This window comes from uncultured Halovibrio sp. (genome assembly GCF_913056445.1).
GTDB lineage: Bacteria > Pseudomonadota > Gammaproteobacteria > Pseudomonadales > Oleiphilaceae > Halospina > Halospina utahensis_B.
Map to the genome: position 1 here is coordinate 1 of NZ_CAJXMA010000010.1, position 54,266 is coordinate 54,266.

At 61.1% G+C, this 54,266-nt stretch carries 51 protein-coding genes; 22 read left to right on the plus strand and 29 right to left on the minus strand.

The window, feature by feature from the left end:
- The 11 genes from QZ501_RS03780 to rpsB all read right to left on the minus strand — a co-directional run.
- Nucleotides 1-551, minus strand: a 551-nt coding sequence (locus QZ501_RS03780; RefSeq protein WP_295717285.1) for an LpxD N-terminal domain-containing protein, incomplete at its 3' end; no start/stop codon positions are given.
- Between the two features lie 37 nt (nucleotides 552-588).
- The gene (locus QZ501_RS03785; protein WP_160897965.1) at nucleotides 589-1,119 is read right to left on the minus strand and encodes an OmpH family outer membrane protein; all 531 of its coding nucleotides are present in this window, start codon (nucleotides 1,117-1,119) and stop codon (nucleotides 589-591) included.
- Nucleotides 1,120-1,205: 86 nt separating this feature from the next.
- Complete coding sequence (gene bamA / locus QZ501_RS03790; protein ID WP_160897964.1) at nucleotides 1,206-3,527, minus strand: outer membrane protein assembly factor BamA; 2,322 nt, start codon at nucleotides 3,525-3,527, stop codon at nucleotides 1,206-1,208.
- A gap of 137 nt (nucleotides 3,528-3,664) precedes the next feature.
- Nucleotides 3,665-5,014 (minus strand): RIP metalloprotease RseP, encoded by a 1,350-nt coding sequence (gene rseP / locus QZ501_RS03795; RefSeq protein ID WP_295717291.1) that lies wholly within the window; start codon nucleotides 5,012-5,014, stop codon nucleotides 3,665-3,667.
- Nucleotides 5,011-6,204, minus strand: coding sequence for a 1-deoxy-D-xylulose-5-phosphate reductoisomerase (gene ispC, locus QZ501_RS03800; protein ID WP_295717293.1), 1,194 nt, complete (start codon nucleotides 6,202-6,204; stop codon nucleotides 5,011-5,013). The genes rseP and ispC overlap by 4 nt, the downstream gene beginning before the upstream one ends.
- Before the next feature lie 25 nt (nucleotides 6,205-6,229).
- Nucleotides 6,230-7,066, minus strand: coding sequence for a phosphatidate cytidylyltransferase (locus tag QZ501_RS03805; RefSeq protein ID WP_295717295.1), 837 nt, complete (start codon nucleotides 7,064-7,066; stop codon nucleotides 6,230-6,232).
- Between the two features lie 9 nt (nucleotides 7,067-7,075).
- Nucleotides 7,076-7,858: a polyprenyl diphosphate synthase gene (uppS, locus tag QZ501_RS03810; protein ID WP_295717296.1), complete on the minus strand. Its 783-nt coding sequence runs from the start codon at nucleotides 7,856-7,858 to the stop codon at nucleotides 7,076-7,078.
- 22 nt (nucleotides 7,859-7,880) lie between these two features.
- Nucleotides 7,881-8,438 (minus strand): ribosome recycling factor, encoded by a 558-nt coding sequence (gene frr / locus QZ501_RS03815; protein WP_151438865.1) that lies wholly within the window; start codon nucleotides 8,436-8,438, stop codon nucleotides 7,881-7,883.
- Nucleotides 8,439-8,455: 17 nt separating this feature from the next.
- Nucleotides 8,456-9,190, minus strand: coding sequence for a UMP kinase (gene pyrH, locus QZ501_RS03820; RefSeq protein ID WP_095618244.1), 735 nt, complete (start codon nucleotides 9,188-9,190; stop codon nucleotides 8,456-8,458).
- 120 nt (nucleotides 9,191-9,310) lie between these two features.
- Entirely contained in the window at nucleotides 9,311-10,171 is an 861-nt protein-coding gene (gene tsf, locus QZ501_RS03825; protein WP_151438864.1) for a translation elongation factor Ts, read from the minus strand.
- Nucleotides 10,172-10,225: 54 nt separating this feature from the next.
- Nucleotides 10,226-10,975 carry a 30S ribosomal protein S2 gene (rpsB, locus tag QZ501_RS03830; protein ID WP_077530678.1) on the minus strand — a complete coding sequence of 250 codons (750 nt, stop codon included), beginning with the start codon at nucleotides 10,973-10,975 and terminating at the stop codon, nucleotides 10,226-10,228.
- A 395-nt stretch (nucleotides 10,976-11,370) separates the two neighbouring features.
- On the opposite strand from rpsB, the gene map reads away from it, so the two are divergent.
- The 5 genes from map (at nucleotide 11,371) to dapE (ending at nucleotide 18,389) form a co-directional block, all read left to right on the plus strand.
- Nucleotides 11,371-12,141: a type I methionyl aminopeptidase gene (gene map, locus QZ501_RS03835; RefSeq protein WP_151438863.1), complete on the plus strand. Its 771-nt coding sequence runs from the start codon at nucleotides 11,371-11,373 to the stop codon at nucleotides 12,139-12,141.
- Nucleotides 12,142-12,250: 109 nt separating this feature from the next.
- The gene (locus QZ501_RS03840; RefSeq protein ID WP_295717304.1) at nucleotides 12,251-14,971 is read left to right on the plus strand and encodes a [protein-PII] uridylyltransferase; all 2,721 of its coding nucleotides are present in this window, start codon (nucleotides 12,251-12,253) and stop codon (nucleotides 14,969-14,971) included.
- Complete coding sequence (dapC, locus tag QZ501_RS03845; RefSeq protein ID WP_295717306.1) at nucleotides 14,968-16,179, plus strand: succinyldiaminopimelate transaminase; 1,212 nt, start codon at nucleotides 14,968-14,970, stop codon at nucleotides 16,177-16,179. Before QZ501_RS03840 ends, dapC begins: the two co-directional genes overlap by 4 nt.
- 18 nt (nucleotides 16,180-16,197) lie before the next feature.
- Nucleotides 16,198-17,229 carry a 2,3,4,5-tetrahydropyridine-2,6-dicarboxylate N-succinyltransferase gene (gene dapD, locus QZ501_RS03850; protein ID WP_151438860.1) on the plus strand — a complete coding sequence of 344 codons (1,032 nt, stop codon included), beginning with the start codon at nucleotides 16,198-16,200 and terminating at the stop codon, nucleotides 17,227-17,229.
- Between the two features lie 8 nt (nucleotides 17,230-17,237).
- Nucleotides 17,238-18,389: a succinyl-diaminopimelate desuccinylase gene (gene dapE, locus QZ501_RS03855; RefSeq protein ID WP_295717308.1), complete on the plus strand. Its 1,152-nt coding sequence runs from the start codon at nucleotides 17,238-17,240 to the stop codon at nucleotides 18,387-18,389.
- 18 nt (nucleotides 18,390-18,407) lie between these two features.
- Here dapE and QZ501_RS03860 read toward each other — a convergent pair whose 3' ends face one another.
- From QZ501_RS03860 to QZ501_RS03890, 7 genes are all read right to left on the minus strand, one after another.
- Nucleotides 18,408-18,878 carry a cold shock domain-containing protein gene (locus tag QZ501_RS03860; RefSeq protein ID WP_151438858.1) on the minus strand — a complete coding sequence of 157 codons (471 nt, stop codon included), beginning with the start codon at nucleotides 18,876-18,878 and terminating at the stop codon, nucleotides 18,408-18,410.
- A gap of 8 nt (nucleotides 18,879-18,886) precedes the next feature.
- A complete protein-coding gene (locus QZ501_RS03865) occupies nucleotides 18,887-19,927 on the minus strand; it encodes a hypothetical protein (RefSeq protein WP_295717310.1) in 1,041 nt (346 codons plus the stop codon).
- 55 nt (nucleotides 19,928-19,982) lie between these two features.
- Nucleotides 19,983-21,398, minus strand: a complete 1,416-nt coding sequence (locus QZ501_RS03870) for a mannose-1-phosphate guanylyltransferase/mannose-6-phosphate isomerase (protein ID WP_160897954.1) — start codon at nucleotides 21,396-21,398, stop codon at nucleotides 19,983-19,985.
- Nucleotides 21,399-21,556: 158 nt separating this feature from the next.
- On the minus strand, nucleotides 21,557-21,940 hold the full coding sequence (locus tag QZ501_RS03875; RefSeq protein ID WP_095618254.1) for a histone-like nucleoid-structuring protein, MvaT/MvaU family: 384 nt from the start codon (nucleotides 21,938-21,940) through the stop codon (nucleotides 21,557-21,559).
- A 166-nt stretch (nucleotides 21,941-22,106) separates the two neighbouring features.
- The gene (locus tag QZ501_RS03880; protein WP_295717313.1) at nucleotides 22,107-23,621 is read right to left on the minus strand and encodes an O-antigen ligase family protein; all 1,515 of its coding nucleotides are present in this window, start codon (nucleotides 23,619-23,621) and stop codon (nucleotides 22,107-22,109) included.
- Nucleotides 23,622-23,657: 36 nt separating this feature from the next.
- Nucleotides 23,658-25,472, minus strand: coding sequence for a Wzy polymerase domain-containing protein (locus QZ501_RS03885; protein ID WP_295717315.1), 1,815 nt, complete (start codon nucleotides 25,470-25,472; stop codon nucleotides 23,658-23,660).
- A gap of 131 nt (nucleotides 25,473-25,603) precedes the next feature.
- Nucleotides 25,604-26,065 carry a pilin gene (locus tag QZ501_RS03890; protein WP_295717373.1) on the minus strand — a complete coding sequence of 154 codons (462 nt, stop codon included), beginning with the start codon at nucleotides 26,063-26,065 and terminating at the stop codon, nucleotides 25,604-25,606.
- Between the two features lie 319 nt (nucleotides 26,066-26,384).
- On the opposite strand from QZ501_RS03890, the gene pilB reads away from it, so the two are divergent.
- From pilB to QZ501_RS03950, 12 genes are all read left to right on the plus strand, one after another.
- The gene (pilB, locus tag QZ501_RS03895) at nucleotides 26,385-28,112 is read left to right on the plus strand and encodes a type IV-A pilus assembly ATPase PilB (RefSeq protein ID WP_295717317.1); all 1,728 of its coding nucleotides are present in this window, start codon (nucleotides 26,385-26,387) and stop codon (nucleotides 28,110-28,112) included.
- A 4-nt stretch (nucleotides 28,113-28,116) separates the two neighbouring features.
- Nucleotides 28,117-29,334, plus strand: coding sequence for a type II secretion system F family protein (locus QZ501_RS03900; RefSeq protein WP_295717319.1), 1,218 nt, complete (start codon nucleotides 28,117-28,119; stop codon nucleotides 29,332-29,334).
- 23 nt (nucleotides 29,335-29,357) lie between these two features.
- On the plus strand, nucleotides 29,358-30,290 hold the full coding sequence (locus QZ501_RS03905; protein WP_295717322.1) for an A24 family peptidase: 933 nt from the start codon (nucleotides 29,358-29,360) through the stop codon (nucleotides 30,288-30,290).
- A 1-nt stretch (nucleotide 30,291) separates the two neighbouring features.
- On the plus strand, nucleotides 30,292-30,909 hold the full coding sequence (gene coaE / locus QZ501_RS03910; protein ID WP_295717325.1) for a dephospho-CoA kinase: 618 nt from the start codon (nucleotides 30,292-30,294) through the stop codon (nucleotides 30,907-30,909).
- A complete protein-coding gene (locus tag QZ501_RS03915) occupies nucleotides 30,906-31,250 on the plus strand; it encodes a CidA/LrgA family protein (RefSeq protein ID WP_295717327.1) in 345 nt (114 codons plus the stop codon). Before coaE ends, QZ501_RS03915 begins: the two co-directional genes overlap by 4 nt.
- Complete coding sequence (locus QZ501_RS03920) at nucleotides 31,247-31,933, plus strand: LrgB family protein (RefSeq protein WP_295717329.1); 687 nt, start codon at nucleotides 31,247-31,249, stop codon at nucleotides 31,931-31,933. Before QZ501_RS03915 ends, QZ501_RS03920 begins: the two co-directional genes overlap by 4 nt.
- On the plus strand, nucleotides 31,930-33,000 hold the full coding sequence (locus tag QZ501_RS03925) for a hypothetical protein (RefSeq protein WP_295717331.1): 1,071 nt from the start codon (nucleotides 31,930-31,932) through the stop codon (nucleotides 32,998-33,000). The genes QZ501_RS03920 and QZ501_RS03925 overlap by 4 nt, the downstream gene beginning before the upstream one ends.
- Nucleotides 32,997-33,707 (plus strand): tRNA (N6-threonylcarbamoyladenosine(37)-N6)-methyltransferase TrmO, encoded by a 711-nt coding sequence (gene tsaA / locus QZ501_RS03930; protein ID WP_295717333.1) that lies wholly within the window; start codon nucleotides 32,997-32,999, stop codon nucleotides 33,705-33,707. Before QZ501_RS03925 ends, tsaA begins: the two co-directional genes overlap by 4 nt.
- 73 nt (nucleotides 33,708-33,780) lie before the next feature.
- Nucleotides 33,781-34,365 (plus strand): YfaZ family outer membrane protein, encoded by a 585-nt coding sequence (locus tag QZ501_RS03935; protein ID WP_151441149.1) that lies wholly within the window; start codon nucleotides 33,781-33,783, stop codon nucleotides 34,363-34,365.
- A gap of 89 nt (nucleotides 34,366-34,454) precedes the next feature.
- Nucleotides 34,455-36,533, plus strand: a complete 2,079-nt coding sequence (locus tag QZ501_RS03940) for a hypothetical protein (RefSeq protein ID WP_295717335.1) — start codon at nucleotides 34,455-34,457, stop codon at nucleotides 36,531-36,533.
- A 48-nt stretch (nucleotides 36,534-36,581) separates the two neighbouring features.
- Complete coding sequence (locus QZ501_RS03945) at nucleotides 36,582-37,475, plus strand: glucosaminidase domain-containing protein (RefSeq protein WP_295717337.1); 894 nt, start codon at nucleotides 36,582-36,584, stop codon at nucleotides 37,473-37,475.
- A gap of 97 nt (nucleotides 37,476-37,572) precedes the next feature.
- Nucleotides 37,573-38,484 carry an acyltransferase gene (locus QZ501_RS03950; protein ID WP_295717338.1) on the plus strand — a complete coding sequence of 304 codons (912 nt, stop codon included), beginning with the start codon at nucleotides 37,573-37,575 and terminating at the stop codon, nucleotides 38,482-38,484.
- A gap of 90 nt (nucleotides 38,485-38,574) precedes the next feature.
- Here the strand turns inward: QZ501_RS03950 and QZ501_RS03955 are convergent, their stop codons facing one another.
- Entirely contained in the window at nucleotides 38,575-39,933 is a 1,359-nt protein-coding gene (locus QZ501_RS03955; RefSeq protein ID WP_160897935.1) for a DUF1329 domain-containing protein, read from the minus strand.
- 61 nt (nucleotides 39,934-39,994) lie between these two features.
- Nucleotides 39,995-41,935, minus strand: a complete 1,941-nt coding sequence (locus QZ501_RS03960) for a DUF1302 domain-containing protein (protein WP_295717341.1) — start codon at nucleotides 41,933-41,935, stop codon at nucleotides 39,995-39,997.
- Between the two features lie 182 nt (nucleotides 41,936-42,117).
- Between QZ501_RS03960 and QZ501_RS03965 the strand changes: the two genes are divergently transcribed.
- Entirely contained in the window at nucleotides 42,118-43,308 is a 1,191-nt protein-coding gene (locus tag QZ501_RS03965) for a thiolase family protein (protein WP_295717344.1), read from the plus strand.
- A gap of 5 nt (nucleotides 43,309-43,313) precedes the next feature.
- Here QZ501_RS03965 and zapE read toward each other — a convergent pair whose 3' ends face one another.
- Nucleotides 43,314-44,438, minus strand: coding sequence for a cell division protein ZapE (gene zapE / locus QZ501_RS03970; protein ID WP_095618271.1), 1,125 nt, complete (start codon nucleotides 44,436-44,438; stop codon nucleotides 43,314-43,316).
- 165 nt (nucleotides 44,439-44,603) lie between these two features.
- Here zapE and QZ501_RS03975 point away from each other — a divergent pair, with 165 nt between their 5' ends.
- The gene (locus QZ501_RS03975) at nucleotides 44,604-45,071 is read left to right on the plus strand and encodes a DUF1043 family protein (protein ID WP_160897932.1); all 468 of its coding nucleotides are present in this window, start codon (nucleotides 44,604-44,606) and stop codon (nucleotides 45,069-45,071) included.
- Between the two features lie 21 nt (nucleotides 45,072-45,092).
- Here the strand turns inward: QZ501_RS03975 and QZ501_RS03980 are convergent, their stop codons facing one another.
- The 8 genes from QZ501_RS03980 to QZ501_RS04015 all read right to left on the minus strand — a co-directional run bounded on the left by QZ501_RS03980 (nucleotide 45,093) and on the right by QZ501_RS04015 (nucleotide 51,749).
- Nucleotides 45,093-45,854 carry a Nif3-like dinuclear metal center hexameric protein gene (locus QZ501_RS03980; protein WP_295717348.1) on the minus strand — a complete coding sequence of 254 codons (762 nt, stop codon included), beginning with the start codon at nucleotides 45,852-45,854 and terminating at the stop codon, nucleotides 45,093-45,095.
- The gene (gene hisC / locus QZ501_RS03985) at nucleotides 45,851-46,927 is read right to left on the minus strand and encodes a histidinol-phosphate transaminase (RefSeq protein WP_295717351.1); all 1,077 of its coding nucleotides are present in this window, start codon (nucleotides 46,925-46,927) and stop codon (nucleotides 45,851-45,853) included. Before hisC ends, QZ501_RS03980 begins: the two co-directional genes overlap by 4 nt.
- Nucleotides 46,928-46,936: 9 nt before the next feature.
- Nucleotides 46,937-48,244 (minus strand): histidinol dehydrogenase, encoded by a 1,308-nt coding sequence (gene hisD / locus QZ501_RS03990; RefSeq protein WP_295717354.1) that lies wholly within the window; start codon nucleotides 48,242-48,244, stop codon nucleotides 46,937-46,939.
- A gap of 10 nt (nucleotides 48,245-48,254) precedes the next feature.
- Complete coding sequence (hisG, locus tag QZ501_RS03995; protein WP_095618276.1) at nucleotides 48,255-48,899, minus strand: ATP phosphoribosyltransferase; 645 nt, start codon at nucleotides 48,897-48,899, stop codon at nucleotides 48,255-48,257.
- Between the two features lie 23 nt (nucleotides 48,900-48,922).
- On the minus strand, nucleotides 48,923-50,185 hold the full coding sequence (murA, locus tag QZ501_RS04000; protein ID WP_295717358.1) for a UDP-N-acetylglucosamine 1-carboxyvinyltransferase: 1,263 nt from the start codon (nucleotides 50,183-50,185) through the stop codon (nucleotides 48,923-48,925).
- Between the two features lie 28 nt (nucleotides 50,186-50,213).
- A complete protein-coding gene (locus QZ501_RS04005; RefSeq protein WP_077530645.1) occupies nucleotides 50,214-50,459 on the minus strand; it encodes a BolA/IbaG family iron-sulfur metabolism protein in 246 nt (81 codons plus the stop codon).
- A gap of 114 nt (nucleotides 50,460-50,573) precedes the next feature.
- Nucleotides 50,574-51,263 carry an ABC transporter substrate-binding protein gene (locus tag QZ501_RS04010; protein ID WP_295717361.1) on the minus strand — a complete coding sequence of 230 codons (690 nt, stop codon included), beginning with the start codon at nucleotides 51,261-51,263 and terminating at the stop codon, nucleotides 50,574-50,576.
- Nucleotides 51,264-51,299: 36 nt separating this feature from the next.
- Nucleotides 51,300-51,749, minus strand: a complete 450-nt coding sequence (locus QZ501_RS04015; RefSeq protein WP_237416469.1) for an outer membrane lipid asymmetry maintenance protein MlaD — start codon at nucleotides 51,747-51,749, stop codon at nucleotides 51,300-51,302.
- Between the two features lie 129 nt (nucleotides 51,750-51,878).
- Here QZ501_RS04015 and QZ501_RS04020 point away from each other — a divergent pair, with 129 nt between their 5' ends.
- From QZ501_RS04020 to QZ501_RS04030, 3 genes are all read left to right on the plus strand, one after another.
- Nucleotides 51,879-52,862: a calcium/sodium antiporter gene (locus QZ501_RS04020; protein WP_295717365.1), complete on the plus strand. Its 984-nt coding sequence runs from the start codon at nucleotides 51,879-51,881 to the stop codon at nucleotides 52,860-52,862.
- 8 nt (nucleotides 52,863-52,870) lie between these two features.
- Entirely contained in the window at nucleotides 52,871-53,845 is a 975-nt protein-coding gene (locus QZ501_RS04025; RefSeq protein ID WP_160897926.1) for a KpsF/GutQ family sugar-phosphate isomerase, read from the plus strand.
- A 9-nt stretch (nucleotides 53,846-53,854) separates the two neighbouring features.
- Nucleotides 53,855-54,266, plus strand: a 412-nt coding sequence (locus tag QZ501_RS04030; protein WP_295717372.1) for an HAD hydrolase family protein, incomplete at its 3' end; no start/stop codon positions are given.

The window sequence follows — 54,266 nt, forward strand, 5'->3', positions numbered from 1 at the left end:
TACCCGAAGCCATCACTGCCAATCACGGCACCACTGCTGATGCGGCAGCGCTCACCCATGGTGACACCGTGGTAGAGCGTTACGTTGGCTGCCAGCACGGTATCCGCACCCACGCGTGACCCCGCACCCACAACACTGTTCGGCCCTACCCGCACCCGTTCACCGATCTCCGTTTCCTGGTCGATCACCGCGCCCGGTCCGATCCAGGCGGTCTCGGCAACAGAGGCGCTTTCGGCCAAGAACGCGGAGGGATGGATACCCGCCTCGCGTACCGGCTCCGGATTGAAAAGGTGGCTCAAACGGGCAAACGCCCGATAGGGGTCGTCCGTCACCAGCGCACTGCACGGACACTGGTCGGCCTCCCCCGGCCGAACGAGAACCGCGCCAGCCCGGGTTGTACCAAGCTGGCGCGCGTACTTTTCATTGGCCAGAAAGGTTATGTCATCCTCACCGGCACTGGCCAGAGTAGCCAGGCCGGTGATCCGTTTACTGCCATCGCCCCGGAGCTCCGCGCCCAGCAGGTCAGCCAGTTCGGAAAGGGTTCGTTCCACGCTGTGCATCCACACTCCCGCCGCGGATCAGCGCCGCTCAATTGTTGTTTGTGTCACCGTCACCGGCCTGCTCATTGAGCAGCTCAATCATCTTGTCGGTCAGGTCCATATCCGGCTTGGCGTAGATGACCGCCTCGGCCGGAATGACGATGTCCAGATCATGCTCTTCCAGCAGCGTTTCCATGGCCGCGTCCACCGCTGGCCGGGACTGCTGGAGAAACTGCTGCTGGCGCTGGTTCACGGCCTGCTGGAAGCGGGCACGCCGCTGCTGATACTCCTGGACCTTCTTCTCAAACCGGGATTGCAGATCTTCACGCTCGGACTCGTTCATCATGGCGCCATCACTTTCAAGGCGCTCCTGCATCTCCATGGCTTCCGACTCGAGCTGGCTGATGGCCTGCTGTTCCTCTTTCAGCTGGCCCTGAATCACGTCACCGAATTCGGCGCCCGCATTCGAGGAGAATACCGCCTCACGCAGGTTGACCACGCCAATGCGTTCCTGTGCCAGTACCGGCACCGATGCTGCCAGCATCAGCAGAGCCGCAGCGACTGTCAGCGTCCGTTTCATGGATCGCCTCCCCGTGTTGATGTTTGTCATGCTGAATGAATGCCGCCCATTGTGCCCGCCTGGGCGGGATTCTTCCAGAGGCCCACTCAGAATTGCTGACCGAGTGAGAACTGGAAGCGGCGCGTGTCGTCTTCCGCTTCGTTGTTAAGTGGCTCCGCGAAACTGAAGCCCAGCGGACCGATGGCGGTGATCCATTCAAAACCGATGCCCACGGAATAGCGGATCTCATCAGCCGCCGGGTCAAAACCACGCGCGGTATCAAAGACGTTACCGCCGTCCAGGAACACCGAGGAGCGCATGCTGCGGCTGTCCGCCGCGAACGGCACCGGGAAGATCAGCTGGGCGCTGGCTTCCGCGATGATATTGCCGCCGAAGGGCCGGTCATCATTCGGGAAGGGATCATCCTCAGCAGGAGTCGCCCGATTGCCCAGACTGTTGGCCTCGAAGCCGCGCACCGAGTGGTACCCCCCCGCGTAGTAATGCTCGTAGAAGGGCAGCGAACCGGTATCAGAGAAACCATCGCCATAGCCGAACTTGGTACGCAGCCGCGCCACCCAGCGCTGGTTACTGGTCAGCGGGTAGTAGGCGTCGGTTCTCTGGGTGATCTTGTAGTAGGTCTGGTCACTGCCGGGCACTGCGGTCTCCACGGTCAGGCTGTTGCGCGAGCCTGCCGTTGGCATGCGCCCCCGGTTGTGGGTATTGCGTACAATGGAACCCCGCAGCAGGAAGGCGCTCTGGGAGTTGCCCTCTTCATCAATGAACCCGGTGACCTCCTGGGCCGGGAAACGCCCGGGTTCAATCCGGTTGTATTCATACCCGGGCCCGAAGTTCAGGCGCGTGTACTGGCTGATCGGATAACCGAAGTTCATGCGCGCGCTGATGGTGTCCAGCACGAAGGAGGACACCTCCTCCTCCTCATAGTCGGTTTCCCGCGCCTGAAGACTGAAGCCACGGCTGACCCCGTCAACGGTGTAGAAGGGATTCGTGTAGGAGATGTTGGCGCTGGTGACCGAGTCACTCTTGTTCAGGCCCAGCGAGGCACGCCGGCCGCTGCCCAGAAAGTTCTTCTCCGAGACACTGGCGCCAAAGATCAGCCCCGAGGTCTGGGAGAAGCCGATGTTGGCGGAGAGACTGCCGGTGGGCTGCTCCTCCACCGAGTAGGTGACATCCACCTGGTCGTCCGTACCGGGCACTGGTGACGTATCGGCACTGACCTGCCCGAAGTAACCGGTACGTTCAAGCTCATTGCGTGAAGTCTCGATCCGGCTCGAGGAGGCCACACCCGCTTCCATCTGCGTCATTTCCTGACGCAGAACCTCATCGTGGGTGGCCGTATTGCCCTCGAAGCGGATGCGGCGCACGTAGGTGCGCTTGCCGGGCTGAACATCCACGGCGACCGTCACGGTGCCGTCATCATGGGTGCGGGGCGTGGCCTCCACATTCGCGAAGCTGTAGCCCTCGCGCCCCAGCCGCCGTGTGATCAGATCGGTGGTCATGGTCATGCGTTCCTGGGAGAAGAGCTCACCCTCCTCAAGCACCACCAGCTTGCGCAGCTCCTCCTCGTCCACAATCAGGTTGCCGTTGAGCGTGACCTCACGGACCTTGAACTGCTCACCCTCATCCACCGCGAGGGTTACGAATACCTGCTTCTTGTCCTGGGCCAGTGAGATATTGGTGGACTCCACACTGAACTCGACATAGCCGCGGTTCAGGTAATGGGAGCGCAGACTCTCAAGGTCGCCGGAGAGCTTCTCGCGCGCGTACTTGTCCGCGTTGGTGATCGAGTTCCACCAGCCAGTCTCACGCAGCTCCATCAGGCTGATCAGTTCTTCCTCGGTGAACGCTTCGTTACCGATGATGTTGATGTGCTGGATGGCGGCGACTTCGCCTTCATTGATGTTGAAGTTGATGGCGACGCGGTTGCGCGCGAGCTCCTCAACTTCGGCATTCACATCGGCGTTATAGCGGCCCTGAGCGACATAGGAACGCAGGATCTCGAGCTCAAGGCGCTCCAGAGTGGCACGCTGGAAGATCTGGCCTTCCTCCACCCCGGCCTGACGCATGCCCTCCAGGAGCTGTTCTGTCTTGATGTTCTGGTTACCCTCAACCTCAATCCGGGCAATGGAGGGGCGTTCCTCGACGGAGACAATGAGCACACTGTCTTCACGGGCGAGGCGGATATTGGCGAAGAGGCCAGTCTGGAAGAGATTGCGGATGGCGTCGGCGACCGTAGCGTCGTTGATCCGGTCACCAACCTCAATCGGCAGAGCGCTGAAGACGTTGCCCGCCGAGACCCTCTGAAGACCTTCCACCTGAATGTCCGAAACCTCGAAGGTCTCGGCTGGAGCCGACAGGCTGGCCAGTGCCAGTACTACCGCCGGCAGCAACGTCCGTAAAAGGCCTTTCATGGATTCGCTAAACGCCTTCTGATCTCGTGACTTGGAAAACAGGGCTGACAGCCTAACGGATACCATCAGTTCGGCGAACACGCCGCCCCATTACGAAAATGTCATGGCGACCGGGCGCCGACAGAGCCGGGCAATTCTCACAATCGGAGCACGTCATTGTAAAGCGCAAGGACTGTCAGCATCGCGATCAGCAGAAGGCCCAGCCGCAGCCATAGCCCCTGGACCGCCTCTGAAACCGGGCGTCCGCGCCCCCATTCCCACGCATAGAACAGGATGTGACCGCCATCGAGGATGGGAATGGGCAGCAGATTGATGATCCCCAGACTGATACTCAGATACGCCAGGAACCGCACGAACGACTCGAAACCCGTGGTAACCGTGGTCTCAGCCACACGTGCGATGGTGATGGGACCGCTTATATTGCGCACGGAAAGCAGCCCGCTGGCCATCTTGCCCACAGCCACCAGAGTGGTGCGGGTGTCATTCCAGAACTGGTTAAACGCCTCCGGCACCGCCCGGACCGGCCCCAGCTGGGTCTGACGCCGCATGTCCTCAGGCCAGGATACCGACTGCACACCGGCCCCGATACGGCCGATGCGCTCACCTTCCCCATCCGTCCGGGCGGCCGGCGTCACGGTGATGGTGCGCTCGCTGCCATCGCGCTCAATGCGCATGGAAAGCGCCTCGCCAGGCGCCGCCTGGATGCGATCCACCAGCGCCAACCAGTCCGCAACCGCCTCGCCCTCCACAGCCAGAATGCGATCGCCGGGCTGAAGACCGGCCTCCTCTGCAGGAGATCCGGGCCGGATCTCGCCCAGAACAGGAGGAATGTCAGGCCGCCACGGCTCGATACCGAATTCCCTGACCGGGTCCGGGTCCCGGGCGCCACCCAGCCAACCGTCCAGAGCCGTACTGCGCTCAAGACGGCGGCCCTCCTGTTGCAGGGTAAGGCTCACCTCACCCTGCTCACCGGCACGCTGCAGCAGCGCCATGCCCACATGGCGCCAGGAAGGGGTCTGGCGCCCGTCGACCTCCAGCACCTCCATGCCGGACTCAAGCGCCATCCGCTCCGCAGGGGTGCCAGGCTCCACATCGCCCACCACAGGCGCAATCGTTGTGAACCCGATCACGGCCAGAAGCCAGTAGGCGAAAACCGCAAAGATGAAGTTCGCGATGGGACCGGCGGCCGCCACGGCGATACGGCGCGCAGGCGTCTGGCGGTTGAAGGCCAGATGTTTCTCCTCTTCCGGCACCTCGCCTTCGCGCTCATCCAGCATTTTCACATACCCGCCAAGCGGGATCGCAGCCACAGCGTACTCGGTGCCATGGCGATCGCGGCGCATGAAAAGTGGCTTGCCGAAGCCGACCGAAAAACGCAGCACCCGGATACCCAGGCGGCGTGCCACCCAGAAGTGGCCGAACTCATGCACGGTCACCAGGATGCCCAGGGTGACGATCAGCGCCAGAATGGTCTGGATCACACTCATGAGGCGTTCTCCGCGACGTTGAGTCGGTTCATGGCCCATTCACGGGCGCGCCCATCACAGGCCATGACCGCCTCAATGGAGTCGGCCGGGCGCGGCGCCAGCTCCGCCAGAGCCTCGTCCACGAGACCGGCGATGCGGGTAAAGCCGATGCGCCCACCAAGGAAGGCATCCACTGCCACTTCGTTGACCGCGTTCAGGATGGCGGGCGCCGTGCCTCCGGCCCGGAAAGCCTCAGCAGCCAGGCGCAGGGCTGGGAATCGCTCCAGGTCCGGCCGCTCAAAATGAAAGGATGCCAGCTCGAAAAGATCCAGCGGTGCCACCCCTGCTTCAATACGTTCCGGCCAGGCCAGAGCGTTGGCAATGGGGGTACGCATATCCGGACTGCCCAGCTGCGCCAGCACGGAGCCATCCCGGTATTCGACCATGGAGTGGATGATGCTCTCAGGGTGCACATGGACCTGCACATGTTCCGGCGTGGTACCGAACAGCCAGCAGGCCTCGATCAGCTCCAGCCCCTTGTTCATCAGGGTGGCCGAGTCCACCGAGATCTTGCGCCCCATGGCCCAGTTGGGATGGGCGCATGCCTGATCCGGCCCCACGTGCTCGAGTTCGCTGGCCGGTGTGGTCCGGAAGGGGCCACCGGAGGCGGTCAGGAGAATACGCGTGACGCCCGATTCCCCAACGCCGGCGCCGGCCCGGGGCAGGCACTGGAAGATGGCATTGTGCTCGGAGTCTATGGGCAGCAGCGTGGCACCATGGCGCTCAACAGCCTCCATGAAGAGCCCTCCGGACATCACCAGGGCCTCCTTGTTGGCCAGAAGCACCCGTTTACCCTGCTCAATGGCCGCCATCGTCGGAGCGAGGCCGGCAGCGCCCACAATGGCCGCCATCACCGTATCCACATCGGCATCCGAAGCGGCCTCGCACAGCCCCGCCTCGCCACTGAGAACCGTAATGTCCAAGTCCCCGAGCACCTCCCGGAGCTCGGTCTCGCGAGCAGCATCACTAATGACCGCAATCCGGGGTCGGAACTGTCGGCAGAGCCGTGCCAGCTCCTCCACGTTGGCGTGGGCACTCAGGGCGTGCACGCGGAAGCGCTCAGGATGACGCGCAACCACGTCCAGCGTGCTGGTGCCGATGGAGCCGGTAGCTCCAAGGATTGTAAGGGTCTGTGGTGAGATTTCACCCATCCGGGTTCCAGTCCGTATCGAAGCGTTACTGAACCGGCGTCAGCCAGCCCAGGAGGGTAAAACAGGATGCCAGCACCGGGATCGCAACCACCAGGCTGTCGATGCGATCCAGGATACCACCGTGCCCGGGCAGCAGCTGACTGCTGTCCTTGATGCCGCGATGGCGCTTGAGCATGCTCTCAAACAGATCCCCCAGCACCGACGCGAGCGCGGTCAGCACCGAGGCAAGGACGAACTGAATCACCGCGATGCTGGCGAGGTCAAGCCACCGGGCCACGGCCAGTGCCAGTGCCGCCACCACTGCCAGGCCACCCCAGACGCCCGCCCATGTCTTACCGGGGCTGACGGCCGGCGCCAGCTTGCGGCGCCCGAAGGCACGGCCGGCGAAATAGGCGCCGATATCCGCGCCCCAGACCACAAGAAAGGTGTACAGGATCAGCAGCAGGTTGTTGCCGGTATGCCCCAGCGACAGGTCGCCAGCACGCAGGTGGTTGAGCGCCAGCCACGCCCCGACGAGCGCCAGAATGCCCAGGACCAGCCGTACCGGCCGCGGATGCCAGAGCCCTGTACCTGCTGGATAGGCGGCAACCATGGCTGCCACCAGCAGCCAGAACATCGCCAGCACCCCGAGAAGGGGCACGACCGGCAACGCCTGGAAGACGGCCATAAGAACAACCAGCACCAGCGCGAAAGCCCACCGCTGCAGCCCTCCCTCAAATCCAGAGAGGTTGGCCCATTCCCAGCCGGCAATGGCCAGAAGAGCGCCGGTAAATACAGCAAACCCCATCGGAGGCAGCAGAAAAAGACCACCCACAACAATGGGCGCCAGAATGACAGCCGTGATCACCCGCTGCTTCAGCACTGCGCCTCCTTATCCATACTGCCTCTGGGGCATGGCGGGCTCGGCAACCTGTTCACCAGTACGCCCAAAACGGCGCTGACGGCCCGCGAAGTCCGCCAGCGCCTCACGCATGGCAGTATGCTGGAAGTCAGGCCAGTACAAGGGAGAGAAATAGAATTCGGTATAAGCGAACTGCCACAGCAGGAAATTGCTGATGCGCTGCTCCCCACCGGTACGGATCAGCAGATCCGGCATGGGCCGGTCGCCCAGGCTGATGTAGCGCTGGAGCAGGTTTTCATCCACCTCGTCCGGGCTAAGACGCCCCGCCGCCACCTCCTGCGCAATGCGACGGCTGGCCTGGGCCACATCCCAGTGCCCGCCGTAGTCCGCCGCAATCACCAGCTCCATGCTGCCACAGTGCGCGGTTTCCTGTTCCGCCCGGGCCATATGCTCCTGGAGCGTATGGCTGAACCGCTCGCGGCTGCCGATGAAGGACAGACGGATATCGTTATCCCGGAGCCGCCTTACCTCCTTGCGCAGCGAGCGCAGAAACAGCGTCATCAGGGCACTGACTTCCTCGTCAGGACGGCGCCAGTTCTCACTGCTGAAGGCGAACAGGGTAAGAACCTCAACACCGGACTTGCCGCAGGTCTCGATCGCCGCGCGCACGGATTTCACACCCGCACGGTGACCACTGATACCACGCTGGCCCCTGGCCCGGGCCCAGCGGTTGTTGCCATCCATGATCACCGCCACGTGGCGCGGGCAGCCCGCCAGTGGCGGCATGTCCGTTTCCTGATCCGTCTCGCTCATGCTTGCCCCTGGACCCCGGGCCTCAGATGGCCATCAGGTCGTTTTCCTTGTTCTTGAGGAGCTCGTCGATCTTGGCGACGTACTTGTCCGTAAGCTTCTGGATATCACCCTCAGCCTTTTTCTCTTCGTCCTCGGTGATTTCCTTTTCCTTGAGCAGATCCTTGATGTCGCTGTTCACATCCCGGCGTACGCCGCGCACCGCGACCCGACCCTGCTCAGCCTCGTTGCGCGCATGGCGAACGTACTCCTTACGGCTGTCCTCGGTCAGGGTGGGCATGGGGACACGCACAACCTCGCCCGTGGTCGCCGGATTGAGACCCAGATCGGCTTTCATGATGCCTTTCTCAATCTTGGGCGCCAGGTTCTTCTCATAGGGCGATACAGCCAGTGTACGCCCGTCCTCCACGGAGACATTGGCGACCTGTTTGAGCGGTGTCTCCATGCCGTAATAATCCACCGTCACCTCATCCAGAATGCTGGGATGCGCCCGCCCTGTCCGGATACGTGCAAAGGCCTTGTTGACGGAATCCACCGCCTTCTGCATGCGTTCTTCAGCGTCTTGCTTGAGCTCGTCTAACACGGTTTCCGCCCTCTTGTTCAGGCTTCCTCAATGAGTGTTCCTTCGTTGCCGCCCAGTGCGATGTCACGCAGAGCACCGGGTTTGCCCATGTTAAACACACGGACCGGCATGTTGTGATCCCGGCACAGGCAGATGGCGGTGAGGTCCATCACACCCAGACGGCTTTCCAGCACCTGATCGTAAGTGAGCCGATCGTACTTGAAGGCTTCCGGGTTGGAGACCGGATCGTCGTTGTAGACGCCGTCCACCTTGGTCGCCTTCAGCACCACGTCGGCGTCAATCTCAATGGCCCGCAGGCACGCCGCCGAATCGGTCGTGAAAAAGGGATTGCCGGTACCCGCGGTGAAGACCACCACATCGCCCCCCTTGAGGTCACGCATGGCCTCACGGCGGTCGTAGTGCTCCACGATGCCACTCATGGGAATGGCCGACATGACCCGGCTCTGGATATTGGAGCGCTCGAGTGCATCGCGCATGGCCAGCCCATTCATCATGGTGGCCAGCATGCCCATGTGATCACCGGTCACCCGGTCCATGCCGGCCTCGTTCAGAACGGCTCCCCGGAAGAGATTGCCGCCACCGATGACGATGGCCACCTGCACGCCGATGCTTACAAGCGAATCGATCTCGACCGCCATGCGGTCAAGAACCTTGGGATCGATCCCGAATTCGTGATCACCGATCAGGGCCTCGCCACTGAGTTTGAGCAGAACGCGTTTGTATCGGGTCTGTGTCGTACTCTGGGTGGGCATGGCCTGTGACCTCCTGACCGGTGTTCTGGATACAAACCGGCCGCAGTCTCCCCAACGCGCCATGCGCCGGGAGATGCGGCCCGAGTTATTGGCGGGTCATGCCCGCCGGCTGCGTAGGGATCAGCCCTTGAGCTGCGCCGCAACCTCGGAGGCGAAGTCCGTTTCTTCCTTCTGGATGCCTTCGCCCACCTCGTAGCGTACAAAGCTCACGAGCTCGGCGCCATGCTCCTTGAGAAGATCCTTGACGGCCTGATCCGGATTCTTGACGAAGCCCTGCTCCACCAGGCTGTTCTCCTTCAGGAACTTCTGGATCCGACCGGTCATCATCTTCTCGACGATTTCCGGCTTCTTGCCTTCCATGTCGGGCTGGGAGCGAATGACCTCGCGCTCCTTCTCGACTTCCTCTTCCGGCATGTCGTCCGGCGTACCAACCCGCGGGTTCACGGCCGTGACGTGCATTGCCAGATCGCGGGCCAGCTCACCGGAGCCGCCCTTGAGCGCCACCAGCGCGCCCATGCCGTTGGTGGAGTGAACATAGCCACCCACAACGTCGCCCTCAAGGCGAACAGCACGGCGTGCCGTAATGTTTTCGCCGATCTTCTGGACGAGCTCTTCGCGCTCTTTCTCCAGGTCATCAACGACCAGCTTCTCGATGTCGGTTTCGCCGTTCTGGAACGCGGCGTCCAGCACCCGATCCGCAAACGCAAGGAAACCCTCATCACGGGCGACAAAGTCGGTCTCGGAGTTGACCTCGACCATCATGCCAACGCTGGCGTCATCGGTCACCTTCAGGCGTACAACGCCTTCAGCGGCGGTACGACCCGCTTTCTTGGCAGCCTTGAGGCCGGAGTTCTTGCGCAGGTTGCTGATGGCGGTTTCAACGTCACCTTCCGCTTCCACCAGCGCTTTCTTGCACTCCATCATGCCCAGGCCGGTGCGCTCACGCAGCTCCTTGACCTGTGCGGCAGAGATTGCAGCCATTATCTGTTCCCCACTTGAATCAATTCGGTTGTTGCCGTTCGCGCGGGCCGGGGCTTATTCAGCCGCCGGCGCCTGCGGTTCGTCTTCGCTGACTTCAACAAACTCATCAGCGGCACCACCACCTGCCTGGGTGCCTTCAATCACGGCGTCAGCCACGGCACGGACGTAGATCTGGACCGCACGGATGGCGTCATCGTTACCCGGGATGACCACGTCAACGCCCTTGGGATCGCTGTTGGTATCCACCACACCAATCACCGGAATACCCAGTTTGTTGGCTTCCTTGATGGCGATGTCTTCGTGGTCCACGTCAATGACAAAGAGCGCGTCCGGAAGACCGCCCATGTCCTTGATACCGCCGATGTGGCGCTCAAGCTTTTCCATCTCGCGCCGGTGGTCCAGCGCCTCTTTCTTGGTCAGCTTGTCGAGCGTGCCATCCTGATCCTGCTGCTCCAGATCGCGGTAGCGGCGGATGGACTGGCGGATGGTCTTGTAGTTGGTGAGCATGCCACCAAGCCAGCGGTGGTTAACGAACGGCATACCGCAGCGTTCCGCTTCTTCCTTCACGATCTTGCTGGCGGAGCGCTTGGTGCCCACGAACAGGATCTGGTTCTTGTTCTCGGCCATCTTCTGAACCTGATCAAGCGCCTGGTTCAGTGCCGGAACGGTATGTTCGAGGTTGATGATGTGGATCTTGTTGCGCGCGCCGAAGATGTACTTGCCCATCTTCGGGTTCCAGTAGCGCGTCTGGTGTCCGAAGTGTGCGCCCGCCTTGAGCAGGTCGCGCATGCTCACCTGTGCCATTGCTATCACCTTTGTCTGGTTGGGTTACGCCTCCACGCATCCCATTATCCGACTCTGGGGCCACCTGGCCACCGGAGCACCCGGGACAATGTGCCGATACGTGTGTGTATTTGGTTTTTACCGCTTCCGGTGGATCCGCCTGGAACTCCCCGGAACGGCGCGCGAATTTTTACCATAAAACGCGCCAGAAAGGAAGTTACACCACCGAATGAATTGCCTGCGCGACCGGTCTGAGGCCATACCTGCAGGAGCGAGTCCTGCTCGCGATTCCCTCAACCCTATCGCTTGCAGGGCAAGCTCCTACAGAAGCTAAGCTGCGGCATTGAGCAGGTTCAATCTCCGGGCCTGAGCCGGTAGAATAGGGTGCCTTTGAATCAACAGACTGCGGGAGCGGCATGAGCGTTCAGATCAAAACCGCCGAGGAAATCGAGAAGATGCGGGTGGCGTGCCGACTGGCCGCCAGTGTTCTGGAGATGATCGGCGAGCATGTGAAGCCGGGCGTCACCACCGAGGAACTCGACCGGATCTGCCATGAGTACATCGTTGAGCATGGGGCGACCCCGGCACCGCTGAACTACAAGGGGTTCCCCAAGTCCGTGTGCATCTCCGTCAATCAGGTGATCTGTCACGGCATTCCCAATGAGAAGAAGGCCCTGAAGAACGGCGACATCCTCAACATCGACGTCACCGTCATCAAGGACGGCTATCACGGCGATACCAGCATGATGTTCGTCGCCGGCAAGGCCAACCCCGCGGCCGAAAGGCTCAACCGGGTCACCCGGGAATGCCTGTTCCGCGGCATCGAGATGGTGCGCCCGGGCGCGAAGCTCGGCGACATCGGCGCCGCCATCCAGAAGCACGCCGAGGCCAACCACTACAGCATCGTCCGCGAGTACTGCGGTCACGGCATCGGCCAGGGCTTCCACGAGGAGCCCCAGGTGATGCACTTCGGCAAGCCGGGCACCGGCCTGGAACTGCAGGAGGGCATGACCTTCACCATTGAGCCCATGGTCAATCAGGGTAAACGCCACAGCAAGGTACTGCCGGATGGCTGGACAGTGGTTACCCGGGATCGCAAACTGTCCGCACAGTGGGAGCACACGGTCCTGGTCACCGCCGAGGGGTATGAGATCCTTACCCTGCGCAACGGTGAGGAGCCCGCATAATCCCGTAGGAGCGCGCTCGCGCGAACCGCGCCTGAACCGCGATCAGAGCACCGTGAAAGGACCATCGCGGCCATGGCCGCTCCTACCCTGACCCATGAGGCAGTCACCGATGGATCACTCGGCGCCCGTTTTCGATCCGGACCAGCACCTGGATGCCACCGCGCTGGCGGACGAAATCCAGAATGCGGCCTCCCCCGGTGTGCCGGTACGCCGCCATCTTGAGCGCCTTCAGAAGGTCATGGCGGATGCTTTCCGTGCCGGTACCGATGTGCGCTCACTGGTGCACGGTCGTGCCCGCATCATGGATACCGTGCTGGCACTGCTCTGGGAGCACTCGCCCCTGGGGCAGGCACAGGATCTTTCCCTGGTGGCCGTGGGCGGTTATGGCCGTGGCGAACTGCACCCCTGGTCGGATATCGACCTTCTGATCCTGACCGGGGAAGCCGGCGCCCAGGCGCACGAAGAAGCCCTCTCCGACTTCCTGACCCTGCTCTGGGATCTGGGCCTGGACATCGGCCACAGTGTGCGCAGCATTGAGGAGTGCGTATCCACCGCGCGCGAGGACGCCACCATCCTCACCAATATGCTTGAAACCCGGCTGATCGCCGGCAACACCGAGCTCCCCAGGCAGCTCCGCAAGCGTGTGTACTCGAGCGACACCCTCTCCGACCGTGCGTATTTCGCCGCCAAGCGCCGCGAGCAGCAGCAGCGCCACGGCAAGTACGGGGCCACCGAATACAATCTGGAGCCCAACCTCAAGGCCTCACCCGGCGCGCTGCGCGACATCCAGACCATCATCTGGGTGGCCCGCCGCCACTTCGGGCTGGATGACCCATCCGACCTGATGCACTTCGCCATCCTCTCGGACGAGGAATTCGAGATCCTGCGCGAGGGTGAGACGTTCCTGTGGCAGCTGCGCTTCGGTCTGCAGATCCTCGCCGGACGCAACGAGAACCGGCTGCTGTTTGACTATCAGCCGGATCTCGCCCGCATGCTCGGCTTCGAGGAACACCATGGACGCCTGGGCGTGGAACTGATGATGCAGGCCTACTACCGCAGGGTGCTGGCACTGGCGGAGCTCACGGATGTGATCCTGCAGCATCTGGATGAAGAGATCCTGCGTGCGGACGAACCGGAGCAGATCCAGCCGGTCAACCGCCGCTTCCAGATCCGTAATGGCTATCTTGAGGCCACCAACACCCAGGTCTTCGCCTATGCGCCCTACGCGCTGCTGGAGATCTTCGTGGTTCTGGCCCAGCACCCGGAAGTGAAAGGCATCCGGGCCCCGACCATCCGGGCCATCCGGGCCCACCGGCACCTGATTGACGATGCCTTCCGCCAGAACCTGGCCTGCACCACGCTGTTCATGGAACTGCTGCGCACGCCTCACGAACTGGACACCACCCTGTCCTACATGAAGCGTTACAACGTCCTCGGGCGCTACCTCCCGGAGTTCGGCAACATCATCGGGCAGATGCAGTACGACCTGTTCCACGTCTACACGGTGGACGCCCATACCCTGCGGGTAATCGGCAACATGGTGCACATGCAGACCACCGAGGGCCGTGAGCAGTTCCCGCTGGCCTCACGGCTGAGCCACCAACTGCCCAAGCCGGAACTGCTGTACGTGGCCGGCCTGTTCCACGATGTCGCCAAGGGCCGTGGCGGCGACCATTCGGAGCTCGGCGCCATCGACGCCGCCCGCTTCTGCGAACAGCACCACCTGAGCGACCGGGACACCAAACTGGTGGCCTGGCTGATCGAGAACCACCTCCTGATGTCGCTCACCGCGCAGAAATGCGACATCTCGGACCCGGCCATCATCCGCGAGTTCGCGCGCAAGATCCCGTCCAAGGTACACCTGGTCTATCTCTACATCCTGACCGTGTGCGACATCGCCGCCACCAACCCGAACCTATGGAACACCTGGCGGGATTCGCTGCTGCGCCAGCTCTACATCGAGACACGCCGGGTCCTGCGCCAGGGCATCGACAGCCCCTTCGACCGCAACGACTGGATCCGCGCGACCTGCGAGGAGGCCCGGGACATGCTGCGCAGCCAGGGCTACAGCAACGAGCAGATCGACCGGGTCTGGAACACCCTGGACGATGACTTCTTCCTGCAGGACGCCACGGTCGACATTGTCTGGCAGAGCGCCGCCATCATCCGCCACGGCGACAACCCGGACCCGCTGGTGATGATCCGGGACACCACGGGTGGCCCGACGGACGGCTACACCCACATCATCATCTACATGCGCGACCGCGCTGCGCTGTTCGCCGCCACCACGGCGGTACTGGAGCAGCTGCACCTGAACATCGTCGACGCCCGCATCCTCTCGGGCGAGGGCCCCTACAACCTGAGCAGCTACGTGGTGGTGGACGAGCAGGGCCAGCCCCTGGGCAAGGACCCGGAGCGCCGGGACCACATCCGGGACCGGCTGGTGGAGGAGCTGGACGACCCGGACGACTACCCGGCCATCATCGAGCGCCGTGTGCCGCGCAAGCTCAAGCACTTCGCCTTCCCCACGGAAGTGACCATCTCAACGGACACGGCCAACCACCGCACCATGCTGGAAGTGGTCACACCGGATCGCCCCGGCCTTCTGGCGCGCATCGGCCGCATCCTGCTGGACCACCACATGCGGCTGGTCAGCGCCAAGATCGCCACCCTGGGCGAACGGGTGGAGGACATCTTCTTCGTGACCGATGAACGCGGCAACCCGGTGGAAGACCCGGAAGCCTGTGAGTCCGTGCGTCAGGCGCTGTGCCAGCAGCTGGACGAAGTGGCCGGTCTCAATGGCCACAGCGAACAGGAAATCACGATATGAACCCGAGGCTCGACGACCTCCACCCCTACCCGTTCCAGAAGCTGGCCCAGCTGTTTGAGGGGACGCAACCGCCAGAGCAGGCGCACATCGCCCTTTCCATTGGCGAACCCAAACACCCGGCGCCGGCTTCCGTGCTGGATACCCTGCGTGACAGCCTCGCGGACGTGGCCCGATACCCCGCCACAAAGGGCCTGCCTGAACTGCGGGAGGCCATCGCGACCTGGGCCACGCGCCGCTTCAATCTCGGGACGGGCAACCTGGACCCTGACACCCAGCTCCTGCCCCTCAACGGCACCCGCGAAGGCCTCTTTTCCTTTGCCCAGGCCATGCTGTCCGGCACCCCGGATTCACTGGTGGTCAGCCCCAATCCCTTCTACCAGATCTACGAGGGGGCGGCCCTTCTGGCCGGCGCCCAGCCGTATTTCGTCAACAGCACGCGGGATGGCGGGGGCCTGCCGGAGTTCAGTAACGTGCCGGCTGGCATATGGGACCGGTGTGAGGTGGTCTATCTGTGCTCACCGGGCAACCCCAACGGGGCCGTCATGGGCCTTGAGGACTACCGCCAACTGCTGGAACTCGCGGACCGGCATGACTTTGTGATCGCGGGGGACGAATGCTACTCGGAGATCCACCACCCGGAGGCCGAACCACCGCTGGGCATGCTCGACGCCTGCCGCCAGCTCGGGCGTGACGACTACCGCCGCTGCGTGGTGTTCCACAGCCTGTCCAAGCGCAGTAACCTGCCGGGCCTGCGCTCGGGGTTCGCCGCCGGAGATGCGGACTGTCTCGCGCGCTTTCTGCGCTACCGCACCTACCACGGTTGCGCCATGCCCATCCATCACCAGAAGGCCAGCATCACCGCCTGGAATGATGAAGCACACGTCCAGGCCAACCGCGAGGCCTATCGGGCCAAGTTCGATGCTGTACTTCCCATCCTGGCGCCCTGGCTGGACGTGGCACGTCCCGAGGCCGGCTTCTACCTCTGGCCACGCACGCCCATGGACGACGAGACCTTTGCCAGAGCGCTCTACAACGAGGAAAATGTCACCGTACTGCCGGGGCGCTATCTGTCACGCACCAGCGACGGCGTGAACCCCGGCGAAAACCGGGTCCGCATGGCGCTGGTCGCCTCTCAGGAGGAATGCGTGGAAGCCGCGCAGCGCATCGCCCGCTTCATTGAACGCCGGACACAGAACGGATCCATCTAACAGGAGAGAACCAGGACCATGAGCTTCGCATTCGGCATTGGCATCGGCACCCGCAACCAGAAACACGAATGGCTGGAGGTGTATTACCAGCAGCCCATCCATGACCCCGACAGTACACTGGTCGGGATCGTGCGCGACAACATTGAGGGTCTGGGCGAAGGCAACGCGGCCGCGGATGCCGACGCCAACCAGCTTCAGACCCTGGCGGACCGGCTGGAGGAAGCCGGCTACGCGGACCTTGGGGCGCTCGCCGATCAGGCCAGTGAGAGTTCGCTGCCAGTGGTTGTAACGCTTCTGGACACCGACGCCGAGGCGAGCAGCACCCCTGAGGTCTACCTCAAACTCCACCTGCTTTCCCACCGGTTGGTGAAGCCCCATGGCGTGAACCTCAAGGGCATTTTTCCGCTGCTGCCGAACCTGGCCTGGACCAACGAGGGAGCCATCGACCTTGAGGAACTCCCCCAGCGCCAGCTCCAGGCGCGTGCCGCCGGCCGGGTTCTGGAAGTGAAGGCCGTGGACAAGTTCCCGCCCATGACCGACTACGTGGTCCCGAAAGGCGTGCGGATCGCGGATACCGCCCGCGTGCGCCTGGGCGCCTATGTGGGCGAAGGCACAACCGTGATGCACGAGGGCTTCATCAACTTCAACGCCGGCACCGAAGGCAAGTCCATGATCGAGGGCCGTATCTCGGCCGGCGTGGTCGTGGGGCAGGGCTCGGACCTGGGCGGCGGCTCCTCCACCATGGGCACGCTCTCCGGCGGCGGCAACATCATCATCTCGCTGGGTGAGAACTGCCTGCTGGGCGCCAATGCCGGCATTGGTATCCCTCTGGGTGACCGCTGCACGGTGGAAGCCGGCCTCTATGTCACCGCCGGCACCAAGGTACAGGTGCTGGATGACAGTGGCGAGCATGTTCAGACCGTTAAAGCGCGGGATCTGGCCGGGCAGGCTGACCTGCTGTTCCGCCGCAACTCCGAGACCGGGGCGGTCGAGTGCCGGACCAACAAGACAGCGATTACGCTGAACGAAGAACTCCACGCCAACAACTGAGTGAGCGAATGAGCGAGCCGCGCAGCGCCACCCTAGAACTGGCCCGGGAGCTGATCAGCCGGGCCTCGGTCACGCCGGACGACGCCGGCTGCCAGCCGATGCTGACGGAACGCCTGGCCGAGGCGGGATTCCATGGCGAGGACTACCCTTTCGGAGAGGTCCGCAATCTCTGGCTGCGGCGTGGCGACGGCGGCCCGCTGTTCGTGTTCGCCGGACATACCGACGTGGTGCCCCCGGGCCCGGAAAACGACTGGACCACGCCGGCGTTCGAGCCCACCGAGCGTGACGGGATGCTCTACGGTCGGGGCGCGGCGGACATGAAGGGCTCGGTTGCGGCATTCGTCACGGCGGCGGAACACTTTGTGGCCCGCCATCCGGAACACCAGGGGAGCATTGCCCTGCTTCTGACCAGTGACGAGGAAGGCCCGGCCCGCGATGGCACCCGCCGCGTGATCGAGGCTTTGACTGAACAGGGCATCCGCCCGGACTGGTGCCTGGTGGGCGAGCCCTCCAGCAGCAAGCGGGTGGCCGACACCATCAAGAACGGACGCCGTGGCTCTCTCTCCGGCAAGCTGCGCGTTCGAGGCACCCAGGGCCATGTGGCCTACCCCCAGTTCGCGGACAACCCGGTGCACCGGGCCGCCCCCGCGCTGGCCGATCTGATCAATACCGAATGGGATACGGGCAATGACCACTTCCCGCCCACCAGCTTCCAGATCACCCGAGTGGAAGCCGGGGAAGGCGCCAACAACGTGGTCCCCGGTTCCATGGAAGTGGACTTCAACTTCCGTTTCTCCACGGAGGTCACCGAAGCCCGGCTGCGGGAACGGGTCACCACCCTGCTCGACCGTCACCGGCTGGACTACGAGCTGGAGTGGCACCTCAGCGGGGAGCCCTTTCTCACGGAACGCGGCGATTTTATCGATGCCGCCGTGCGCGTGATTGAAAAGGCTACTGGCCAGCGCCCGGCGCTCTCAACCGGCGGCGGCACCTCGGATGGTCGTTTCATCGCGCCCACCGGCGCCCAGGTGATGGAACTCGGCCCGCTCAATGCCACCATCCACAAGGCGGATGAGTGCGTCTCGGTCGCCGATCTGGAAATGCTTTCAGGAATCTACGAGGGGATTCTGGAGGAACTGCTCGCGGGCCAGGTAGCCTGACCCGCGGAGGGAGACGAATCAGTCGTCGTCGAGGGTCGTTACGTCGTTGGCCTGAAGGCCCTTTTCCGCTTCGACCACGGTGTAGCTTACCCGCTGGCCCTGACGGAGGACCCGCCGGCCTTCGCCCTGAATAGCACGGAAGTGAACGAACACGTCGCCACCGCTGTCACGGGTGATGAAGCCAAAGCCTTTCTTGACGTTGAACCACTTGACGGTGCCCTCTTCCGAGTCCTTGCCCTTCCTGCGACCAGAACTCTTACCACCTTTGGAGGCCTGCTTCTGCTGACCGCTCCCCGTGCGTGTGGCAAGACCGGACGCCACCAGCGCCACGATGACAAACAGAAGATAGGCGAGCAGGTAGTCCACCAGTGATGCTGAGGTCTCCAGGTACAGCTCGATATTCCCGTTCATGGGGATCAGCGCCAGGATGAGCGGCGCCGGCAGGGAGACCAGCAGTGATGCGTAAAGTGCTTTGCGATTGATTGGCATGGTTGATGTTACTCTCTTGTGACCTCTTTGTTCAGGCAGCGCGCATCATACCAGAACGCATCCTGTGCTGACGAAGCCGCCCCTGCACACTCCAGCCAGGAAACCACTGCAGCCTGATCCAGAATCAGCTCGGGTGGTGTCTCATGCCACTCCACGTCCAGAGCCGCACGCTCCACGGAGGCATCATGGTTCAGGGCCTTCCCGGGGGTATCGCCGCGTGCCAGGCTCACCAGTTCCGCCTGCTCGTCCATGGCTTGCCTGCGGGTAAGATGGGCCAGCCGCACGGGACCACAGGCCCACTCAAACCGGACCATGGCCGCAGCGGCACTGAGCACGGACAGCACATGCCCCGGGTCGGCTTCCTGGCCCAGAAGTCCTTCTTCCATGGGGCCGAAGGTTCTGTGCTCTCCCTGGGAGGTCGCTGCCGAGCTCACCGCCACCTCCATAGCCGACTGCTCCACCTGCATGCCAAGCCACGCCTCCATCGCCGGCTGGCGCTGCCGGCACCATGCCAGTACATCCACCGCACTGGAGGCAGGCACCCGCAGGCTGTGGCGCATTCGAGGTGTGCCGGCAGGCACCCGTGACTCCGGAGGACCGTCGTGGGCAACCATCAAAGCAATCGAGGGGTCACCGATCAATTCCGACCACGCCAGAAGTCCCTCCGCCTGAACCACGGATGCCAACAGCTCAGCCCCTGTGGACTCCAGCAGGAACCAGCAGACACCAGCATCAGTGGCGGCCCGGATTTCCCCCATCGTCCGGCATACGGCCTCCCCATTGCGGATCAGCGCCAGTACGGGCACTACCCAGAGCTCATGCTCATATCCCGTGGCCTTTTCCGCCACCTCACGGGCGTGTTCCGCCAGGCCTCTGGAAGCAAGAGCGCCCCCACGGCACAGCTCAATCGGCCCGCGCACGGAGCCGGCAAGCGCTGCAAGGCGCCGGGACTGGGCCAGTGCCGCTTCGCCAACAGGCGCAATCCGCTCGGGATAAGCATTAGGGATGTTGATGAGAAGGGGTTCCGTGGCGTTATGCCAGTCTTCCATACCAATTCCCTCTGGTCTGTGGGGGCGGCATCCGGCCGCCCGGGGTCAATCTCAGTCAGACGCGGTTGTAATTGTCCTCAAAACGGACAATGTCGTCCTCTCCCAGATAGCTGCCCGTCTGCACCTCAATCACCTCCAGGGGAATCACCCCGGGATTGGACAGACGGTGGGTCACGCCCAGTGGAATATACGTGGACTCATCCTCGGTCAGCAAGGTTTCCTCATTACCACGTGTAACCAGTGCGCTCCCACTCACAACCACCCAGTGTTCCGAGCGATGATGATGTTTCTGCAGTGACAGTGTGGCTCCAGGATCCACCGTTATCCGCTTAACCTGGAAACGCTCGCTGCGGGCCACGCCCTCATAGCTGCCCCAGGGCCGATGGACCTTGCGGTGGAAGCGGTACTCATCGCGATTCTGGTCCTTCAGGCGGCTCACCAGTTTCTTCACATCCTGTACCCGGCTGCGATCCGCAACCAGCACCACATCATCCGTCTCAACAATGACGTGGTTGTCCACGCCTATTGCCGCCACCAGGCGCCCTTCGGAATGGAGATAGGACTGATGGACGTCCTCAGTGATCACATCACCGCGAACGACATTGCCATCGTCATCCTGATCCTGGAGTTCCCAAAGCGATGACCATGACCCCACATCACTCCAGCCAGCGTCCAGCGGCAATACAACGGCGCGCTCTGTCCGCTCCATCACCGCATAGTCAATGGACTCTTCAGGGCACTCCGCAAAGACCGCCTCTGAAACCCGAACGAAATCCTGATCATCCCGGCGTGAAGCCCAGGCCCGCTGGCAGACCTCCAGGATATCCGGGCGATGGCGCTCCAGTTCCGCCAGGTAGTCACTGGCCCGGAAGAGGAACATACCACTGTTCCAGTAGTAATGGCCGTCATCCAGGTACCCCTGGGCCGTAGCAGCATCCGGCTTCTCCACAAATGCCGCCACAGGCCGTGCACCGCCAGCGACCTGCTCGGACTCGGCCCGGATGTAACCATAGCCGGTATGCGCACAGTTCGGTACAACCCCGAACGTCACCAGCCGACCCTCGCGGGCCGCCTCCTCACCCGCCTGAACCGCGCGGGCAAAGGCCTGGGTGTCCTTGACCACATGATCCGACGGCAGCACCAGCATCACACCGTCCGGATCCGTCTCCTGAATCCGCAGCGCTGCCAGTGCAATGGCCGGCGCCGTGTTGCGCCCCACTGGCTCCAGAAGAATGCGCCCGGCCTCCGCCTGCTGCCCGTAGCGCTGCAGATGAGCCGCCACAATGAACCGGTGTGCCTCATTGGTGATCACTGACAGACTCGAACAGCCGGACACCGCACAGGCACGCTGCAGGGTCTCGTCCAGAAGGGATTCGTGGGTGTTCAGTGCCAGGAACTGCTTGGGGTAAGCCTCACGGGACAGAGGCCAGAGACGGGTACCGGAACCACCGGATAGGATGACTGCGTGCATGATTCTTCCCTGTTGTCTGATGCCCCAAAGGGTACCGCAGCCAAACGCCCGGGAAAACAATCCATCCCGGATCAAATGCAGACCGTAGGAGCGCGCTCGCGCGCGATCTTTTATAGACCGCCTTTAGAGCCCGCTCCCACAGCCATAATGCAGCTGCCTCAGCTCTCCTGCCAGCGGGCAACCTCTTCCTTGCCATACTGCTTCCGCCACGCATTCAACGTCTTGTGGTTACCACCACGGGTCTGAACGACTTCACCGGTATGCGGGTTGCGGTAGGTCTTGAGCGGGCGCTTCTTGCGGCCGTCATTCGCACTGGACGAACCACCGCCCTGCTCCAGCTTGTTCTTAACACTCGAATCCAGCGTCGCCAGAACCTCCAGCATGTCCTTACCGGACTTGCCGTATTTTTCCATCAACTGGTTCAACTCCTCCTTGAAGTCGAGCTCTTTCTTGAGCTCCTTATCCTCTTCCATCTTCTGGAGTTCGTCCTGAAGTTGCTTTACGGCTTTCTGTTTTTCGTAGTAGGTGGAGATTTTACCCATTTCTTAAACCCTTCCATCAGAAATTATCAGTGCAGAATTTATCTTTACGCAAAAAGACTGTCAAAACTTAAGTTGCAAAACCACTTTAATGTGCAGACGTAGTGGATAAGACTGATGCCTCAACATCTCTCATAAACTCTGGATACCCTTTATCAGCACCTCACCTTTAAGGCGCTTCCTCATCTCGTTGAGGCATCAGTTCAGGATTTCTTGGGAAATTCCCGTGGGCCCAAAAGCGCGGCTGCATCGACTGAGGAACATTATCTCCATACCAAGACCTATCAACGGTCATGGCTTGATAATAACGAACAACTTCAAGGTTCCAGAATAATAACACACTCAACACGACAGGTAAGGTCAGATACCTTGGCACCAGGCTTTTTCCTGAGAATTGTATTTTCCCACTTCGGTTCCCGAAGAGTTCCGGATGGTTTAGTGCCCCCCGAAAAAGGGATAGCACCATCAAACCAACCAGCATTGATGCTGGAGCCATAAAAACGGAAGAAGCACCTGCATGGCAGGCAGACGCAACAGTAGACGCAGTCAGAGCAATGATCAGATTTTTATTATCGCTAGACAGTGCATACTGATGCACGCGACTACGGATTACGAATAATCCATATACAACCCCAGAACCCATCAGTGTAAGCCCCAGAATCGAAAACCACCCATATTCAGCTGCCCACATCAGGTACATATTATGGGGATGCCCCATTTTCTTACCTGTCTCGTAAGCCGAGGTAATAATATCGTGCGTCAACCATGACTGCCCCCCCATTCCGAAGGGAAAATGCACGAGACTCATGGCCCAGGCTTCCTGCCAAAGTCGTATCCTTCCGGACGTATCAGTCCCAATGGTGCGCATCTCAGGGCTTTCCAGAAAAATCAGGGGCAGAAGTACTGACAGCAACAGCCACGCAGCCCCCCCGATCAATAGCTGCCTCCCCAACGCACACAACCAGACGCCGGCATGCCGACCGAATAACAGGGAGACGAAGACACCCCCCACAAGGATACTCAGCGCGGAACCTCTAGCCGACGACATCAACAGAAGCCACCACCAGATGGCGGCAGCAATCCCGGCTCCTAGACGCCAAAGGCGATTATCACAGAGTGGATTGATCAATAGCGCCAAGGGAAGGAGGGGCAAAATCCATGAAGCAACCTGACTCCAATAACGAATATTGACAAACCCCCAAGGGAGAAACTGATCCAGGCGACTAACGCCATCAAACAGTGCAAAAAGATAAACTGATGGTGTTAGCAACGCGTAAAAAATAGCTCCTGCAAGGATACAGGTCAGAACACTTTTGATATAGAACGGAGAGTGATTCGCGAGAAAAGCCGAAAAACCGAAAACGGAGAGAAGATAAGCAGGAAACAATATGGCCTCAGCCCAGACAAAGTCATTCGGCGCATCACGACCCAACCATATGGACACGGCAATCGAAAGACAGAAAAGAACCCAACCAGTGACTTCAGTCCCTCGTGCCGCCCCCCGGAAAGCTTGGCCCACAAGCAGTAACAAGGTGATCAGGACCACCAGGCCAAACCGGCGATCCGCATACCCGCCATAAAAGGACAGCAAGCTTCCAAACAAGGCCAAGAGCATTGCAGAACACGCAACCCCAATGACCAGAACAATCTTCAGGCCCTGATTTTCGTTTCCCTGTGGCCACATAGGAAAAACCAGCCGGCAAGTTGTATGGAGTGCCGATCAATCGGCCTGCATAGACTGAATGCGCCGTTCGTTTTTCCGCCGCATTGATTCAAGATCCTCCCCCCATACCTTCAGCCCCCTCTCTGCACAATCAGCAAAGCGGGCAATTTCCGGCATATTGATACGCTCGATGCGAACTGCTTTTTCTATCAGAATAGGCGCTGAGGCCGGATAGTGCGCAGCCGTCTCTTCAATAATGGCACAGGCCTCATCCATATTTCCCAACATCATCAGTAGCGTCGCCTCACGAACCTTTACAACATCCAAAGGGCGCCAACCCGCCATCCTACGGGCCTCTTTCAATTGCCACTCCAGATTACGAGCTTCTGGCGAAAATCGACGGTATTTGGCAAGAATGGCATAAGGTCCCAGAAAGCTATCGTTTGCGAGCAATGTCATCTGTCGATAATCTTCTCGGGAGATCTCCTGTTTTGCGGCAATCGATGTGATCGATACCGTCTGACTACCGAGGTTCCATGCCGAAACGAGAGTTACCGCAAGAAATAAAGTAGCCGTTGCATACTGAAGCCACCTCGACGTTACAGAGATAGAGGACACTTTAAAAAGGGGCAAAACAAAAAGGAGAGAAACCACGAGATACCAGGGATACCAGAGCGGATATTCCACCATACTGTGAAGGAATATTGTGCCCATGACGCCGGCCACCGGAACACACCAGTCCTCTGACCTCGACCGCCACAACTGACGAAGCAGCAGCGCCACAAGCCCCACTGTGACCAGGAGTCCAACCAGGCCCATCTCAATAAAAACCATGGAAAACAGGTTGTGGGAATGTGTCCATGCCCCCTGACCTCCCGCCTGCCCGAGAGGTGTGACGGCTTGTTCAAAGGAAAAGACTCCATACTGGCCGAAGCCACTCCCGACCAGCCACTCCCCGGCCGAAAGGGCCGGAAGCGCATTCAAAATCTTGGCATGCTCAATCAGCCTCGGTTGATCCGCAATCTCCCGCTCAGCAAGTGAGACACCTGACGGGGACTTTATCCAACCAGCATCAGCTAATTGCATTTCCAAAGGGGCGCTCACAACAGGGACAACCAGCAGACACAAGCAAACAACCAGCGCAACGCCCCCAAGTTGCTTGCCCTGGCGGACAATCGGGGCCTCCTTCTGCAGGACTGCATAAAGCGCTAGTCCCAATGCCAGAGGGATAAACAGATAATTGAGGCGTGATGCGGCCAATGCCATCACCCACCCAATAAACACTGAAAATGCCAGCAAACCTCCGAATCTCTGCTCATTTCGACAAGCAAGGTAAACACCTGCAAACAATGCCAGCCAGAGGGTCGAAGTCGTCAGATTGGGCTGCCCCCAGGGTCCTTCAAGACGCCCGGCATCCGGGGAGAAAACGCCAGAGATGGCACCAATGGCACCGTAATGCAGCAGCAACGCGATCACCGCATACAGGATGCCACCGACAACCAGCCCCCGGCACAGCAGCCAAACCATATATTCCCTGCCACAATCAAAATATACAGAAGAGCCCCCGACAATAACTGCAGCACTGACAAGCAGGGTTACCATTGCCCAGCGAAAAGACACGACGATTGCAGCATCGACAAAAAGCTGGGAAATGAACAGCGATATTGCGATCAGAACCGGCAAGAGCACCGCGTGGGAGAAAGGCAGTTTTTCGCGCCGACCAGCGGCAACCAAACTGGCGACTAAGAGCAGGGCGCCCGTCAGAAGCGTCAGTCCATTTGGTAGTGCCGAACTCAGAGGCCAAAAACGGCCTAGGCTGAGTGTTGGAACCAGAAAAAGCGCAACTAGCAACGCCCGCTCGATTTTTCCCATCAACTGAAACCTTCTGACGAATAGCTTCGGCACTATAAGCAAATGAGGCGCCTGACAGTACATGCCCAATAAAAAAGGGAGGCATAAGCCTCCCTTCTAGCACTCGGACAGTGTAGCTTATCGAAGCCCCATTACGATTTAGAACACCCGCTCGGAAGGAACGAGTCGTCCCAGCCACCTGCACCGTTCTCTTTAACCGCGCAATTCCAAGTACCTTCACTGGTCCGACTCAGGATGATCTGGGCATCACTGATTGCTGTACTGGCATCACCACCAAGCTGTCCTTGAATGGTTCCAGAACCGTCACCACTCGAAAAGTCTACTTCAGTGCCAGTCCCGCCAGAAGTGCCACTGCCAGTAAGGATACTTGAGCCCGTATAACCAATCGATGCGAGATCACTTGGCTCTTGGCCTCGCATAAGGCTCTCTTCCGCAGCCGTCTTCAGAGCTGAAATCTCGCCATAGGCACGGTTCATCTGAGACCGAGCAATATAATCCTGATACTGCGGGATCGCGATTGCCGCCAGAATACCGATGATGGCAACCACGATCATCAATTCGATGAGCGTGAAACCCTGCTGTTTGTGATTCATCTGAATCGATTGCATTGGTGCACCTCCTGAAGGTGTTGTCTTTTTGATTACCGGCATCAGCAATGGACCCTGCCTTTGCCTGCCTGCTGTGAAGATAGCAGCTGCCATGCCAGTTTTCCTTAAAAAAGGATAACGGCCTACAATCAGCCACCTGGAGAGCCGCCTCGTAAACAAGCCACCTCCCCAAAGGCGCCAATGTGACACTGTTTGACACGCTGAGGTGACGCATTACGTCACTGTCATCCCCTTTTCATCACTGGCTGAACACTGAGGCAGGCACTAGACTCTTGGGGCAGTTCAACACAAGACCAGAGAGACCATGGCTTCTGACCCCCAGAACGTAACGCTTACCGGGCTGGCCCGGCGATTTGTGGATGACGGCATCCTGGAAGAGACCGTGGCCCGGGAGGCCTTTGTCCAGGCCAACCAGGACCGCATCCCTCTGATCACCTATCTCATCCAGAACGAGCTCGCCCCCGGTCAGGCGCTGGCGTTCTCGGCCGCTATGGAATTCGGCGTTCCGGTGATGGACCTGAACGCTTTTTCCGCCGACATGATGCCGGAAGGGCTGGTGGACGAGAAGCTGATCCGTGCCCACAGCGTACTGCCGCTGGTCCAGCGCGGAAAGCGGCTGTTCGTCGCCATGGCGGACCCCACCAACCTGCAGGCGCTGGATGAGATCAAGTTCCACACCGGGCTGAGTACCGAAGCAGTCCTGGTGGAAGAAAGCAGCCTCCGTCAGGCTATCGACAAGTACATGGAGTCCCAGGACACCTCCATGCAGGATCTGGGCGGGGACTCGGATCTTGAGGATGTGGACTTCGAGAGCGGCGACGAGGAAGAGGGACAGGACAAAAACGCCGTAGACGCCACGGACACCGATGATGCGCCCATCGTCAAATACGTGAACAAGCTGCTGCTCGATGCCATCAAACAGGGCGCCTCAGACGTCCATTTCGAGCCCTATGAGAAGATGTACCGCATCCGCTACCGGTCCGACGGCATCCTGAACGAGGTCGCCAAGCCCTCGATAAAGCTCTCCCACAAGCTGGCGGCGCGCGTAAAGATCATGTCCCAGATGGACATTTCCGAACGCCGGGTGCCCCAGGACGGGCGGATCAAGCTCAAGCTCTCCAAGTCCAAATCGATCGACTTCCGGGTCAACACACTGCCCACGATCTGGGGGGAAAAGATCGTACTGCGGATACTGGACCCAACCGCCGCTCAGATGGGGATCGACCAGCTCGGCTATGAAGAGGACCAGAAGCAGCTCTACCTCGAGGCCCTCAAATCGCCCCAGGGCATGATCCTGGTCACCGGCCCAACCGGTTCCGGTAAGACAGTTTCCCTTTATACCGGTCTGAACATCCTCAACACCCCGGAAGTGAACATCTCCACGGCGGAAGACCCGGCGGAGATCAACCTGGAGGGGATCAACCAGGTCAACGTGAACAACAAGGTGGGCCTGACGTTCGCCGAGGCGCTGCGCTCTTTCCTGCGTCAGGACCCGGACATCATCATGGTGGGCGAGATCCGGGACCTGGAGACCGCGAATATCGCCATCAAGGCGGCCCAGACCGGCCACCTGGTCCTCTCCACCCTGCACACCAACAGTGCGGCGGAGACACTGAGCCGGATGATGAACATGGGGGTCGCCTCGTTCAACATCGCCACCTCGGTCAGCCTGATCATTGCCCAGCGGCTGGGGCGCCGCCTGTGCAGCAACTGCAAGCAACCCGCCGACGTTCCCCAGGACATTCTTCTCAAGGAAGGTTTCACACAGGAACAGATTGATACAGGGTTTACGCTTTACAGACCGGTAGGCTGTGATAAATGTAAAAACGGGTATAAGGGCCGGGTAGGCATCCTCGAGGTGGTCCGTATCACCGAGGACATGGAGAGCATGATCATGAACGAGGCCAGCTCCATTGAGCTCGCCCGCCAGGCCCGTAATGAAGGCTTCAACAGCCTGCGCCAGTCCGCGCTCGAGAAGGTGATTCAGGGCGTGACCAGTCTGGAAGAAGCGAACCGTGTAACGAAGGATTAACTCCATGGCGGCCAACGAACAGAAGCTGGACACCTTTACCTGGGAAGGCAAGGACCGCAAGGGCAACAAGACCAGCGGCGAGACCACCGGCGCCTCTCCGGCGCTGGTCAAGGCCCAGTTACGCAAGCAGGGCATCAAGCCCGGCAAGATCAAGAAAAAGAGCAAGCCGCTTTTCGGTGGCCGGACAAAAATCACGCCCTTTGATATCGCCACCTTCACCCGCCAGATGGCGACCATGATGAAGGCGGGCGTGCCGCTGATCCAGTCCTTTGACATTGTCTCCGACGGCCTTGAGAACAAGGGGCTTCAGGAGCTGATCATCGCCATCCGTAACGACGTGGCTTCGGGTAACAGCTTCGCCAACGCCCTGCGCCAGCACCCGAAGCACTTTGATGACCTCTACTGCAACCTCGTGGATTCAGGTGAAGCCGCTGGTGCACTGGAAAGCATGCTGGACCGGGTCGCGACCTACCTTGAGAAAACCGAGAACCTCAAGCGCAAGGTCCGGAAGGCCATGACCTACCCGATCTCCATCATCATCGTGGCAGTCATCGTTACGGCCATCCTCCTTGTGAAGGTGGTGCCACAGTTCGAATCCCTGTTCCAGGGCTTTGGCGCGGACCTGCCCGCCTTTACCCAGATGGTGATCGGGATGTCCGAATGGCTACAGGCCTGGTGGTGGGCCGTGCTGATCGGCATCATCGGTACGGTCTTCGGGTTCCGGACAGCCAAGAAACGGTCCCCACGCTTTTCCGATGCCGTGGACAAGTACGTGCTCAAGCTCCCTGTTGTGGGCATAATCCTTGACCAGTCCGCCGTAGCCAAGTTCGCGCGGGTTCTTTCCACCACCTTCGCCGCAGGTGTGCCACTGGTCGATGCCCTGGATTCCGTTTCCGGCGCCACCGGCAACGCCGTCTACCGGGATGCCATCCTCCAGGTCAAGGACGAGGTTTCCTCGGGGACGCAGCTGCAGACCGCCATGCGCCAGACCGGCGTCTTCCCGGTGCTCGCCATCCAGCTCACCTCCATTGGTGAGGAATCCGGTAACCTGGATGAGATGCTCGGCAAGGTCGCCGACCACTACGAGGCCGTGGTGGATGACCTGGTCGATAACCTGACCTCGCTCATGGAGCCGGTGATCATGTCCGTTCTGGGCATTCTCGTCGGCGGCCTCATCATCGCCATGTACCTCCCCATCTTCCAGATGGGCTCGGCCATGTAACCCTTTACACCAAGGATCCGGTCTTGCAGAACCTGATACAGATCATTCTCAGTACACCCTGGCTCCTGTGGCCAGCGGTGGTGGGCGTCTCGCTGTGCGTGGGCAGCTTCCTCAATGTGGTGATCCTGCGCCTGCCGCGGATGATGGAACAGGCCTGGCGCCAGGAATGCGAAGCCCTGTTCGCCGAGGAACCTGGCAGGAGCGGCCAAGGCCTCGATTCCGCCCAACCCGGTACTGAGCAGGATACTGATCGCGGCCGTGGCCGCTCCTACGGGCTCTCCTATCCTCGCTCGCATTGCCCGGAATGCGGTAATACGATCCGGGCCATCGACAACATCCCGGTACTCAGCTGGCTCTTCCTGCGCGGGCGCTGCCGGAACTGCGGCACCGGCATCTCCGTGCGCTACCCGGCGATCGAGGCGCTGACGGCAGTGCTTTCAGTGCTTACCGTGCTCATCCTGGGCACCAGCGTCGAGGCACTGATTGCCCTTCCACTCGTTTGGGCACTGCTTGCCCTGACGGTCATCGACCTGGAAACCACCCTGCTTCCAGACAGCATCACCCTCCCGCTGCTCTGGGCCGGGCTTGTGGCCAGCGCCCTGGGGCTGGGCCAGGTTGGGCTCGAAGCCGCCTTCTGGGGGGCCGTGGCGGGTTATCTCAGTCTCTGGAGTGTCTACCACCTCTTCCGCCTTCTGACCGGCAAGGAAGGCATGGGACATGGGGATTTCAAGCTGCTGGCCGCCCTCGGTGCCTGGCTGGGCTGGACCATGCTGCCGGCCGTCATTCTTCTCTCCAGCCTTGTGGGTGCCGTGGTGGGCATTGCGATGATTGCCATACGTGGGCATGATCGCAATATTCCGATTCCCTTCGGCCCCTACCTCGCCGCAGCTGGCGTGATCGCGCTCTGGTATGGGCCGGAACTGCTGGATCTGTGGCTGTCCTTGATGAGGGTCTGACATGTTTGTGGTTGGCCTGACCGGAGGCATTGGCAGCGGCAAGAGTACCGTGGCCAACCTCTTCCGTGAGCACGGCATCTTCGTGATTGACGCGGATGATGTATCCCGCGAGGTGGTTGAGCCCGGCGAACCGGCACTGGAAACCATCCGGAGCCACTTTGGCGATGCCGTTCTCCAGCAGGACGGCACCCTGGACCGGGCCGCGCTGCGCAAACGTGTCTTCAACGATGACGGCGAACGCCAGTGGCTGGAGGCCCTGCTGCACCCCCGCATTGCCGAACGCCTGAAACACTATCTGTCTGAAGCGGATTCGCCGTATCAGATGCTGGTGTCGCCGCTTCTTCTGGAAACCGATCAGCACAGGCTCTGCCAGCACATCGTGGTGGTGGACGTCAGCCACGAGACCCAGATCCAGCGCACCATGAGCCGGGATGACAACGACCGCGCCCAGGTGGAACGCATTATTGCCGCGCAGATGCCCCGGGAGGACCGGCTCAGGGCTGCGGGCAACGTGATCGACAATGACCAGCCGCTGGAGCGCGTGCGCGAGGAAGTCGCGGGCCTGCATCAGCACTTGCTTGCCATGGCCGCCGAGGTTTCCGGAGATACCCTTTCATGAAGGGAAGCCTTGTTACCGGTCTGGCCATTATCCTGCTGTTCCAGCTCGCCGGCCTGGCACTGGAGCAGATTCCAGGCATGCCGCTGCCCGGACCGATTTCCGGCATGGTGCTGTTCTTCCTGTATCTGGTGATCACGGGCGGAGGCTATGACCCGGAGCGCGAAGCCGCCCGCCAGCTGCTCACCCATATGGCACTGTTCTACATCCCCGCGGGCGCCGGCATCGTGACCCTGGGCGCACTGCTCATGGAGCAGGCCCTGGGCATCACCCTGGCACTGACCCTGGGCACCCTGATCGCATTCGTTACCACCGCCCATCTCATGCAGTGGCTGAGCCGATGAGCACCCTACTGAACTCGCCCCATTTCGCCATTACGCTGACCCTGCTGGCCTATCTCACCGGCCATGGACTGTACCGGATCACCGGCAAGCCCAGCTTCCTTCAGCCCGTGGTTTCCGGCATCGCCCTCGTGGGGGCCACGCTGCTGGTGCTGGATCTCGATTACGGCACCTACATGGAGGGTGCCAGTATCATCCACTTCATGCTTGGCACCGTCACCGTGGCCCTGGGGCTGCCGCTTTACCAGAACCTTGGCCTCATTCGCCGCCACCTGCTGCCCCTGATGGTCACACTGGCCGTCAGCGGCGTTGTGGCAGCGGGCAGCGCCACCGGCCTGCTCTGGCTCACCGGCTCCGACCACGCCACCCTGATGTCCATGGCCACCAAGTCCATCACCACCCCAATGGCGATCTCCGTGACCGAATCCATCGGCGGCTACCCTCCGCTGGCGACCGGATTCGTTATGGTCACCGGCATTCTTGTGGCCGCCTGCGGCGGGCCAGTACTGCGCATCACCGGTGTCACGCACCCCGCTGCCAAAGGCTGCGCCATGGGCATGATCGGCCATGGTGTAGGCACTACCCGAGCCTTTGAAATGGGCTCGGAAACCGGTGCTTTCTCTGCACTCTCAATCGGCCTGATGGGCCTCTACACCGCCATCGGCCTGGGGCTGCTGATGCCGTGAGCTGGATCCGTTCCCTGATCGGCACCAGCTGTCTCGCGCTCGGCAGTCTGGAACCCACCTGGGCCACTCTGGCCCCACCCGCGAAGCCGGAGCCACCGCCCCGGGTGGACATTGAGGAGCTTCCTGCGGACTTCTTCGACTGGGACGGCCCCCGCTACCTGAAACCCAAAGACACCTGGCTCGACCAGGCCGGCCACTGGGTGGTGCGCCGACGCCGCATCCATTCGCGCCATGTCGAGGCTCTGGGCCAGGGTATTGACCAGACCCTTTCCGGCCAGACCTGGGTGGATCAGGATAACGACAGCTACCTGCGGCTGGGCGCCTTCAACCGCTATACCGAGGACGGGAAAATGGGCTTTGAGCCGGAAGCCCGCTTCAAGCTCGATGTGCCCACCTCTGAAGAAAAATTCCGTATCATTGTGGAAAGCGATGCCAATGATCTGGCCCCTCTTTCCGAGCAGCAGCAGCGGGGTACGCTGACGCCGGAAGAGGCGGATGAGAACAGCTTTACAGCCGGTGCCCTGCGTTTTCTGTCGCCTCTTTCCGAGCGCTGGAACGCCAGCACTGATGTGGGCGCCAGGCTGCACATGCCACTGGAGTTCTTTGCCCGGGCACGCACCTGGTCTGACTGGCAGCTTTCCAGAGAATGGCGGCTGCGCGTGGATCAACGGGTGTTCTGGTACCTCCAGGAAGGCTGGATCTCCCGGTCATGGTTCGGATTTCACCGCCCGCTTGGCCCCCACTGGCGGTTCCGGGCATCATCAGAGGTGCGCTGGGTCCACCGCAAACGTGGATTCGAGATGGCCCAGATCTTTCGCCTGCAGCGCCGCTACCGCAACCGGCACTTCGTGCGCCTGCGGTTTGGCGTTCTGGGAGACACTTTCAATAACTGGGCCCGCACCGAATACTTCACGGACATGCTCTACCGCAAGCGCCTTCATGATGACTGGCTTTACGGCGAAATCATCCCCTCCCTGCGTTACCGTCGCGAAGAGGACTTCCAGCCTGAAGCCAGCCTGACCTTCCGCATCGAAATGTTCTTCTCAAGCAGCGGAGATCTCCAGTGAACAGCGATTATGGCGTCACGCCCATTGGCACGGTCCGCTCCTGTTTTCCGGACAAATTCGGCGTTCCCCGCCAGCCGTCCCTATGCCCACACGCCCGGGGCGAGGTGGTTCTCAGCTCCCCCTGGAACACCGAGGAGGCCTTCCGGGGGATCGAGGATTTTTCCCACGTCTGGATCAGCTTTCTGTTCCATCAGGTCCCGGCGGATCAGGCACCCTCAGCGTTGGTCAGACCCCCCAGACTCGGCGGCAACACCCGGGTCGGCGTCTTTGCCAGCCGCTCTCCCTTCCGACCCAACCGCCTTGGCCTGTCACTGGTGCGAAACCTGGGCCTCACCCGGCGCCACGGGGAACTGTGTCTGGCGATCAGCGAGATCGATCTGGTGGATGGCACCCCAGTGCTCGACATCAAACCCTTCCTGCCCTGGTGCGATGCCCCGGAAGCGGCCACGGGCGCCTGGGCCAGCGAACCACCGGCCGCCACTCTGCCTGTAAGATTCAGTCCGCAAGCGGAGCACCGATTACAGCAGATCCAGTGGGACTATCCGGAGCTGCGCGATCTCATCCGCGAGGTTCTCAACCAGGACCCACGACCCGCCTACCACCGGGATGATCCGGAGCGGCGTTATGCGCTCCGCCTGTACGACCTCGATGTCCATTGGCTGGTAGCGAACGGTACCTGTGTCGTCGAACGCCTTGAAAAGGCGTAATTGTGGAACAGCACCGGTGACACTATCATGACCCTTTGAGTCACCATGGTCACTGACAGGAGCACTAGCCCCTATGCGATACAACCGACTGATCCGCACCACCTGCCTCGGCGCCGCCCTGTTCACCGCGTTTGCCGGCACAACCCATGCGGACAGCCTGGACCTCAGCCTGAGCAACGATTCCGTTCGGGGTGAATACAGCTTCACCGACGCCAGTGAGGAGCTCGGCGGTGGCGTGGGCTACACCTATCATGACGGCAGCCGCCATCTGGCAACGCTCGATCTGCACGCCCAGGGCCGCACCGCTATCCAGAACATCCCCATGACCGTGGGCCTGGGTGTGCGAAACATGTACTTCGATGACGGCGACCGTGACATCGACGGCGGCGCCACCGCGCCAGGGGTCTTTGCCCGTATGAATATCCCGGAGGTTCCCGGGCTTTCCGTTGGCGGCAGCCTCTACCTCTCCCCATCGATTCTTTCCTACGGGGATGCGGACGGCATGCGCCATACCGATGCCACCGTCAGCTACCGCCTGATCCGCAACTCCGAAATTTTTGCCGGCTACCGCTACGTGGGCGCGGATCTCGATACCCGCGGTGACGACGACTACCGCTTTGAGGAAGGCCTGATCGGCGGCATGCGCATCCTCTTCTGAAGAACCCGGAATGGTTCACGGCAGGGCCTCCGGCGCTGGTTTAGACTCGTAGAACAATCGTGTTTTACGGGACCAGCCCGGAGGGTTAGATGCGTACCCGCCTGTTTTATCCCCTGCTCACCCTGAGCGCCCTGGCACTGACCGCCTGCGGCAGTGGGGATCCATCCGTGAGCGATGAGAATTCCTTTGGTCTGGGCCCACCCCCCGAGTTCGAGGATAATGGCTCATCGCTGCGGTGCCGCAGCACCCGCAATCTGGATGACAACCAGCTTCTGGTCAGTGTCCAGACACCGAGCACCAGCCCTGACGCCCGAAAAGGCAGTAGCCTTGCCAACACAACCAGCACAGATCTCACGCTGGTCGACCTCAATGGCTCACTCTCCCGTGCACTCCAGCAGGAGACCAACGACGGGGATTTCATTGTCACCTTCGAGGACCCCATCCCACGCCGGATCGACAGGGCCATCGAAGCTACCGTTGGCGGCACCACCTACCGGGCCCCAGTGGCCTCGGAGTGCGGGCATGTCTTCGTCAATCCATTCTCTGATGTGCTCATTGATGAAGTAGCCCGGGACCTTACATCCAGCGAGATCGATAGCATCAATAACTGCGATGAGGTGGCCTGCACATATGACCTCGTCTGGCAGACCATGGCGGACCGTGTCCAGTCCTTTGAGATCAATGTGTCTGATGGCCAGTCAGCCCTGAAGGACAGGAAAGACTTTATGGCTTTTCTGGATCACGGCGAATCTCTTCTGACACAGGATGAAGCGGAACTCCAGAGCGACAACCAAGACGATGTTGCCCCAGCATTCAATACCGTGCAGTTCGGCGTCAGCCTCAACAACTCGCAGCAGAACGGCGGTTTCTGGGCCACGCATACCATTGCCCGCGGATCCAGCACCGCCAACGGGGGAACGTCCTACACTTACCCCGGATACTCCATTGGCAACCTGGAATTTGCCAACCTGGGTTTTGACCTGGCCCTGGGAACCGTTGATGTGCCCTTTACCCGCAGTTCATTCGGGTTCTCAGCTCTGGATCCCGCGTTCCGCAGCTATAGCACCCAGTCCAATCAGCTGTACCAGAGCGGGAATGGCAACATCTTCTCCAGCCTGCGCCCTCTGCTACAGACGGTCAGCGACGTAGGCACACGGACCATCGGCTGGGCACCCAACCCTCATATCCACACCGCCAGTGCAGAGAGAACAGACCGCGAGGCGCCGCAGGCGATGCTGAGCAATTATTTTCATGCGGCCAAGGCGTGGGAACTCTCAGGATCAGAGGAGGAAGGTTATAACCGTCAAAAACTCCTGGAGGAGCACGCAATAACCAATGTTGAGATCAATCTCAGCGAATGGGACGACTCCATTAACAGATTTAGTACAGATGAAGAATATCGGTTTATTGGCTTTGAACTGAAACCAGATACTGCAGGAGGGATAAAGCGTGCCACGGCAAGAACTGGTACTTGGACTATGGACTCCAACACGAATACCGGCTCAGAAACCTCTGTAACTGAATGGTTTTTAGCGAACACCTCTCCCACGGCATACTCGAAGTTCAAATTTGAATCCGTGAAGCAGAAGGTCACACCCAACGAAATTCGGGAGCCATTCCTTGGCAACCTCTTTTTCACCTATCCCTCGTTTCCTTTGGAGGGCGGTACAACTTCTGACCGTGTCCCGAATGCTGCAGTCTCGCCAGACGGCGAATGGATCGCTCTATCGGCCAGACCCGGGGCAGGCAATCAATCCGGTGGCTCCATCCTCAGAGTCGCCCGTAAGGCCAGCAGCATCGGACCGCTTCCCGATGCCGCCAACTACCGCATCAAGGGATTCAGCATCAGCTCTGACACGCTGTCCCAATACGAAGAAGCCTGCCTCACAGTCGAGAACTCATCCGTTAGTTACGACTTTATAAAGCATCAGAGCAGTACTGATAGCAACTTTACAGTTGCGGATTCCGGGCGCGAATCCGGCTCTGGCTGTAATATAAACGGCACAGACCCTTTTACGATTGATGGTTGCTCCCCTGGCTCAGCGCAATTCAAGGGATTCACGACGGACAACGGCAACACCCTCGTCATGATCACCCGCAAATCTAACGAATCCGTAGGATTCCTGTTAGGATTCAGGGACGACAGCGCGGAGGGGTGCCCCAACTGATCCGAACTCCAGCCCTCCGCGTAGCTGTATCTAAACGCGGAGGTATTGATGGAATCTCGTCCCGTACCAGCCCTGATTCTGGTGGCTGTTCTTGTGGTAGGTGGTCTGGCCGCCGGCTTTATTGCCAGCCAGGTGGAGTTTGAACGGCCCACGCCGAAGGTTTCCGAACCGCAACTTATGGACACTGATGCCATCCCAGGATGGGCGACGGCTCCCCTGCCGGACTTCACCCAGTACAGCGTGGTCTCCGAGAAGAAGGACGCCTTCTTCGGTTACCTCTTCCCCCGTATTGCCCTGGCCAACCTGCGGATCCAGGCTGCCCGGGACTACCTGGAACAGCTCAGCAACAAGCCGGAGCTGAACGAGGAAGAACGGAAATGGCTCACCACCCGCGCCACACGCCTGCGGGTTGATGGTGAGACGACAGAGGATCTGGTCAGTGGTCTTGAGCGCCGGATGCACATCATTCCGCCGTCACTGGTACTGGCGCAGGCCGCCAATGAATCCGCCTGGGGCACCAGCCGTTTCGCCACCCAGGGCAACAACCTGTTCGGCCAATGGTGCTTCAACCCCGGCTGCGGCCTGGTCCCGAACAGCCGCCCGGCGGGAATGACCCATGAGGTGGAAGTGTTCAAGTCGCCTTACCGCTCCATCCGGGCCTATCTCACCAACCTCAATCGCCACAACGCCTACCAGAACCTGAGGGAACGCCGGCTTGCATTACTGAACGAGAACCGGTTCCCCGACGGCATCAATCTCGCGGGCGGATTGCAGTCGTATTCCGAACGCGGACAGGCGTACGTGGAAGAAATCCGCAGTATGATCCGCGTCAATAACCTTTCGGATTACGATCAGCGTCAACAGGCGCTGTCAGCGGCAGAGAACCCTCTTGAGAAGCTGGATGCACTGATCAGCGATTACAGGGACCGGTTCAGCAACTGAGATAACAGCTGTTCACTGAAAAATTGGCAGGGCGCACTGCCAATGTATAATGGCGTCCGTCGCGAGTAACCCATTCACCGGACAGACGGTCGCCAACATGCTGGATTTCCTTCCTGCACCGCTCAAGGGCACACTCTGTGTTCTGCTGATCCTTCTCAGCACCCTGGTTCTGTACCCCCTTCTGCTCCTGCTTGCCATCCTCAAGCTGATCATTCCGATCACGCCGGTACGCAAGCTGTGCACACGGGGGCTCAATGCCATCGCCTTCGTCTGGATCGAGAACAACGGGCTGTTCATGCGCCTGCTCAACCGCATCGAGTGGGACGTTGAGCTCAATGCCAACCTGAGCCGGAACCAGTGGTACTTCGTCACCTGCAACCACCAGTCCTGGGCGGACATCCTGGTAACCCAGGTGGTGCTCAACCGTCGTATCCCTCTCATGAAGTTCTTCCTGAAGAAGGAGCTCATCTGGGTACCACTGCTCGGCATTGCCTGGTGGGCTCTGGATTTTCCCTTCATGAAGCGCTATACGCAGCAGCAGCTCATGAAAAAGCCCCATCTGAGGGGCAAGGACCTGGAGACCACCCGCAAAGCCTGTGAGAAGTTCGAGTACGCGCCGGTTGCGGTATTCAACTTCATGGAAGGCACCCGCTTCACCCCGGCAAAGCATGAGCAGCAGAACTCCCCCTACCGCAACCTGCTCAAGCCCCGCTCCGGTGGCACCGGTTTTGTGCTGGGCGCCATGGGCAACCTGATGAGCATCATGCTCGACATCACCATCGTCTATCCAGATGGCCCGGGTGGCATCTGGGACTATCTCAGCGGGCGCACACGCCGTGTGATCATACGGGTTGATGAGAAGCGGATTCCGGAGCAGTTCCTGGGGCGGGATTACCAGAACGACCGCGAGTTCCGGATCGAGTTCCAGAAGTGGATCAGCGAGCTATGGAACAACAAGGATGAGCTGATTGACCGGATGAAGGAACAGGAAACCGCGGATCCATCCTGACGCCACTCATCCAGAACTCCCATACGAAAAAGCCCCGCCGGAGCGGGGCTTTTCTGTTTTCAGTGCCGACCCCATGGGGCCAGCAGGGGATCAACGGCGCCCAGCGCGGCGCAGAGCGCTTGGCGTGTAATCCCGGAGCTGACGCTCAATGCCGAAGGTATAGGGATCTTCCATCTCATTGGTCAGACCCAGCACCAGATAGCGGCCGTTGAGCGTGTCATACAGTGTCTCAAAGGCGTACCACGGCACTTTCTGATCGTAGTACTGCATGGCATGCCCTTCAGCCACACGCCAGAGTTCGCCACGGCCGTCGTAATGGTCAACGACTGCTGCGCCCCAGGTGTCCTCATCGATATAGAAGTCACGCTTGGCATAGATGTGGCGCTCATCGTCCTTGAGGGTAGCGGTCACGTGCCATACACGGTGCAGCTCATAGCGAGCGTGATCCTGGTTGATATGGCCTGCCTCAAGCAGCTCATCATAGCTCAGTGACGGATCGTCCAGCCGGTAGCCGTTATAGGGAATGTACATCTCCTTCTTCCCTTTCAGCTCCCAGTTGTACCGGTCCGGTGCGCCATTGAACATGTCGAGGTTGTCCGAGGTACGCTGGCCATCTGAAGCTGTACCCGGCCCGTCATAGGCAACCTGAGGTGCGCGGCGCACCCGGCGTTGACCCGCGTTGTACACCCAGGCCCGACGCGGTTCCTTCACCTGGTTGATGGTCTCGTGCACAAGCAGCACGTTCCCAGCCAAGCGTGAAGGTGAGCGGATCGCCTGCTTGAAGTAGAACAGGACGTTGGAATCTTCGCTCGGGTCATAGTCCTGAAGCGATGTTCTCCAGGCAAATTCCTCATCAAAATGAATCGGCGTAAAGGCCCCATTTTCCTGGGGTACCGCCTGGTGGACATTCCGCTTTACGGCCCCACCCCGATACCGGGTTGTATGGTTCCAGATCACCTGAAGACCATTCTCCGGAATTGGGAAAGGCACAGCAGTATCGAAGTTCTCGAGACCGTTACCGCCCTCAACCAGGGTGGTGTTGGTGGCGTTTTTCTTCGCCTTCTCATAGATGCGTTCGGGCAGAGCCGCCGTGCGGCGGGTCTTATAGACCGGCATCTTGTAGTCTTCGTACTCATTGATCATCTTCACCTGCCCCGGTGTCAGACGATCCTTGTACTCGTCCACATTACTCTGGTCGATCACGAACAGCGGCTCGTCCTCCGGGAAGGGATCCAGGTAATGGTTCCCCTCGAAGTTGTCCGGCGGCGTCGTCAGCCCGCCATCCCAAGCCGGGATCTCATCGCCATTGCCAGCTTTCTTGGCACCGATGGGCGTAAGCTCGTTGCCCAGCTTCGCGGCCTCCTCCTCGGAGACCGCGCCCAGGGCCGGTGCGGCTGCCAGCGCCAGGGAGACAATGCTCCCTGTCAGTACGTTCTTTCGAAAATTCATCGCTCGTCTACCTCGCTAGACGTTGGTGGTACAGCTTTATTTCTTCACACACTCTCACGGATCAGAACGAATACGTCACGCTGGCCGTGATGTTGTCCCGGTCCTCGCGGGTGTTGTAATCACCACCAAAGTAGTTGGTGTAGTTGATCGCCGCTTCGTAGTTGTTGCGGTACTCGGCCGCCAGACCCAGACCAACCGCCTTATTGCCCTCGTTGAAGGCCCCGCCCGGTGCTGGCGCATAGCCGTTCACATCGTGCGACCAGGAAAGCGACGGCTTGAGCGTCGCGCCCATGAAGGCGTTGTTGTAGGTCAGCGTGCCGCGCATGCGATAGCCCCAGGAGAAGTCACTCACGAAACCATCGTTAGTGCAGTTACTGGGGTTGATGTTATAGAAACTATTTTCAGGCGAACCAGTCACATCTATGGTCGGACTATCACAAGCAAACGCCCCCTCTTCATAATCGCTAACTCCATAGATGCCGGAACGCCCATATCGCGCTTCAGACTTCGAGGGAAGATCGTGAACATACGTCATGCCCACCTCACCGACGAAACTAAGCCGACTCGCCCCAAGAACACGATCAAAGAACTTGATGAATGTCGCTTGAGCTTGGGACACCTTGTGCCGGTCATGGCCACGAATGGTTTCACCCAGAGGTGCCTGCCCTCCCGCTTCCTGGAGGCGTTGCTCGTAAAGCTTCGAAACTTTTGCCGCATCCTGAGCCGCTTGCTGATACTCAGCAGCGAGGGCATTCTGACCATTAGCTGCGAACGTCTGAGCTTGCTGAGCAAGCTGCCCCTGTACCGCAGGCGTTATGCCACCATTAAGTAGATCAAACGCATTCCATTGAAGAGGCATATTCTCTCGGAAGCTGTACTCAGCACCGATCGACCAACCACCTGGGACGTTTGTGTTCATACTGATTCCAAAGAGCTTGATATCTTCTGGGTAATCAGCGTAATAGTCGGGCAGAATACTGCCAGCCTGTATCTCCTGCTGAGTTCTAAGCTTGCCGCTTATGTAGGGCAACCGACTGTCATAACGTACGTGATAAAGGCCAAATTCGGTATTGCCTAACTCTGGTGAATACCACCGCAAGGCAACACCAAACTGGTCATCACCATCAGGCTCATTGTTAGCAATACGATTGATCACTTGAGGCCCACTATCGGGGAAATTCTTCTGAGAGACAGCTCCACTTGGATAAATCGGCCCACAATCATTCGCAGTGAAGTCATTTGTTGAAAAGAAGGTCCCGCAATCCTCAAGACGCGTCTCATCCCAGTCGAACTGCGCATAGGCCTCGACAGTTATATTCTGTGTCAGACCAATCGACGTGTAGAGCGCCTCAACCGGCAGTAACGCGTCCCGGATTTCAGCCCCCGGCGCCCGGATAGCACTGACGTTGATCGGGTTGGTGGCGTTGATACCGCCCTGAATGAAGGTACTCTCACCCCAGTTGATGACCTGGTTCCCGTAACGAACCGTGACGGGCACTTCGCCGACATTCCAGTCCGTCCATACATAGGCGTCCAGAAACTCACCGCCCGAAGCATCGTCCTTACCGCCTTCACTGAGCGGATACTCGAAGTCATCATCCTTGGTCTTGAAATCGTACCAGTACCTGCCGCGCACAAAGGTGCCGACACTGGACAGATACTCCCCACGCGGCGCGTAGTTCAAGTAGAGCTCACTCGTGCCACTGACCCGCTCCGAGTAGGTATCTCCGGACTCGAAGTTCTGGTTGCCGTCGTCGTAGTTTGTAGTAGACGCCCCAGTCGTGGAGCCTGCTGGAATCCCCAGGTTTCCCTGACCAATCAGGTCTTTGTTCTGGCTCTCAACCCGCCAGCCGGCCGCAGCCGTCAGACTGGTGTCAAACGCCCCTTCCACTTCACCGTAGTTAAACGTAAAGGCACCCGCCGGAGCCGACATACCCGCCGCGATGGCGACGGCGAGGGGAAGGCGAGCTCGCTTCTGCCACTGTTGTGTTCTTTTTGTCATCGAAACGCTTCTCCGTTATCACTGAATCGCTACCCGGGTAATGGAATTACCACAAGTTCACATGCAATATAGACACAAAATCACAGTTCCACCAACTTTCCGGTGGCTGATTTTGTGTTTCGTGGAGTGCTTCACGGAATTGCAATAAATCACACGCGCAGACTGATCCAAGAGGCAATTTTATGCACGACCCTTCCATCTACATCACCGCCGCCCGCCGCACCCCGATGGGCGGCTTCCTTGGGGCACTCTCCCCTCTCAGCAGTCCTGCCCTGGGCGCCGAAGCCGTTCGTGCCGTCCTCGCGGACTCGGGGCTCAGCGCAGATGCTGTCGAGGAAGTGGTGATGGGCAATGTGTTGCCTGCAGGCACTGGTCAGGGCCCAGCTCGCCAGGCAGCGAGGGACGGCGGCCTGCCGGACAGCGCCGGGGCCACGACCGTCAACAAGCTCTGCGGCTCCGGCATGAAGGCCACCATGTTCGGGCATGACCTGATCCGGGCCGGCAGTGCGGAGGTGGTTCTGACCGGTGGCATGGAGAGCATGTCCAATGCACCCTACCTTCTGACCGACGCCCGCCGGGGTTACCGCATGGGCCCCGGCCAGTCCCCTCAGGACCATATGTTCATGGACGGACTGCAGGATGCGGAGACCGATCGCCTCATGGGTGAGTTCGCCCAGGAGACGGCGGATCGGCTGGGCTATTCCCGGGAGGCCATGGACGCCTTCGCGATCCGCTCTCTGGAGCGGGCCAACGCCGCCATCGACAATGGCTGGCTGGACGCTGAGATGGTTCCGATCACCCAGACCGACCGCAAGGGCAATGAAACGACCGTCAGTAACGACGAGCAGCCCGGCCAGGCCAATATTGACCGGATCCCCTCCATGCGCCCGGCCTTTGCGAAGGACGGCACCATTACCGCGGCCAACGCCTCCTCCATCTCGGACGGTGCCTCAGCGCTCATGCTGATGAGCGAAGCGGCCATGGAGCGCCATGGCTCGCAGCCGCTGGCGCGCATCCTCGGGCATGCCACCTTCTCCCGCCACCCCTCCGAATTCACTCTGGCGCCGGTGGGTGCGATCCAGCGCCTTCTGGAGCGCACCGGCTGGTCAACCCAGGACGTGGACCTCTACGAGATCAATGAGGCATTCGCGGTGGTGTCCATGATCGCGATGGATGATCTGGGGCTGCCCCCGGAGAAGGTGAACATCCACGGCGGCGCCTGCGCCCAGGGTCACCCCATCGGGTCCACCGGCTCGCGTCTGATCGTATCCCTGATCCACGCGCTGAGGCGCACCGGCGGTCGAAGGGGCATAGCCTCACTGTGTATCGGTGGCGGCGAGGCCACGGCCGTGGCCATCGAGCTGTGCGACTGAGCGTGTCAGGCTTTGTGGGGCAGTTCCAGGTAATCGTGGGACTGCATCTCCAGCAGACGTGATTCAGTGCGCTCGAACTCGAACGCCAGGTTGCTCCCGGTGTAGAGATCCGGGATCGGCGCCTCGGCGGAGATGATCAGCTTGACGCAGCGGTCGTAGAACTCATCCACAAGGTTGATGAAGCGACGGGCGCGGTCGTCCGAGTCCGCGCCCATCACCGGTACGTTCGAGAGAACGACGGCGTGGAACTCCCGGGCCAGCTCGATGTAGTCGTTCTGGCTTCGGGGCCCGTCACAGAGCTCCTGAAAGTCGAACCAGACCACGTCATCGGCATGGCGCCGCGCATGGATCAGACGCCCGTTGATCTCCAGATCCTGCCCCTGGTCACCACCGGTCAGCGCCAGCTCTTCATAGCTCTTGAGCAGGCTCTCTTCCGCCTCCGGCCCCAGCGGGGTGTGGAACAGCTGGGCCTGCTCCAGGGTCCGCAGCCGATAGTCCACCCCACCGTCGATGTTCAGCACCTTCGTGTAGCGGTTGAGCAGGTCAATGGCCGGCAGGAAGCGGGCGCGCTGGAGGCCGTTCCAGTACAGGCCGTCCGGCTCAATGTTGGAGGTGCAGACCAGGGTCACACCCCGATGGAAGAGCCCGTCGAGCAGGTTCGCCAGAATCATGGCGTCTCCGATTTCGGAGACGAAGAACTCATCAAAACAGATGACCCGGCACTCGGCCGCGAACCGTTCGGCGATGGTGTCCAGCGGATCGCTGTAACCCTCCAGCTCCGCCAGTTCCCGGTGGACCCGCTGCATGAAGCGGTGGAAGTGGACCCGCAGTTTGCGTTCGAACGGCAATGAGTCGTAGAAAAGGTCCATCATGTAGGTCTTGCCGCGACCAACCCCACCCCAGAAATACAGCCCGGTGACCGGTTCCTCACGCCCACGCCGGAGCTTGCGCATCAGCCGTTTGCCAGCCCGGTTACGCCCAGCCTCGGCGGCCACAAGCTTCTCATACAGGGACTGGAGGTTCTGGATAGCGGTCTCCTGGGCGCTGTCGCGCTGGAAGCCGGCGTGATCCTGATCCTCGCGGTAGCGGGCCAGCGGCCCCGCGGATGGTGTTGCGTCACTGGCGCTCATGCGTGCCTCACGACTGCCATTTGAGGAGGGCATTATCCGGATTTTTGCGCCGCCCTCAAAATCCCACTATGGTCGGGACTGTTGCCGGGGCGCGCTTTGTCATACCATGATCGCGTTACGGCTGGTCACAGACCAGCGCCTTCCAGGCAACAGAAGGATCGTACTATGGAGTCCATGCTCGCTGTCGGTATTGCGGCATTGGTGATCGGCCTCGCTCTGGGCTGGGTTATTGCACGCTCAACAGGCGGACGCAATGTGCGCCAACGCCGGCTCGCCCAGCAGCTCGACGCGCTTCAGAACGAGCACACCCGCTATCAGGCGCAGGTGAATGAACACTTCATGGAGACGGCGGAACTCTTCCGGCGGCTCAATGATTCCTATCGGGAAGTGCATGAGCACCTTGCCAAGGGGGCTTCACGCCTGTGCACAGAAACCGATGCCCGCGAAGAGCTGGAGCAGGTCCAGCGTGACCACCAGCTGAGCTACAAGGGCCCCACTGACGATGAGGGCGGCGTGGAGCCTCCGCGGGATTATGCCCCGCGCAACACGCGCAACGACAACGGCATGCTCTCTGAGGATTTCGGCCTGAAGAAGGAAGCGTCGGAAAACGGCAGCCGCAGCTCAGCCACCTGAGCCCGGCTCCCCCGAGCCCGGCTACGCCGGACTCGGGTCCTCGATGAAGCGGTGCTCAATACCGTGAGCCTCGGCGAGTGCCGCACCCAGTGCCTGCACTCCGTCCCGCTCCGTGGCGTGGTGCCCCGCCGCAAAGTAGTGAAGCCCCTGCTCCCGTGCGCTGTGGACCGTCGGCTCCGAGATCTCGCCGGAAAGATAGGCATCCGCCCCGAGAGCGGCAGCCCGGTCAATCATGCCCTGGGCACCGCCACTGCACCAGGCCATCCGCCGGATCAGCTCCGGGCCGCCTTCAACAGGCAGCGGCGCCCGCTCAAGGCGCGACTCCAGCCGTGAAACCAGCGCCTGCGGTGTCATCGGTTCATCCAGATTTCCCGCCCACATCAGCTCGCAGGGGTCGTCCGAAACCGGCGCGCCATCGGAAGCGCCCAGTGTGCGCGCCAGGCAAGCGTTGTTGCCCATGGTCCGGTGCGCATCCAGCGGCAGGTGATAGGCGACCAGCGAAACGTTGTTGCTGAGAAGATGCTCGATCCGCCGCCGTTTCATACCCCGGATGCACGGATCCTCGCCCTTCCAGAAATAGCCGTGGTGCACCAGCACCATGTCGGCGCCAGCTTCAATCGCTTGCTCCAGAAAGCGCTGGCTGGCGGTTACTCCGGAGATGACCGTACGCACGCGGTCACGCCCCTCCACCTGGAGGCCATTGGGGCAGTAGTCCCGGAACAGCTCCGGACGCAGCCACTGGTCCATGGTCGCGACAAGTTCATCCCGCTGTGGTGCGCTCATGCCGTCACCTCGCCACTGTTGAGAATGTCATCAAGGGCGGTCAGCAGCGCCGTCATCTCATCGCCCGTACCGATGGTAATCCGCAGATACTGCTCGATCCGTGGTTTATCAAAGTGGCGCACAATGATGTGACGCTCACGCAACTGCGCCGCCAGCTCAGCGCCACTGACCGCCGGATGGCGGCAGAAAACGAAATTCGCTCTGGAGGGCACCACCTCGAAACCCAACGCTTCCAGGCCAGCATTGAGCCGTTCGCGCTGCTCGATGACCGCCTGTTGCCCGGCCCGGAACCCCGCCTCATCCCGGAAAGCCGCAATGGCACCGGCCTGCGCCAGCCGATCCAGGGTATAGGAATTGAAGCTGTTCTTGATCCGCTCCAGCCCCTCGATCAGGTGCTGCTGGCCCATTGCATACCCCACCCTGAGCCCGGCCAGTGAGCGGGACTTGGACAGGGTCTGTGTCACCAGCAGGTTGGGATGATCCGGGATCAGCCGGGCAGCGCTCTCACCGCCGAAATCCACATAGGCCTCGTCGATCACCACCACCCGGTCCGGGTTGGCCACGAGGATACGCTCAATGGATTCCAGATCCAGGAAACGGCCCGTGGGCGCGTTGGGATTCGGGAAGATCACACCACCGTTGGGCGGCTGGAAGCCCTCCACCGGGATCCGCAGCTGCTCATCCAGCGCCACGGTGCGGCTCTCCAGACCGTAGAGCCCGCAGTAGACGGGGTAGAAGCTGTAACTGATGTCCGGGAACAGCACCGGCTCGCCCGACTGGAACAGGCCCTGGAAGATGAACGCCAGCACCTCATCGGAGCCGTTCGCCGGGAACACCTGTGAAGCTTCCAGACCGAACCAGTCCGCGATGACCTGGCGCAGCTGCGTGGCGTCCGGATCCGGGTACAGGCGGAGACGCTCATCCGCGGCCTCGCGGATTGCCTGCGTGACCGCCTCACCGGGCCCGAACGGATGTTCGTTGGTATTGAGCTTGACCAGATTGGTCATCTGCGGCTGCTCACCCGGTACATAGGGGGTGAGCTGCTGCAGCCGTTCGTTCCAGAACCGGCTCATGGTCGCTCCTCAGTCGCGGATACGGTATTCGGCCGAGCGTGCGTGCGCCGTCAGCCCCTCGCCCCGGGCCAGCACGGAGGCACAGCGGGCGGCGCGATCCGCGCCTGCCGCCGAGAAGTGCACCACGGAGGAGCGTTTCTGGAAGTCATAGACGCCCAGAGGGGACGAAAAGCGGGCAGTGCCACTGGTGGGCAGTACGTGGTTGGGGCCCGCGCAGTAATCCCCCATCACCTCGGCTGCCCAGGAGCCCATGAAGATGGCGCCCGCGTGGCGGATCTGGGGCAGCAGTGCGTCCGGATCGGCGAGCGACAGCTCAAGGTGTTCAGGCGCCACAAGGTTGCTTACCCGGGCCGCCTCTTCCAGAGAGGCGCACTGGATCAGTATGCCGCGATCGGCCAGCGACTGGCGGATGATCTCCGCCCGCTCCATCTCCGGCAGCATGCGCGCCATACTCGCCTCAACCCGTGCGATGTAATCCGCGTCCGGCGAGACCAGGATCGCCTGGGCCTGCTCGTCGTGCTCGGCTTGGGAGAACAGGTCCATGGCGACCCAGTCCGGGTCCGTATGGCCGTCAGCGATCACCAGGATCTCGGAGGGACCGGCGACCATGTCGATGCCCACGCGCCCGAAGACCTCGCGCTTGGCCTCGGCCACGTAGATATTGCCCGGCCCCACGATCTTGTCCACCGCCGGCACCGTTTCGGTGCCGTAGGCCAGTGCCGCCACCGCCTGGGCGCCACCCAGGGTGTAGATGCGGTCGATGCCGGCTACCCGAGCAGCGGCCAGTACCAGGTCATTCAGCTCGCCGCCCGGCGCCGGCACCACCATGACAATCTCCTCGACGCCCGCCACCTTTGCCGGGATGGCGTTCATCAGTACCGAGGAGGGATAGGCCGCCTTACCACCGGGCACATAGAGGCCGGCACGGTCCACTGGCAGTACCCGCTGGCCAAGGCGGGTACCGTCCGCTTCCTCATAGGACCAGTCCTGCGGCAGCTGCTCGCGGTGGTAGCGCCGGATCCGGTCAGCAGCCGTTTCCAGCGCCTGGAACTGCTCATCCGTGATGGCGTGCATGGCGGCGTCGATGCGCTCACGCGGCACTTCCAGTTCGTTCACGGACGCCACGCTGAGGCTATCCAGCTTCGCGGTGTATTCCAGCACCGCCGCATCGCCTTCCTGGCGCACCCGTTTCAGGATCTCGGCCACGGTCTGGCGCACGCTGGTGTCGACGCCTTCCTCCCACTCGGTATGGCGGCGAAGCGCCACCTCGAAGTCCGGGTCAGCGGTATTGAGCCGGTTAATGGACAGTTCACTCATGCCTTTACTCTCACTGCGTCTGCCTGCGGGCGACGGCCTCGCCCATGCGATCCAGGATCGGCTGGATCCGTGCGTGCTTCATCTTCATGGAAGCCCGGCTGACCACGACCCGGGAACTGATGTCCGCGATGGTCTCGCGCGGCTCCAGGCCGTTCGCCTTGAGGGTATTGCCGGTATCAACAATATCCACGATCTCATCCGCCAACCCCAGAAGCGGCGCCAGCTCCATGGCACCGTAGAGCTTGATGATGTCCGCCTGTTTGCCCTGGGCCGCATAGTATTCCCGTGCCAGGCGGGTGAACTTGGTGGCCACGCGCACACGGCCCTCGGGCACGGCCTGGCCGGCCACGCCTGCGGTCATAAGGCGGCACCTGGCAATGGCCAGATCCAGGGGCTCGTAAAGGCCATCACCGCCGTGCTCCATGAGCACATCCTTACCGGCCACGCCCATGTCCGCTCCCCCGTACTGCACGTAGGTGGGCACATCCGTGGCGCGGATGATCAGCAACCGCACGCCCGGCACGGTGGTTTCAAAGACCAGCTTACGGCTTTTCTCCGGGTCTTCTTCGGGCTCAATACCCGCCCCGGCGAGCAGCGGCAGTGTCTCTTCCAGAATACGGCCCTTGGAAAGGGCAATGGTCAGCTGTTCCGACATAGTCCCGTCAGTGTCTGCGGAGGTCACGAGGGCATCCGGCGGATGGTGGCGCCGAGCAGCTGGAGTTTCTCCTCGATGCACTCGTAACCCCGGTCAATGTGGTAGATGCGGTCAACCATGGTCTCACCCTCGGCCACCAGTCCGGCAATCACCAGACTGGCTGAGGCACGCAGGTCCGTGGCCATCACCGGCGCGGCGGTGAGCCGGTCAACGCCACGCACGATGGCGGTGTTGCCTTCCAGGCCGATATCAGCGCCCATGCGGATCAGCTCCTGGACGTGCATGAAGCGGTTCTCGAAAACCGTTTCCGTCACCGACCCGATGCCTTCGGCCACTGCGTTCATGGCCACGAACTGGGCCTGCATGTCCGTCGGGAAGGCCGGATAGGGAGCCGTACGCAGGTTGACCGCCCTGGGGCGCTGCCCGTGCATGTTGAGTTCAATCCAGTCGGCCCCGGTGTTCACCTCAGCCCCAGCTTCCCTCAGCTTGATCAGCACGGCCTCCAGGATGTCCTCACGGGTGTCCTTGAGCAGCACATGGCCTTTGGTTGCGGCAGCCGCCGTGAGATAGGTGCCAGTCTCGACACGGTCCGGAAGCACATCATAGTGACAGGGGTTCAGCCGCTCCACGCCGTGGATCTCGATGGTCGCTGTTCCCTGCCCGCGCACATCCGCACCCATGGCATTGAGGCAGTCGGCAAGATCCACCACCTCCGGCTCGCGCGCCGCATTTTCGAGAATGGTGACACCATCCGCCAGCGCCGCCGCCATCATCAGGTTCTCGGTGCCCGTGACGGTGACCGTATCAAGAAAGATATGGGCCCCCTTGAGCCGCTGCGGCGCATAGGCGTGGATGTAGCCACTGTCGACCTGGATCTCGGCGCCCATCTGCTCCAGCCCCTGAAGATGCAGGTTGACCGGGCGGGTACCGATGGCACAGCCACCGGGCAGCGACACATGGGCCTCGCCGAAGTGGGCCACCATGGGCCCCAGCACAAGGATGGAGGCCCGCATGGTCTTGACCAGCTCATAGGGCGCGGTGAGGTTGTTGATGGTGGTCGAATCCACCTCAACGCTCATGCGCTCGTCGATCATGAGCTCAACCCCCATGTGACCGAGCAGCTCGATCATGGTGGTCACGTCGTGCAGGTGCGGCAGGTTGCCCACGCTCACCTTACCGTCCGCCAGCAGGGTTGAGGCCAGTATCGGCAGGGCCGAGTTCTTGGCGCCGGAGATCCGGATCTCGCCGTGCAGCGGCTGGCCGCCCTGAATCAGCAGTTTGTCCACGTTATGCTCCCGGGGCTCTGGGCCGCCTTCACTGACTCTGGCGCGCCTGCCATTCCTGCGGCGTCATGGCGCGGATGGTCAGGGCATGGATTGTGCCTTCCGCCAGCAGATCCTCGAGCTCCCCGTAGATCAGCTGCTGGCGCTTCACGCGGTTGAGATCGGCGAAGCGCTCGCCAACAGCGACAACCAGGAAACGGTTACCGTCGTTCTGAACCTCAATCTCGCACTCCGGCAACGCTTCCACGAGCCGTTTCTGAACATCTTCAGCCTGCATCCAAACTCCCGTTGTCTCCGGCGGTTACTGTCGCCGACGCGGACACCGCGCCGGGGGCGCGATTATAGCCCAGATGGCGGGTGCTTGACACGTTGTATGCGGGGCAGTCGACGCTTACCCGTTGCCCTTCTGCTGGTCAACGGCATCTTCAAGGCCCTTAATGTCGCCCACATCGGCGGACCATTCATCGATGACCCTGCTCACGTTGCCCTCAGCGGCCCGCATTTCCTGTTCAAACCGGTCGCGGAAGGCCAGCCCCATGTTGATGCCCTCAACAATGACGTTCTCGACCTGCCAGTTGCCGTCATCCGGCTCATACATGGAGTAGGCCATGCCATAGCGCTCACCGGAGTTGGTGATGATGGAGAGATTCACCGTGGCACGGTCCTCATGGCGGGGATTGATCTTGACGCTGTCGACTTCCAGCTCAAAATCGCTGCTGTCGATGCTGACCGCGGCGCCACCATAGGCGTCGTAAAGACTGCGGCGGAAAGCCCGCACGAACTCATCGCGCTCCTCCGGACTCGCCTGCCGCGCATACTTGCCCATGATCCGGGCAGCCACGCGCCGGAAGGCCACAAACTCACCCAGGGCGTCATCCATGGCCTCATAGAAAGCTTCACGGTCCGAGTTATAGAGCTCACGGATTTCATTCAGCTGATCCACGAGGCGGATGCTGTTCTCGCGCACGTACTCCCGCAACTGTTCCTCCTTGGACTGGGCCGTGGCCAAGGGCGCTGCCAGCAGCGCGATGATGAAACCCACCAGCAGGGTAATGGGGGTCAGGGTTCGGATTCTGTTCACTGCGTCCTCCTGTGTGCTGCAGCGGTACCGCCACGCTCAGCGTGGCCTGGCAATGCGTCGACGGATCAGTGTCTCAATACTCATTGCCGACTGTGTATCCTCGATATAGTCATTATCCGAGAGCGTTTCCGGGTGGCCTCCGGGGGAGATCTCAATATACTGCTCGCCGAGAAGCCCTGCGGTCATGATGATGGCGACGCTGTCGATGGCCAGGTGATCGAGGCTCTGATCAATGCGCATCCGTACCTTTGCCCGGTAACCACGCGCATTCAATTGTACGTCAGCCACTTCGCCCACGGTCACCCCGGCCAGCGCAACACGGGCACCCGGTTTCAGTGTGCCAGCATCCGCGAACTCGGCGTAGAGGGTGTAGTGCTCGCCGTTATCCGCCCGCTCACTGCCGCCGGGCGGCGCCAGCCACCCTGTGGCCAGCAGCAGGGCCAGCGTGGCGACACTGCCCAGGGCAAAGAACACCAGACGCTGCATGTGCAATGGAATCGTCTCTCCTGCCCGGCCTCCCGGATCATCCTGCCGGCTCCCCGGCTGTACGAAGATCCGGCCAGCCGATACAGTACGACGCCAATCTGCTGCCCACAACCCACGGAGCCTTACATCATGGTCACTGCCCTGCTCGCGGTCCTGGCCGGTCTGACCCTGCTGATCTGGAGCGCTGACCAGTTCATCACCGGCGCCATCGACAGTGCACGGCGCCTGGGCATGAGTCCGATGCTGATCGGGCTGACGCTGGTGGCCTTCGGCACCTCGGCCCCGGAAGTACTGGTCTCGGTGGTCGCCGCCATTACGGATGCGGGCGACATTGCCGTGGGCAACGCCATAGGTTCGAACATCGCCAACCTGGGGCTGGTTCTCGGCATTACAGCCCTCCTTGCCCCGGTCGCGCTGGCACGCCCCACGCGGCGCATCGAACTGCCTCTCCTCGCCATCGTGACCATTGGCACCTGGCTGCTGTTCCAGGACGATCACCTGAGCGCCTGGGATGGCCTGTTCATGCTTGGCATTCTGGCTGTGGCATTCACCGTGCTGGTGCGCTATGGCCAGGCCGCCAGCATGCTGGCCGAGGAGATGCCGGAACCCCACGAGAACCGCTCAACCGGCTTTCTGACCCTGCAGATAACCGGCGGGCTTATCCTGCTTCTGGCCAGCTCGCGGCTGCTGGTCTGGGGCGCGGTTGAACTGGCGCTAACGCTGGGCGTGAGCGAGCTGGTGGTGGGCCTGACCGTGGTCGCCGTGGGCACCAGCCTGCCCGAGCTCGCCGCCAGCATCGCCAGCGCTCTCAAGGGGCGTCACGATATGGTCATGGGTAACCTGATCGGCTCCAATCTGTTCAATCTTCTGCTGGTGCTGGCGGTGCCCGCGCTGGTCGCCGGCATCCCGCTGAACAGCGATGCCATTACGCGGGACTACGGGGCCATGGTGGCGGTCACCCTTCTGCTGGCGGGGCTGGCCATCGTCTACCACCGCCAGGGGCGGCTGAGCCGGATCGGAGGTGGTATACTGCTGGCATTCTACATCGGCTACGTTGCCCTTCTGGTAACCGGTGATACGCCGGTGCCGGCGGCAACGCTGTCAGCACTCTGAGGAGAACCATGGCGCCTTCGGACGCACTCAAGGAATCGGCCCGCCGCACCATCACCCTGGAGCGCGATGCCATCGACGCCCTGCTGCCGCGCATCGACGAGCAGTTCAGCCATGCCTGCGAGCTCATCCTGCAGTGCAAGGGGCGCGTGGTGGTCACCGGCATGGGCAAATCCGGCCATATCGGTACTAAGATCGCGGCGACCCTGGCCAGCACCGGTACGCCCGCTTTTTTTGTGCATCCCGGGGAAGCCAGCCACGGTGATCTGGGCATGATCACCGGGGAGGATGTGGTCATCGCCATCTCCAACTCCGGCAGCACCGGCGAACTGGTCACCATCCTGCCGCTGATCAAGCGCAAGGGCGCCTCGCTGATCAGCATGACCGGCAAAGCCGACTCCCAGCTGGCCCGCCAGGCCCATGCCAATCTGGATATTGCCGTGGAGCAGGAAGCCTGCCCCATGAATCTGGCGCCAACCTCCTCCACCACGGTCACACTGGTGATGGGCGATGCTCTGGCGGTCGCACTGCTGGAAGCGCGCGGTTTCGGCGCCGAGGACTTCGCCTTCTACCATCCCGGCGGCTCGCTCGGACGGCGGCTGCTGCTCAAGGTCTCGGACCTGATGCACACGGGCGACGCCCTGCCACGCGTGACCCAGCAGACACCACTGGGTGAGGCGCTGCTGGAGGTCTCGCGCAAGGGACTGGGCATGACTGCTGTGGTGGACGACGGCGACCGGGTCATCGGCATCTTCACTGACGGTGACCTGCGCCGGACCCTGGATCAGGGCGTGGACATCCACAGCACCCCCATCGGGGATGTCATGACCAGCCACTGCCGCACCGCGCGCGAGGATATCCTCGCGGCCGAAGCCCTGAAGATCATGGAGGACAACAAGATCAACGGCCTGCTGGTGACCAGCGGCGAGGGGCGCCTGGTGGGGGCCCTCAACATGCACGACCTGCTGCGCGCGGGCGTGGTCTAGGAGAACGGAATGACGGCACCCCTGAACGAGCGCGGCGGCACGATCCAGCTGCTGGCCATGGACGTGGACGGCGTTCTGACCGACGGCAGCCTCTACTTTGCCGCCAGCGGCGATGAACTCAAGGCCTTCAGCATCCTCGACGGTCAGGGCCTGCGGCTGATCCAGAAGCAGGGGTTGATCACCGCCTTCATCACGGGCCGTACATCGCCACTGACAGAGGCCAGAGCCAGAAACCTCGACATCGGTTATCTGATCCAGGGCCGCACGGACAAACTGACCGCACTGCGCGAACTCTCTGAACGGACCTCGATACCGTTGGACGCCATTGCCTATGTCGGCGATGACCTGCCCGATCTTGCCGCCATCGAGGCAGCAGGCATCGGCATCAGCGTGCCCAACGGCTGCGCCGCGGTGCGCGGGT

Bases quoted from the DNA above. Each gene is read 5' to 3' on its own strand.
- hisD (WP_295717354.1), bottom strand. From the start codon at position 48,244: ATGAGTGAACTGTCCATTAACCGGCTCAATACCGCTGACCCGGACTTC.
- QZ501_RS04025 (WP_160897926.1), top strand. From the start codon at position 52,871: ATGGCGCCTTCGGACGCACTCAAGGAATCGGCCCGCCGCACCATCACC.
- QZ501_RS04020 (WP_295717365.1), top strand. From the start codon at position 51,879: ATGGTCACTGCCCTGCTCGCGGTCCTGGCCGGTCTGACCCTGCTGATC.
- QZ501_RS03920 (WP_295717329.1), top strand. From the start codon at position 31,247: ATGAGCACCCTACTGAACTCGCCCCATTTCGCCATTACGCTGACCCTG.
- QZ501_RS04005 (WP_077530645.1), bottom strand. From the start codon at position 50,459: ATGCAGGCTGAAGATGTTCAGAAACGGCTCGTGGAAGCGTTGCCGGAG.
- QZ501_RS03865 (WP_295717310.1), bottom strand. From the start codon at position 19,927: ATGGAAGACTGGCATAACGCCACGGAACCCCTTCTCATCAACATCCCT.
- tsf (WP_151438864.1), bottom strand. From the start codon at position 10,171: ATGGCTGCAATCTCTGCCGCACAGGTCAAGGAGCTGCGTGAGCGCACC.
- map (WP_151438863.1), top strand. From the start codon at position 11,371: ATGAGCGTTCAGATCAAAACCGCCGAGGAAATCGAGAAGATGCGGGTG.
- QZ501_RS03915 (WP_295717327.1), top strand. From the start codon at position 30,906: ATGAAGGGAAGCCTTGTTACCGGTCTGGCCATTATCCTGCTGTTCCAG.
- QZ501_RS03975 (WP_160897932.1), top strand. From the start codon at position 44,604: ATGGAGTCCATGCTCGCTGTCGGTATTGCGGCATTGGTGATCGGCCTC.
- coaE (WP_295717325.1), top strand. From the start codon at position 30,292: ATGTTTGTGGTTGGCCTGACCGGAGGCATTGGCAGCGGCAAGAGTACC.
- ispC (WP_295717293.1), bottom strand. From the start codon at position 6,204: ATGGGTGAAATCTCACCACAGACCCTTACAATCCTTGGAGCTACCGGC.
- QZ501_RS03880 (WP_295717313.1), bottom strand. From the start codon at position 23,621: ATGTGGCCACAGGGAAACGAAAATCAGGGCCTGAAGATTGTTCTGGTC.
- dapD (WP_151438860.1), top strand. From the start codon at position 16,198: ATGAGCTTCGCATTCGGCATTGGCATCGGCACCCGCAACCAGAAACAC.
- QZ501_RS03945 (WP_295717337.1), top strand. From the start codon at position 36,582: ATGGAATCTCGTCCCGTACCAGCCCTGATTCTGGTGGCTGTTCTTGTG.
- QZ501_RS03980 (WP_295717348.1), bottom strand. From the start codon at position 45,854: ATGAGCGCACCACAGCGGGATGAACTTGTCGCGACCATGGACCAGTGG.
- rseP (WP_295717291.1), bottom strand. From the start codon at position 5,014: ATGAGTGTGATCCAGACCATTCTGGCGCTGATCGTCACCCTGGGCATC.
- QZ501_RS03885 (WP_295717315.1), bottom strand. From the start codon at position 25,472: ATGGGAAAAATCGAGCGGGCGTTGCTAGTTGCGCTTTTTCTGGTTCCA.
- QZ501_RS03875 (WP_095618254.1), bottom strand. From the start codon at position 21,940: ATGGGTAAAATCTCCACCTACTACGAAAAACAGAAAGCCGTAAAGCAA.
- QZ501_RS03935 (WP_151441149.1), top strand. From the start codon at position 33,781: ATGCGATACAACCGACTGATCCGCACCACCTGCCTCGGCGCCGCCCTG.
- QZ501_RS03955 (WP_160897935.1), bottom strand. From the start codon at position 39,933: ATGAATTTTCGAAAGAACGTACTGACAGGGAGCATTGTCTCCCTGGCG.
- QZ501_RS03860 (WP_151438858.1), bottom strand. From the start codon at position 18,878: ATGCCAATCAATCGCAAAGCACTTTACGCATCACTGCTGGTCTCCCTG.
- QZ501_RS04015 (WP_237416469.1), bottom strand. From the start codon at position 51,749: ATGCAGCGTCTGGTGTTCTTTGCCCTGGGCAGTGTCGCCACGCTGGCC.
- zapE (WP_095618271.1), bottom strand. From the start codon at position 44,438: ATGAGCGCCAGTGACGCAACACCATCCGCGGGGCCGCTGGCCCGCTAC.
- QZ501_RS03890 (WP_295717373.1), bottom strand. From the start codon at position 26,065: ATGAATCACAAACAGCAGGGTTTCACGCTCATCGAATTGATGATCGTG.
- dapE (WP_295717308.1), top strand. From the start codon at position 17,238: ATGAGCGAGCCGCGCAGCGCCACCCTAGAACTGGCCCGGGAGCTGATC.
- QZ501_RS03900 (WP_295717319.1), top strand. From the start codon at position 28,117: ATGGCGGCCAACGAACAGAAGCTGGACACCTTTACCTGGGAAGGCAAG.
- QZ501_RS03785 (WP_160897965.1), bottom strand. From the start codon at position 1,119: ATGAAACGGACGCTGACAGTCGCTGCGGCTCTGCTGATGCTGGCAGCA.
- hisG (WP_095618276.1), bottom strand. From the start codon at position 48,899: ATGTCGGAACAGCTGACCATTGCCCTTTCCAAGGGCCGTATTCTGGAA.
- QZ501_RS03965 (WP_295717344.1), top strand. From the start codon at position 42,118: ATGCACGACCCTTCCATCTACATCACCGCCGCCCGCCGCACCCCGATG.
- QZ501_RS03960 (WP_295717341.1), bottom strand. From the start codon at position 41,935: ATGACAAAAAGAACACAACAGTGGCAGAAGCGAGCTCGCCTTCCCCTC.
- uppS (WP_295717296.1), bottom strand. From the start codon at position 7,858: ATGAGCGAGACGGATCAGGAAACGGACATGCCGCCACTGGCGGGCTGC.
- QZ501_RS03840 (WP_295717304.1), top strand. From the start codon at position 12,251: ATGGATCACTCGGCGCCCGTTTTCGATCCGGACCAGCACCTGGATGCC.
- QZ501_RS03870 (WP_160897954.1), bottom strand. From the start codon at position 21,398: ATGCACGCAGTCATCCTATCCGGTGGTTCCGGTACCCGTCTCTGGCCT.
- pilB (WP_295717317.1), top strand. From the start codon at position 26,385: ATGGCTTCTGACCCCCAGAACGTAACGCTTACCGGGCTGGCCCGGCGA.
- QZ501_RS03950 (WP_295717338.1), top strand. From the start codon at position 37,573: ATGCTGGATTTCCTTCCTGCACCGCTCAAGGGCACACTCTGTGTTCTG.
- bamA (WP_160897964.1), bottom strand. From the start codon at position 3,527: ATGAAAGGCCTTTTACGGACGTTGCTGCCGGCGGTAGTACTGGCACTG.
- QZ501_RS03940 (WP_295717335.1), top strand. From the start codon at position 34,455: ATGCGTACCCGCCTGTTTTATCCCCTGCTCACCCTGAGCGCCCTGGCA.
- dapC (WP_295717306.1), top strand. From the start codon at position 14,968: ATGAACCCGAGGCTCGACGACCTCCACCCCTACCCGTTCCAGAAGCTG.
- hisC (WP_295717351.1), bottom strand. From the start codon at position 46,927: ATGAGCCGGTTCTGGAACGAACGGCTGCAGCAGCTCACCCCCTATGTA.
- pyrH (WP_095618244.1), bottom strand. From the start codon at position 9,190: ATGCCCACCCAGAGTACGACACAGACCCGATACAAACGCGTTCTGCTC.
- rpsB (WP_077530678.1), bottom strand. From the start codon at position 10,975: ATGGCACAGGTGAGCATGCGCGACCTGCTCAAGGCGGGCGCACACTTC.